We start from the raw sequence: 55,954 nt of genomic DNA on the forward strand, positions 1-55,954 counted from the left end.
AGGAAACGTGGGCGCTGATCGTCTGGCTGAACTACGCAGCCTGGCTTCATATGCGCTTGATGAAGGGCCTGCGCGGCGCGGTGGCGGCATGGTGGGCGCTGACCGGCCTGCTGGTGACGACCTTCGCGTTCCTCGGCGTTAATATGTTCCTGTCGGGGCTGCATAGCTACGGCAAGCTGTAAGATCTGCCGTCCTGAGCCGACTAAGAACCGCCGCGTGTTTCGCACCGGCGGTTTTTTTACGTCTGGCGGAATATTCGCTGAATCCAGGGTGTTTGTTAGAGCAGTACCTACGGATGGCTGGGCGAGTGGCCAAACGAGCCGATCATCAATATGGCCCCGTAAGATAGACAACCGATGGGCCGGCAAGGAGCAGCACGATGTGGATCAAGCGAAGCGACAGAATTCAACTCATCGGCGATGACATCGCGCGCAGCGAAATCACGCCGCAGCGGGTCTTCGAGAACCGGCGGCGCGTGTTGCAGGCCGCGGGTGCGTTAGCGCTCGGCAGTCTGATCGGCGTGAATGGCGAAGCGCTGGCAGCGTATTCATCGCCGGATCCGAAGGCGCAAAAGCTCGCGGCGAAGACCAACGCGAAGTTCGTCGCGCTCGACAAGATCACGCCGTACAAGGACATCACCGCGTACAACAACTACTACGAGTTCGGCACCGACAAAGCGGATCCCGCGCACAACGCCCGTACGTTGCGCCCTCATCCGTGGAAGGTGAGCGTTGAGGGCGAAATCAAGAATCCGAAGGTGTACGACATCGACGAATTGCTGAAGCTCGCACCGCTCGAGGAGCGCGTGTACCGGTTGCGTTGCGTCGAAGGCTGGTCGATGGTGATTCCGTGGATCGGCGTGCCGCTCTCGGAGTTGATCAAGCGCGTGCAGCCGACCGGCAATGCCAGGTACGTGCAATTCATCACGCTCGCCGATCCGTCGCAAATGCCCGGCCTGTCGACGCCGGTACTCGACTGGCCGTACACCGAAGGTCTGCGGATGGACGAAGCGATGAATCCGCTGACGCTGCTGACGATGGGCCTCTACGGCCAAGTGCTGCCGAATCAGAATGGCGCGCCGATCCGTGTGGTGGTGCCGTGGAAATACGGCTTCAAGAGCGCGAAGTCGCTGGTGAAGATCCGCTTCCTCGACAAGCAGCCGCCGACCAGTTGGAACACATACGCGTCAAACGAATACGGCTTTTATTCGAATGTGAATCCGAACGTCGATCACCCGCGCTGGAGCCAGGCCACCGAGCGGCGCATCGGCGAAGATGGTTTCTTCACGCCCAAGCGCAAGACGTTGATGTTCAACGGCTACGGCGATCAGGTTGCGTCGCTGTATCAGGGTATGGACCTGAAGAAAAACTTCTGAACGACGGCGCGATCATGGCTTCCGATACGCAACCAATTACTCAAACCGAACGCAAAGCGCCGCGAGCAGCGCAGGCGTCGGCTACGGCCACAGTCACGGCAAAGCGCCCCGCAAGTGGCGCGCGCTGGATCGTGCCAGCCAAGATCGCGGTGTTTATCGCAGCCTGGTATCCGCTCGCGCGCATCGTGCTGTTCGGCATGACCGATCGGCTGGGCGCGAATCCGATCGAGTTCATTACGCGCTCGACGGGGCTGTGGACGCTCGTCTTTCTTTGCATCACGTTGGCCGTGACGCCGTTGCGTCGACTGACCGGCATCGCTGCATTGGTCAGGTTTCGCCGGATGTTAGGCCTTTACGCATTCTTCTACGCGACGCTCCATTTCACCACGTACCTGTGGTTCGACAAGTGGTTCGATGTCGCCGCGATTCTCAAGGACATCGGCAAGCGGCCGTTCATCACCGTGGGCTTTGCTGCGTTCGTGCTGCTGATCGCGTTGGCCGTTACGTCGCCGCGCGCGATGGTGCGCAAACTCGGACGCCGCTGGCAGACATTGCATCGCGCGATCTATGCGATCGGCGGGCTCGCGATTCTGCACTTCTGGTGGATGAAGGCGGGCAAGCACGACCTGATTTTGCCGAAGATCTACGGCGCGATCATGGTCGCGTTGTTGGGGTGGCGTTTGATCATATGGCTGCGCGAGCGGAGGTTAAAGACGCGCTGACCTGACCGCTAGGAGCAGAGCGCGCAAATGATAAAAGGCGATGCCGCAGTGGCATCGCCTTTTATATGTCGCTTAAGCTCTGATGTTTACGCCGGCAAGATCATTTCGCCCGCAAACAGCTGCTTGATCTCCTCACGAGCGCGAACGACATGCACTTGTGTACCATCAACCATCACCTCGGCCGCACGCGGACGGGTGTTGTAGTTCGAGCTCATCACGAAGCCATACGCGCCAGCCGAGCGAATCGCCAGCAGATCGCCCGGTTCGACCGCCAGCAGACGCTCACGACCCAGCCAGTCGCCACTTTCGCAAACCGGGCCGACTACGTCGTACACGTGAGCGGGCACGTCGCGCTTAACGACAGCCTCGATCGCGTGATACGCCTCGTACATCGCGGGGCGTGCGAGATCCGTCATCGCCGCATCGACGATGGCGAAGTTCTTTTCTTCGCCTGGCTTCAGAAATTCGACGCGCGTGAGCAACACACCCGCATTGCCGACCAGCGAACGGCCCGGTTCGAAATACACCTCACGATGCCCGTGACCACGCGCTTCAATGCGATCCAGCACAGTGCGCACGAAGTCGCCAATTTCCGGCGGGGTTTCGTCGTCGTACGTGATACCGAGACCGCCGCCTACGTCGATGTGGCGAATCTTCACGCCGTCCTGCTCGATCTGTTCGACCAGTTCGAGAACCTTGTCGACCGCGTCCAGATACGGTGCGACTTCAGTGATCTGCGAGCCGATATGGCAGTCGATGCCGACCACGTCGAGATGCGTCATTGCCGCGGCGGCTTGGTACGTAGCCCGCGCGTCTTCGAACGCGACGCCGAACTTGTTCGACTTCAGGCCGGTGGAAATATACGGATGCGTTTTCGCGTCGACGTCCGGATTCACGCGCAACGAGACGGGCGCTTTTTTGCCCATTTCCGCCGCAACCGCATTCAGGCGGTCAAGCTCGGGAATCGATTCGACGTTGAAGCATTTAACGCCGGCGGCGAGTGCCTGACGCATCTCGTCTGCATTCTTGCCGACACCGGAAAACACGGTGTTTTCCGCTTTGCCGCCCGCGGCCAGCACGCGCGCCAATTCGCCGCCCGACACGATGTCGAAGCCGGCGCCGAGGCGCGCGAACACGTTCAGCACCGCGAGATTGCTATTGGCCTTGACGGCGACGTGCACGGTCGCGCGGCGGCCGGCGCAAGCACCTGCGTAGGCATTCCAGGCTTCGGTGAGCGCGGCGCGCGAATAGACGTACAGCGGCGTGCCGAACTGCTCGGCGAGTGAGACGGCGGACACGCCCTCGGCGTGCAATACGCCGTCGACGTAGTCAAATGCGGATCGAGTCATGCGAAAGTCTTATTGAGCGGGAGTGACAGCGGAGGCAGGTTGCACAGGCGCAGCAGCGGATGCGGCAGGCGCGGGCGGTGCTGCAAGTTCGCTTTCCGGCGACAGCGAGAGCGGCGCGCCGGTGGTGTCCGGTACCTCACCGATCGGGGAGGCGGTTTGCGCGCCCGGTTTCACTTCACCGGATGACGGTGACGGCGGCGGTTGCGTGCGATCGATCGGCTTGGCCGGTAGCGGCGGCACGGTGGGCAAATAGAGCGAACCGCGTTGTCCGCAGCCGGCAAGTGCACAACCTGCGAGAATGGCTAAACCCGCTACAATCGCGCGGCCGGGCGCCGCCGCGCGCATCCGAGATACGACTCGCATGACTGTCCCTGAATAAATAATCGATGGAGTTTAGCATGTCCGATAGTGATTACCTGACCCGCGCGGAAGCCGCGCTAGCCGCCATCGAACGCGCGCTCGACGACACGGAAGCCGACATCGAACTCGAGCGCAGCGGTAATGTCCTGACCCTCGAATTCGAGAACCGCTCGAAGATCATTGTCAATCTGCAGCCGCCGATGAGCGAGATCTGGATCGCGGCGAAAGCGGGTGGTTTCCACTTCCGCTTCGTCGACGGTGAGTGGCGCGATACGCGCAGCGGCACGGAGTTTTTCGCCGCGCTGTCGGAGTACGCGACGCAGCAGGCTGGCGAGCCGGTTCACTTCGAAGCGTAAAGCCAGCGGCTGAAGCCACCGTCCAAACGAAACCGCCGCGCGTTCAGCGCGGCGGTTTTTTTCTAACGGACCTTGGAGCCATCTTTCGATGGCCTCCCTCAGTGCCCGCGGAACAGGTTCATGATGTTCTGCTTTTCCTGTTCGCCGACTTGCTCGGGCGCCGCCGCGGTCGCACCGCTCGCCTCGGCATCCAGTGCCGCTTGACTGACACCGACTGTCGCGACAAAACCGTGGCCCGGCGTGAAATCGTCGAAATACAGTTCTGAGCCGAGCTCGGTCACGTCGTCGGGCATCGGCATCTTGTAGTCCGGCACGCCTTTGAGGGCGCGCGCCATGTATTCGATCCACACCGGCAACGCGAGGCCACCCCCCGTTTCCTTATCGCCGAGACTGCGCGGATTGTCGTAGCCGATCCACGCAATGGCCGTGAGCGTGTGCTGATAGCCCGCGAACCACGCATCGCGCGAGTCGTTGGTCGTGCCGGTCTTGCCGCCGAGATCGGTACGCTTCAGCACGTTGCTCTTCGCGCCCGTGCCACGTTGCGCGACGCTTTGCAGCAGGCTGTTCATCACATACGCGTTGCGCGGTTCGATTGCGTGCGGCGCACTCTGCTCGGCGACTAGCGGTTGCGCGCGCGCCACGACGATGCCGCGCTGATCGGTGACTTCAGCGATCAGATACGGGTTGATGCGATAGCCGCCATTAGCAAACACCGAGAACGCGCCGGCCATCTGCAAGGGCGTGACGAGACCCGCGCCGAGCGCCATCGGCAGATAAGCCGGGTGGCGATCCGCATCGAAGCCGAAACGCGTGATGTATTGCTGCGCGTACTTGGTGCCGATCTGGTTCAGGATGCGAATCGACACAAGGTTCTTCGACTTCTGCAGCGCGGTGCGCATGGTCATCGGACCATCGAAACCGCCGCCGTAGTTCTTCGGTTCCCACGCCTGGCCACCTGTCTCCGCCGCGCTGAAAAAGAGTGGCGCATCATTGATCACCGTGGCCGGTCCGAGCCCCTTTTCGAGCGAGGCCGAGTAGATGAACGGCTTGAAGCTCGAACCAGGCTGGCGCCACGCCTGGGTCACGTGGTTGAACTTGTTCTTGTTGAAGTCGAAGCCGCCGACCAGCGCACGAATCGCGCCATCTTGCGGCACCACCGAAACGAACGCGCCTTCCACTTGCGGCAACTGCGTAATCGACCAGTTGCCGTCGTCATCCTTCACGACGCGAATAATCGCGCCGGGCCGCACGCGCTGATTCGGCTGCGCGCGTGTGCCGAGCGCGAACTGCGCGAAGCGCAGGCCATCGCCCTGAATGGTCGCGACGTTGCCGTCGATGAAGGTGGCCTGCACCTGCTTCGGGCTCGCCGCCGTCACCACCGCGGCGATGATTTCGCCGTTGTCGGGATGCTCGAGCAACGCGTCGTCGATGGCCTGTTCGCGGTCGTCCGCATCGGACGGCAAATCGATGAACGCTTCCGGGCCGCGATATCCGTGGCGCCGTTCGTAGTCCATCAGGCCCTTGCGCAGCGCCCGGTAAGCAACGTCCTGATCGGCCGAGTCGATGGTGGTCACGACGTTCAGGCCGCGCGTGTATGCCTCCTCGCGATACTGCGCGTACATCATCTGCCGCACCATTTCCGCGACATACTCCGCGTGCACGCTGAACTCCTTGCCCGCGCCCTTGACGACCAGTGGCTGCTTGCTTGCCTCGTCGTACTGTTCCTGAGTGATGTAGTGCAATTCGTACATGCGCTGCAGGATGTACTCCTGACGGATCTTCGCGCGCTTCGGATTGACCACCGGGTTATACGCGGACGGCGCCTTCGGAAGCCCCGCCAGCATGGCGGATTCCGCCAGAGTCAGGTTCTTCAGATCTTTCCCGAAATACACCCGCGCCGCGCTCGCGAAGCCATACGCGCGCTGCCCGAGATAGATCTGATTCATGTACACCTCGAGAATCTGATCTTTCGTCAGCTTCGACTCGATCTTGTACGCGAGCAGCATCTCGTAGATCTTGCGCGTGTAGGTCTTCTCGCTCGAAAGGAAGAAGTTGCGCGCCACCTGCATGGTGATCGTGCTGGCGCCTTGCGTGGCGTGACCATTGGTCAGCGCGACAAAGCCGGCTCGCGCGATGCCTGTGAGGTCGACGCCGCCGTGATCGTAGAAGCGCGCGTCTTCGATTGCCAGCACGGCTTTCTTCAGGCTGTCGGGCACGTCCTGGATATGGACGATGTCGCGCCTCTCTTCACCGAATTCGCCGATCAGCACGTGGTCGGCCGTATAGATGCGCAAAGGCACCTTCGGCCGGTAGTCGGTCAGCGCGTCGAGCGACGGCAGGTTCGGCGTCGCGACCACCAGCGCATAGCCAAGCACCAGCAGCACGCACAGGATGCCTGCGACGATCAGACCCACAAAGCCGATGATGAGCTTGAGCCACAAGGGGCGCTTGCGCTTCGGCGGCGCAGGCGGCGGGGACGTAGGAGACGTGGATTGCATATGGGCACCAAAATACAGTCCCGCGATTATAGCCGCCTCGCTTTTCAGCTTTCGGCGTGCTTACTGACAGTTCTTGACAAGTCGGCGCGCCGCGCAGGAATGACTTCACTGTAGACGCTTTGATGGCGGAGAGGGCGCGCGTCGCGCAACGTTAGCCATTTGGCTGAGTGTCGCGCGGCGGCGCGGCTACGCACAATTCTTCCTCGTTACGCGCGTTCGAATGGTTCGTCGCGTGAGTCTGAGGGAGGGCGTGATGACGTTCAAAAGTTCGTGGCTTCAAAGTGTGCGACTCGGTGCGCAGCGTTTTGCAGCGGGGATCGATGTGAGTTCGCAGGCGGTGCGTCTGGTCGTGGTGAGTCAGCATTCGCGCGCACGTGCCGCGCTGCATATCGAATACGCGGGCACCGTGCCGCTTGGCGCCGGCGCGATGGCCGGCACGGAGATCGCCGACCGGCATGCGGTGGCGCGTGCGTTGCGCGACGCATTCGCCGGTCTGCCGCGCGCGTGTGCGACGCATGCATTGCGATGCGCGATGGCGCTGCCCGCTTCGGCCACATTGACAACCACCGTGCCGCTCACACGGCTCGCCACGCTCGCCGGTTGTACGGAAGACGGCGGCCATGAACTCGCCGAACTCGAACCGGCGGTGATGAGCGAAGTCGAGCGCATCGCAGGCCTCGAGCGGCATGCGTTGGCGGTCGACTGGTTCGTCGACGAAAAGCGTTCGCCGATCCGTTCCGTGACGATCGCCGCAACCGCACGCCAGCATCTCGAGGCACGTATCGAATGCGCGGCGACCGCCGGTATCTCGCTCACTGCGATCGATGGCGAGCCGCATGCGGCTTTGCGCGCCATGCGCTACGCGGCGAGCCACGAACTCGATCCGCACGAGCCCTATGTCGCGCTCTGGATCGGCACGGACGGCGTGTACGGCTGGCGCATCGTCGACGACTGCCTGGTTGGCGAAATGCGTTACCCCGCGCCCGAGCACGCCGATCTCGCCGACGCGTTGCGCGATCTCGTCCACGGCCCCGTACTCGACTGCGCGTTGTTGAGTGGCGAGGTCAATTTGCTCGACGGCGTGGGTTTCTCGATTGCGGATATAGCCGACGTGTTGGGCTGCACTGTGCTGCCGTTCGAATGTGCGGCGCTTGGTGGGCTCGCACGTCAACTGCACGACCCGTTGTTGCACGAGCCTGCCGCCGCGGTTGCCTTCGGACTTGCATTGCGTGGGGTGCTCGAATGATGCGCGGCCTGCGTTTCGGTTTGGATCCGGCGGGCCCGAACAAGCGGGCTTCTACGCGTGGCGCGCGCTTCGCACCGCCGTGGCTCGGCGGTTTCAATCTGCTGCCGTATAGGCAACGCAACGCGCGGCTCGCGCGCCGGCGGCGTCTGCTCGAATGGGTTGCCGCGGCGCTCGCCGGTTTTGCGGCCGTGCTCGCGTTAGCCGGGTGGCAAGCGTTCGAAAGGGCGCGGCTCGATGCACAGCGCGCGTCGATCGAACAATCGCTGACGCATCTGGCCATGCCGCTCGCGGAGCACGCCAGGTTACTGCGCGCGCAAGACGAACAACGCAACGGCGCGGCGCGTGCGATGAACTTGTCCGAGCCGCTTACGCATTTGCGCGATCTGCTGAATGCATTGAGTTTTGAACCCGGTGATGGCGTGGTGCTGCAGCAGTTGCGCCAGCGCGAGTACGAGACGGAGTTGCTCGCGACCTCGCGCGGACATATCGCGTCGGCCGAGTGGCTCAAACGTTTGAGCGCGATCCGCGGCGTGAAGGGCGCGGAGGTAAACGAGCTGCGTCGCTCCGCGCCACGCAGCGGTGCGGTTGCGGCGGCCAACGTGACCGGCCCGATCGAATTCGGAGCGCATCTGCGCTGGGGCGACCCGCGCAAGAAAACGGTCCATACGTCCGGCCTTGCGGCGCAACGTCCCATGAAGTCTGAACAATCAGGAGGTACGAAATGAGTACGACTTTTGTCGAGTTCGGCGGCGCGGCGAGCGCGCGGCCCTCTTTTTCACAGTGGATCAAGCGTATGCGCCTGCCGCTTGCTGCCTGGAGTCGTCGGCGCCGGTGGGTGGCCGCATTGCTGATCGCTGCAGTGGTGTTCGGACTTGGCGCGCATGGCTGGGTTGTGGCCGATCTCGGCGGGGTCGAGGCGAGCCGTACGGCATTGGAGGCGGCCACGCGGCATCTCGCGGATGCGCGCCGCGCGCTGGCGCAATTGCCCGCGCTGCGCCGGGAAGCTGCCGCCATGCCGGGCGCACGGTTGCCTGCGTCATGGACATCCGCGGACGATGTGCGCATCGTGTCCGAACTCGCGGCACAGAACAGCGTCTCGTTGCTCTCGGTAGAGCCGGGCGCCGCCAGCGGCTCGGGTGCCGAAAGCATGCGTCCTATACAGCTCACCGCGCACACCGATTTCGTCCACCTGATGGCATTTCTGCGCGGCCTATCGGATCTGCCGGTGCTGATCGTTCCTGTAGACGTGACGGTCAACCGCGATGCTGCTTCGTTAGCGGTGAGGGCAACGCTGCACGTATTCAGTGCGTTGAGGCCGGTGCCATCAACTGCCACTGCGGACGCGTTTGCCGACGAGAGCCTCGATTCGGACGACGAAGAAGACATCGTGTTCTTTGACCCGTTCTCGCTTCCGCAGATGCTCGCGTCCGGCGAGCAGCAGCCTGACGCCTCTCAACTGCGCCTCGTCGGCTTGCTGCACGATCGCACACGCGGACTCGCCTTGCTCGATACGCCGGATGGCGCGACCACGGTCGTGTCCGGGCAACAACTCGGTACAGAGCGTGTCACGCGGCTTGACGCGCTCAGCATCACCTTGGCCAATGGCGGCGCGACACGCACGCTGGCACTGGCGGAGGCGTCCTGATGAGGCTGATGAAGCCGTTCGGTCTCGCCACGTCGCGCGTTGGCGGTCGTGTGTGTTTTGGCCTTGGTGTGTGCCGCGGCGTGCCTGCAAGGACGCGTGGTGGCGCGTTTTGCAGTTCGCTTTGCAGTCCGGTTCGCAGTCCGCTTTGCAGCCTTCTTTGCAGCTTGCTCGCCGGCATGGCATTAAGTGTCGGCATCGCGCACGCCTCGCCACCACCGCTGCCGCCGCTCCCCGCGCACATGCCGCTCGACGGCGCCATTGCGCCGCTCGATGCTCGATACGACGTACCGCCGCTGCCGCGCGGCGTCGCTGCTGAAGTGCCCAACCCATTCCGCGACGATTCCGCAGACGAGCCCGGCGTATCGCGAGCGGCGGCAACCGCCGAGATCGGACGTGCCGACGACCTGGCCGGTGACGCAGACGGTTCAGTGCCACTGCGGAGGCAATCCGCAGCGTCGGCGCGCGACGACATCACCGGAATCTCGGCGCTCGAAGGACCGCCGGTGCCGCTGCCTCCGCTTGCGCGCCTGAGCGACGCACCGAAAACGCCTGCAGACGCCAGACTCGCCGCTGACGATAAACCGATCTCGCTTAACTTCCTGCGCGCCGAACTCGGCGCGGTGCTCAACGCGTTCGCCCAGTTCACCGGACTGAACATCGTAGCGAGCGAGAGAGTGCGCGGCGCCGTTTCACTACGACTCGACAAGGTGCCGTGGCGTACCGCGTTCGATACCTTGCTAGACGTCAACGGGCTGGCAATGGAGCGCCATGGCAACGTGATCTGGGTCGCGCCGATTGCGGATCTGGCCGCGCGTGAACGGCAGCGGTTCGAAGCGCACGCCCGGGCCGCCGATCTTGAGCCGCTCGCAAGCCGCACGTTCCAGCTGCACTACGCTCGCGCCGAAGACGTGCGGCGCCTGCTGACCGGCGCCGGCAACCAGCGCGTACTGTCCAAACGCGGCGCCGCGACTGCCGATCCGCGCACCAATCTGCTGTTCGTCACCGATCTCGAAGGGCGCCTTGCGCAAATCACGGCGTTGCTTGCCTCCGTCGACCGGCCCACCCGTCAGGTATTGATCGAAGCGCGTATCGTCGAGGGCGAGCATGGGTTTTCGCGCAATCTCGGCGTGCGGCTTTCCATGGCGGCCGCCAACGCTGACGGCACCGCCCGAGGCTTGACGGGTGGCAAGGACGGCACCCTATACGATCTGTCGGCGCGGCCGATTTCCGGTTTTGACGCCGCCACCGCCGGGCTGACCTTGTTCGCAGCCGGGGCGACGCGGCTCCTGAACATCGAGCTGAGCGCGCTGGAGGCCGAAGGGCGCGGCGAAATCGTCTCGAGCCCCCGGGTCGTGACGGCGGACCGGATGAAAGCGGTCGTCGAGCAGGGCACCGAGCTGCCCTATCAGGCGAAAGTGGGGCAGGGCGTGTCGGGCGTGCAGTTTCGCCGCGCCACGCTCAAACTGGAGGTTGAGCCGCAAATCATGCCGGATGGCAGAGTGGTGCTGGACCTCGATGTCGCGAAAGACAGCGTGGGCGAGCAGACCGACGCCGGACCCGCGATCAACACCAAACACGTGCAAACGCGCGTCGAAGTCGAAGATGGTGGTACGGTGTCGATCGGCGGAATTTACGCGACCGACGACCGGGACGATGTGACGCGGGTGCCGGTCCTGGGCAAAATACCCATTTTAGGTGCGCTTTTTCGCCATCGGGCCCATCGGGACCAGCGCAGTGAACTGGCCATTTTCATCACGCCGCGCGTCGTTCAGACAAATTAGGGGCATGCTGCCTCCGCTCTCCAGCGGCGGCCTGCAGGCTCGACAAGGCAGCCGCTTTGCCAGTAAGCTGCGGCACGAACCATACCGGATTAGCCAGAGGACACCGTTGCAAGCGCGGGACGCACACGCCAATGTATTTTTTGTAGGGCTCATGGGGGCAGGCAAAACCACCGTGGGCCGGGCCATTGCGCGCCGTCTCGATCGCCCGTTCTTCGATTCCGATCATGAAATCGAGGCGCGCACGGGCGCGCGCATCCCGGTGATTTTCGAGCTGGAAGGCGAAGCGGGCTTTCGCGAACGCGAGGCGCACGTGATTTCCGAGCTGACCGGGCGCGAAAATATCGTGCTGGCCACGGGCGGCGGCGCGGTGCTGCGGCCGGAAAATCGCGAAGCGCTGCGGAATCGGGGCTTGGTGATCTATTTGCGCGCCAATCCGCACGATTTGTGGTTGCGCACCCGGCGCGACAAGAATCGCCCGCTTTTGCAGACCGAAGACCCCAAAGCGCGCCTCGAAGCGCTCTACGAAGTACGCGATCCGCTATACCGGGAATGCGCGCACTTTGTGATCGAAACCGGCCGGCCTTCGGTCAACGGACTCGTCAACATGGTTCTGATGCAGCTCGAGATGGCCGGCGTCGCCAAACATCCTGCGTCATAATGGATCGTATGATTACCGTCAATGTCGAACTGGGCGAGCGCGCCTACCCCATCCATATCGGTGCCGATCTGATCGGCCAGACCGCGCTGTTCGCGCCGCATATCGCCGGCAGTTCGGTCACGATCGTCACGAACACCACGGTTGACCCGCTCTATGGCGACACGCTGCGCGCGGCGCTCGCGCCGCTCGGCAAGCAGGTGTCCACGGTCGTTTTGCCGGACGGCGAAGCGTATAAGAACCTCGACACGCTGAACCTGATTTTCGACGCGCTGCTCGGCTCGCGCGCCGATCGCAAGACCACGCTGATCGCTCTCGGCGGCGGCGTGATCGGCGACATGACGGGGTTTGCCGCGGCCTGCTACATGCGCGGCGTGCCGTTCATCCAGGTACCGACCACCTTGCTGTCGCAAGTCGATTCGTCGGTGGGCGGCAAGACCGGTATCAACCATCCACTCGGCAAGAACATGATCGGCGCATTCTACCAGCCGCAAGCAGTGATCGCCGACATCGGCGCGCTGCGCACACTGCCGGCGCGCGAACTGGCAGCGGGCGTCGCCGAAGTGATCAAGACCGGCGCGATTGCCGATGCCGGTTTCTTCAGCTGGATCGAAGCGAACATCGAGGCGCTCAATCGCTGCGAGCCCGCAGCGCTGGCCGAGGCGGTCAAGCGCTCGTGCGAGATCAAGGCGTCGGTCGTGGCGCAAGACGAGCGCGAAGGCGGACTGCGCGCGATCCTCAATTTCGGCCACACCTTCGGCCATGCGATCGAAGCCGGACTTGGCTACGGCGAATGGCTGCACGGCGAGGCGGTCGGCTGCGGGATGGTGATGGCGGCGGACCTGTCAGTGCGCATGGGTTATCTCGATGAAGCGGCGCGCAAGCGTCTGGTCGACGTGATTGTTGCCGCGCATTTGCCCATTCGGGCGCCCGCGCTTGGCGATTCGCGTTACGTCGACCTCATGCGGGTCGACAAGAAGGCGGAAGCCGGCGCGATCAAATTCATTCTGCTGAAGCGTTTCGGTGAGACGCTCATCACCCAGGCACCCGACGCCGAGGTGCACGCCACGCTGGCCGCCGCCGTCTAGACCGACTCGGCGAAGGCTTGGCAGCAAGGCAATACGCACCAGCGTCACGAGGCGCCGCCCATGTTTCGGAGAATCCGGTGACTGACAGGCGCAACGACGATGTAAAGAATGACCCGGCAGGCACGCCCGTGAGCGGCGTGCCATCGCAGGAAGCACTCGAAGCGCATCTCGCGCCGTATGCGGCACATTCCGCCCAGTCGCGCGGCCGCCGCTATCCCGAAGCCGCGCCGAGCGCGCGCACCGAATTCCAGCGCGATCGCGACCGCATTGTCCATTCGACGGCGTTCCGCCGACTTGAATACAAAACTCAGGTGTTCGTGAATCACGAGGGCGATCTGTTTCGCACGCGCCTTACGCACAGCCTCGAAGTCGCGCAGATTGCGCGTTCGGTCGCGCGCAATCTGCGCGTCAACGAAGACCTCGTCGAAGCTATTTCGCTCGCGCACGACCTTGGCCATACGCCTTTCGGCCATGCGGGCCAGGACGCGCTGAACGAATGCATGCGCGAACACGGCGGCTTCGAGCACAACCTGCAAAGCCTCGCGGTGGTCGACGATCTGGAAGAGCACTACGGCGCGTTCAATGGCCTGAACCTCTGCTTCGAAACGCGGGAGGGCATTCTCAAGCACTGCTCGCGCGAGAACGCGCGGCGGCTCGGTGCGCTCGGCGAGCGTTTTCTCGAGGGGCGGCAGCCTTCCATCGAAGCGCAGATCGCCAATGTCGCCGATGAGATCGCGTACAACAATCACGATGTCGACGACGGCTTGCGCTCGGGCCTGCTCACCGTGGAGCAGCTTGCCGAAGTGGAGTTATGGCAGACGCACTACGCGGCGGCGCGTGGCGACTTTCCGGAGATCGAAGGGCGCCGGCTGATTCACGAGACCGTGCGCCGCATCATCAACACGTTGATCGTCGACCTGATCGATACAACCTCGCTCAATCTTGCAAGACACGCGCCAGTCTCGCTGGACGCCGTGCGCGCCGCACCGCCGCTGGTCGCGCATAGCGAAGCGATCGCCGCGCAGGCGGCGGCGCTCAAGCGCTTTCTATTTAAGAACCTGTACCGCCACTATCGCGTCATGCGCATGGCCAACAAGGCGCGCCGCGTAGTGGCCGGCCTGTTCGACGCGTTCACGGAAGATCCGCGGCTATTGCCACCCGGCTATCAATCCACGGACGCGTCGCAGCAACCGCGCCTGATCGCCCACTACATCGCGGGCATGACGGATCGATATGCGGTGAAGGAGTATCAGCGGCTGTTCGTGATCGACGACAACTGATTGGGTTGGCGCCGATGCGCATCGGCGCGGGGATGCGTCGCCGGTGCGCATGCCCGTCGTGCAATGCCGCCACCGAGGCGGCGACCCGGCTGCCGCTTAACGCAGTCGCGACGCGAACAGCGTGCCCGCCATTAGCGCGACGCCGCTGACGATCGCAATCGTCTGCCATGGATTTTCGCGCACATACTCTTGGGCGTCCGAGATCGTCACTTCGGCACGCTGGCGCATGGCTTCGCGGGTGTCGTTCAGACGGGCGCGCAACTTCGAGCCGCTTGCCCAATTTGCTGCGTCACGCAACTTCAATGCCAAAGGCTGCGCGGTGTTCCAGCAAGATCATCGCACGCGTGCCGACGGTTTCTAGCGGCAGAAATTGCACTTGAAAGGTCGCTCGGTGGTCAAAATTACAATGCATCTGGCATTTACCAAAATAGGTGACAGAGGCATAAAATCAAAAACACCGTCACATGTGTGACGGCGTTTGGCCGAGGTGCGGACTGTTCGCGACGGTTCGATCCATGCAGGCACAGCCTGCCTCCCTAGAAGACGTAACCTATCTTCGCGAAAGTAACGATCGGGTTGAGCCTGATTTTTGCCTCAGACGTCACGGTCAGGTTGCCGACCGGAGTCGCCGCGTTCGAGGTCAGTTTCGCGGTTACGCTGAGGGGTATGTATGAGACGGAGAGCCCTGCGAACCAGTGTTTGGTGAACGCATAGTTGAAACCGAGATTAAACACAGGTGCCCAGGAACGATCCGTAGATACCGAGGTCGGACCATGCAGTACGCCTTGTTCAAACGCAGTGTTGGTGATCTTCGCGTCCGTGAACCAGACGTACGTGACGCCGAGGCCGGCATACGGTCGGAACTTTGCGGTGGCGTCGTTGAAGTAGTATTTGAACAGGAGAGCAGGACTCCATTGCTTCGCGGAGCCGAGCGTACCGAATTGCTCGAAGGAGCCTGTGCCTAGCAGATTGAATTTCGGCGGAATGCCGATTTCGGCTTCCGCGGAGATGTGATCGGTGACAAAGTAGCCTAGGCTTAACCCGAGGGTGTCGGAGCTGTCGATGCCAGCGCCCGTGCCGGGTAGCGAGATGTTGACGGGTGTCCCGCCGACACTTGTTTCCTTCAACGGATCGCTACTGTCTTGGGGGGCGAAATGGAACCACCCTGTCGTAGCGTAAAAACTGCCGGCCGATTGCGCGTGAGCTGCCGTCATGCAGGCGAGCGCCGCGATCCCCGTTATGGCCTGTTTTAATTTCATATGTGCTCCTCCAAAAAAGGCCCGCTCATTATGACCACAACGTTTGAAACAAACCATACGCGGCAGTTAGAGCTTTCTCCCTAAGCGCCGGGCGGTTTCTGGCTAAGCCGCGCCGCGCCGAACCCAGCGCCCATGCGGCTTTTCGGACCTTCGGGTATATACCAACGCGACTATTGGATACTTCAGCATGGCACGGCTTGCACGTCTCTATGTCCCTGACCAGCCGCAGCACGTCATCCTCCGTGGACTCGATCAGCAGCCCGCATTTGTCGACGACCAGGACTACGAGCTTTTCATCGACTGTCTGAAAGCGGCTTCGCGCGACCATCACTTATCCATCCACGCGTATGCGTTGATGCCTGGCGCTGTGCAACTGCTCGTCACGCCGACTGAAGAGTCGAGCCTGCCGAAGGCGATGCAAGCTGTGGGGCGCCGCTACGTGGCGCACTTCAACCGGCGTTACGCGCGCCGTGGCACCTTATGGGAAGGGCGCTACCGCGCCACGGTGATCGAAGGCGAGCGCTACTTCCTGCTCGCGAGCCGGGTCGTCGAGATGTGCCCGGTGCGCGCCGGGCTCGTGAGCGCGCCCGAGGACTACCGCTGGTCGAGCTACCGCCACCACATCGGCCTGACGCTCGACAGCCTGATTACCGATCACCCGTTGTACTGGTCGCTCGGCAACACGCCGTTCGAACGGCAGCGCGCATACCGCGAGTTGTGCGAGCAGCCGCTCGACGAACGCGAAGCCAGTCAGCTTCAGCAGGCCACCCTGAAAGGCTGGGTTTTGGGCAGCGATACCTACCGCGAATGGGCGGCGCGAGCCGCCAACCGGCGCGTTTCGCCGCTGCCGCGCGGGCGGCCGCGCAAGGTGCGCGAAACGCCGCAGACACAATAAGGCGTTTCGCATCAAAGGGTTGTACCCGGAACGGCATCTTCGGATGCCGTTTTCTTTGCACCACTTTTGATATGGCACCAATAAAAACTAACCGCAATGCACCAACTTGATAATTGGGGTTCAATCACCACGTTTTATTTGCTATTCCGTTGATTCGTCGCGTATATTCCGAATTCCGGCGCTTTTTGATGCGCGTAGCTTCCAGCGTACTGAGTCGCCGACGTGGTTGCGGTGCGAACTGCGGCAATAGAAAAACGGTTTAACGGCCTGTCCGGCCCCTCACAGACGGTGTCCCCATGAACGACCACCAGCAACCGACTCACCCGGTTCCCGCCGCGCAAGGTCTGTACGACCCGCAAAACGAACATGACGCCTGCGGCGTCGGCTTTGTTGCTCACATCAAGGGCAAGAAAAGCCACGAGATCATCGAGCAAGGCCTGAAGATTCTCGAGAACCTCGACCACCGGGGCGCCGTCGGCGCCGATCCGCTGATGGGCGATGGCGCGGGCATCCTGATCCAGATCCCGGACGGTTTCTATCGTGAGGAAATGGCCAAGCAAGGCGTCGTGCTGCCGCCGCACGGCGAGTACGGCGTCGGCATGGTGTTCCTGCCGAAGGAACACGCATCGCGTCTCGCCTGCGAACAGGAACTGGAGCGCACGGTGAAGGCCGAAGGCCAGGTCGTGCTAGGCTGGCGCGATGTGCCGGTCGACCACACCATGCCGATTTCGCCCACCGTCAAGGCGAGCGAGCCGCTGATCCGCCAGATCTTCATCGGCCGCGGCAAGGACATCATGGTGACCGACGCGCTCGAGCGGAAGCTGTACGTGATCCGCAAGACCGCGAGCCACCGCATCCAGGCGCTGAAGCTCAAGCACGGCAAGGAATACTTCGTGCCGTCGTGCTCGGCGCGCACGGTCGTCTACAAGGGGCTGCTGCTGGCTGGCCAGGTTGGCGTGTATTACCGCGACCTGCAGGACGAGCGCACGGTGTCGGCGCTGGCGCTGGTGCACCAACGCTTCTCGACCAACACGTTCCCGGCGTGGGAACTGGCTCACCCGTACCGCATGATCGCCCACAACGGTGAAATCAACACGGTGAAGGGCAACGTCAACTGGCTGAACGCCCGTACCGGCGCAATCGCGTCGCACGTGCTCGGCGACGACCTGCCGAAACTGTGGCCGCTGATCTATCCGGGCCAATCCGACACGGCATCGTTCGACAACTGTCTCGAACTGCTGGTGATGGCCGGCTACCCGCTCGTCCACGCCGTAATGATGATGATCCCGGAAGCCTGGGAACAGCACACGCTGATGGACGACAACCGCCGCGCGTTCTACGAATACCACGCCGCGATGATGGAGCCGTGGGACGGCCCCGCCGCGATCGCCTTCACCGACGGCCGTCAGATCGGCGCGACGCTTGACCGTAACGGTCTGCGCCCGGCGCGCTACATCGTCACCGACGACGACCTGGTCATCATGGCGTCGGAAGCGGGCACGTTGCCTATCCCTGAGTCGAAGATCGTCAAGAAGTGGCGTCTGCAGCCGGGCAAGATGTTCCTGATCGACATGGAGCACGGCCGCATCATCGACGACAAGGAACTGAAGGACAACCTCGCGAACGCCAAGCCATACAAGAGCTGGATCGACGCCGTGCGTATCAAGCTCGACGAAATCGAGCCGAAGGCCGAAGACGTCGTGACGGAACGCCGCGAGGCGGCTGCCTTGCTGGATCGCCAGCAGGCGTTCGGCTATACCCAGGAAGATCTCAAGTTCCTGATGGCGCCGATGGCGCAAGCCGGCGAAGAAGCCGTCGGTTCGATGGGCAATGACTCGCCGCTGGCGGTCATGTCCAACAAGAACAAGACGCTCTATCACTACTTCAAGCAGCTGTTCGCGCAAGTCACGAACCCGCCGATCGACCCGATCCGTGAAAACATGGTGATGTCGCTGGTGTCGTTCGTCGGTCCGAAGCCGAACCTGCTGGACACGAACAACATCAACCCGCCGATGCGTCTCGAAGTGTCGCAGCCGGTGCTCGACTTCAAGGACATCGCGAAGATCCGCGCGATCGATCAGTACACGGGCGGCAAGTTCAGTTCTTACGAGCTGAACATCTGCTATCCGGTGGCCTGGGGCAAGGAAGGCATCGAGGCGCGTCTGGCTTCGCTGTGCGCGGAAGCTGTGGATGCGGTCAAGTCCGGCTACAACATGCTGATCGTGTCGGACCGCAAGACCGACCGCGACAACGTCGCGATTCCGGCGCTGCTCGCTACCGCCGCGATCCACACGCACCTCGTGCAGCATGGTCTGCGCACGAGCGCGGGCCTCGTCGTGGAAACCGGCTCGGCGCGTGAAACGCACCACTTCGCGTTGCTCGCGGGCTACGGCGCGGAAGCCGTGCATCCGTACCTCGCGATGGAAACGCTCGGCCAGCTCGCAGCGGGCCTGAAGGGTGACCTGTCGGCGGAAAAGGCCGTCTACAACTTCACCAAGGCAGTCGGAAAGGGCTTGCAGAAGGTCATGTCGAAGATGGGCATTTCGACCTACATGTCGTACACCGGCGCGCAGATTTTCGAAGCCGTGGGCCTGGCTGAAGGCCTGGTGTCGAAGTACTTCAATGGCACCTCATCGAAGGTCGGCGGGATCGGCCTGTTCGACGTCGCGGAAGAAGCGATCCGTTTGCACCGCGACGCGTTCGGCGACAACCCGGTGCTCGCGAACATGCTCGACGCGGGCGGCGAGTACGCGTACCGCGTGCGCGGCGAAGAACACATGTGGACGCCGGATGCGATCGCCAAGCTACAACACTCGGCGCGCAGCAACTCGTACCAGACGTACAAGGAATACGCGCATCTGATCAACGATCAGACCAAGCGCCACATGACGTTCCGCGGCCTGTTCGAATTCAAGCTGGATCCGTCGAAGGCAATTCCGCTCGACGAAGTCGAGCCGGCTAAGGAAATCGTCAAGCGTTTTGCGACCGGCGCCATGTCGCTGGGCTCGATCTCGACTGAAGCCCACGCCACACTGGCTGTTGCGATGAACCGCATCGGCGGCAAGTCGAACACCGGCGAAGGCGGCGAGGACGTGAACCGTTATCGCAACGAACTGCGCGGCATTCCGATCAAGAACGGCGACACCATGAAGTCGGTGATCGGCGACGAAGTGATCGTCGACATTCCGCTGAAGGAAGGCGATTCGCTGCGCTCGAAGATCAAGCAGGTGGCGTCGGGCCGTTTCGGCGTGACGGCGGAATACCTGGCGTCGGCTGATCAGATCCAGATCAAGATGGCGCAAGGCGCGAAGCCGGGCGAAGGCGGTCAGTTGCCGGGCCACAAAGTGTCGGAATACATCGGCAAGCTGCGTTACTCCGTGCCGGGTGTCGGCCTGATCTCGCCGCCGCCGCACCATGACATCTACTCGATCGAAGATCTCGCGCAGCTGATTCACGATCTGAAGAACGCCAACTCGGCAGCGAGTATCTCGGTGAAGCTGGTGTCGGAATCGGGTGTCGGTACGGTGGCAGCCGGTGTCGCCAAGGCGAAGGCCGATCACGTCGTGATCGCCGGCCATGACGGCGGTACGGGTGCATCGCCGCTGTCGTCGGTGAAGCATGCCGGCACGCCGTGGGAGCTGGGTCTGGCGGAAACGCAGCAGACGCTGGTGCTGAACCAGCTGCGCGGCCGTATCCGCGTGCAGGCCGACGGTCAGATGAAGACCGGCCGTGACGTCGTGATCGGCGCGCTGCTCGGCGCGGACGAATTCGGCTTCGCGACGGCGCCGCTCGTCGTCGAAGGCTGCATCATGATGCGCAAGTGCCATCTGAACACCTGCCCGGTCGGCGTCGCGACGCAAGATCCGGTACTGCGTGCGAAGTTCCAGGGCCAGCCGGAACACGTGGTCAATTTCTTCTTCTTCGTTGCGGAAGAAGCGCGCGAACTTATGGCGCAACTGGGTATTCGCAAGTTCGAAGACCTGATCGGCCACGCCGAACTGCTCGACATGAAGAAGGGCGTCGAACACTGGAAGGCGAAGGGCCTCGATTTCTCGCGTGTGTTCTATCAGCCGCAGGTGTCGGCAGACGTGGCACGCAAGCACGTCGACGTGCAGGACCACGGTCTCGAGAAGGCACTGGATCACACGCTGATCGAGAAGTCCAAGGCCGCGATCGAGAAGGGCGAGCACGTCTCGTTCATCCAGCCGGTGCGCAACGTGAACCGTACGGTCGGCGCGATGCTGTCCGGCACGATCGCGAAGAAGTACGGCCACGACGGTCTGCCTGACGACACGATTCACATCCAGTTGAAGGGCACCGCGGGTCAGAGCTTCGGCGCGTTCCTCGCGCGAGGCATCACGCTGGATCTGGTCGGCGACGGTAACGACTACGTCGGCAAAGGCCTGTCGGGTGGCCGCATCATCATCCGTCCCACGAATGATTTCCGCGGCAAGTCGGAAGAAAACATCATCTGCGGCAACACGGTGATGTACGGGGCGATCGAAGGCGAAGCGTTCTTCCGCGGCGTCGCCGGCGAGCGTTTCTGCGTGCGTAACTCCGGCGCGACGGCGGTTGTCGAAGGCACGGGCGACCACGGTTGCGAATACATGACGGGTGGCACGGTGATCGTGCTCGGCGAAACGGGCCGTAACTTCGCGGCCGGTATGTCGGGCGGTATCGCGTACGTGTACGACCCGGACAACACGTTCGCGGGCAAGTGCAACAAGTCGATGGTCGCGCTCGATCCGGTCTTGCAACAGGCCGAACAGGAACGTACGGTCGACAAGGGCTTGTGGCACAGCGCCACGACCGACGAAGCCCTGCTCAAGGGTCTCATCGAACGTCACTTCCAGTTCACGGGTTCGCCGCGTGCAAAGGCGCTGCTCGAAAACTGGGATGCATCGCGCCGTCAGTTCGTGAAGGTGTTCCCGACCGAATACAAGCGCGCGCTGGGCGAAATGGCAGCGAAGAAGGCGAACAAGGAAGTGCTCGCCGCCTGACTTGTCGCATAGCCGCTTCGCTGATCGTCAGCGCAGAAGACGTCACATTTAGCCGTACCCGCCGCCGCTCGATTGTTCGACGCGCGGCGGGTGTAGATCACCTCACCTGATACAGATAGAGAAGAGAACCACATGGGCAAGGCAACCGGTTTTCTCGAGTTCGAGCGCCGCCACGAGGCGTACGAAGCTCCGCTCACGCGTGTGAAGCACTACAAGGAATTCGTCGCGGCACTGACCGACGACGAAGCCAAGATTCAAGGCGCGCGTTGCATGGACTGCGGCATTCCGTTCTGCAACAACGGCTGCCCGGTGAACAACATCATCCCGGACTTCAACGACCTGGTGTTCCATCAGGACTGGAAGAACGCGATCGAAGTGCTGCACTCGACGAACAACTTCCCCGAGTTCACGGGCCGCATCTGCCCGGCGCCGTGCGAAGCGGCGTGCACGCTCGGCATCAACGACGACCCGGTGGGCATCAAGTCGATCGAACACGCGATCATCGACAAAGCGTGGGCCGAAGGTTGGGTCGCGCCGCTGCCGCCGAAGCACAAGACCGGCAAGAAGGTCGCCGTGGTCGGATCCGGCCCCGCCGGTTTGGCCGTCGCGCAGCAACTCGCGCGCGTGGGGCACGATGTCACCGTGTTCGAGAAGAACGATCGCATCGGCGGCCTGCTGCGTTACGGCATTCCTGATTTCAAGCTGGAAAAGTGGCTGATCGACCGCCGCATGCGTCAGATGGAAGCTGAAGGCGTGACGTTCCGCGCCAACGTGTTCATCGGCAAGGCTGATTCGCTGCCGGAGCACATCGGCAACACGTCGAAGGAAACTATCACGCCGGCCGAGCTGAAAGAACAGTTCGACGCGGTCGTGATCGCCGGTGGTTCGGAAACGCCGCGCGATCTGCCGGTGCCGGGCCGCGAGTTGGAAGGCATCCATTACGCAATGGAATTCCTGCCGCAGCAGAACAAGGTCAACGCCGGCGACAAGGTCGCGAACCAGCTGCTTGCGAAGGGCAAGCATGTGGTCGTGATCGGTGGCGGCGACACGGGTTCGGACTGCGTCGGAACGTCGAACCGTCATGGCGCGAAGAGCGTCACGCAATTCGAACTGCTGCCGCAACCGCCGGAAGAAGAGAACAAGCCGCTCGTGTGGCCGTACTGGCCGATCAAGCTGCGCACGTCGTCGTCGCATGACGAAGGCTGCTCGCGTGACTGGGCGGTCGCCACCAAGCGCCTCGAAGGCAAGAACGGCAAGGTCGAGAAGCTGATTGCCGCGCGCGTCGAATGGAAGGACGGCAAGATGCAGGAAGTGCCGAACTCGGAGTTCGAAATGAAGGCCGATCTGGTGCTGCTGGCCATGGGCTTCACGCAACCGGTCTCGCCGGTACTGGAAGCGTTCGGCGTCGACAAGGATGCGCGCGGCAACGTGCGTGCGTCGACCGAAGGCGACAAGGCGTATTACACGTCGGTGGACAAGGTCTTCACCGCGGGCGATATGCGTCGTGGCCAGTCGCTGGTGGTGTGGGCGATTCGTGAAGGCCGTCAGTGCGCACGTGCGGTCGATGCATTCCTGATGGGTCATTCGGAACTGCCGCGCTAATGTCTCTGTCGACCAGAGTTAGCGCTTTAGCTGTCGGCCGGAGTTAGTGCTTCAGCACTTACTCCGGGCCCATGCAAAGCACTTACTCTGGTCCCATGCAACACGGTTGCTGCTGGTTTCCGCCCGATGGCGTAGAAACCAGCTAATACTTGCAGGACGAGGTGGAGACGACAAAGCGGTATATAAGCGGTACCTAAGCAGTACGCCAAAGCGGTAACAAACAAAGCCGGGCACCTGAGAGGGTGACCCGGCTTTTTCATGTCTGCCTCGCGCTAATGGCTCATTGCGCGTTCGCTCAAGGACTACTTCACGGGCTCGCATTGTGCGGCGTGACTGTGCGTTGCCCGCTCGGACGCGAACGTGAGATCGCGGGCTGCACGCGGCGGCTTATCACGCGGCGTTACTTCCGGTAGCGCTCCAGCGTCAGCCCATCGAGATCGATCTCCGGCTTGCGCTGCGTAATCAAATCCGCGACCACCCGGCCCGAACCCATCGACATCGCCCAACCCGTCGAGCCATGTCCGACGTTCAGCCAGAGATTGTCCACGCCGGATGGGCCGAGCAACGGCGCGCCATCGGGCGTCATTGGCCGGCGGCCGACCCAGAAGTGCGCGGAGGTCGGATTGGCAGCGTGCGGAAACCAGTCGCTGAGCACTTTCATCAGCGTCTGCAAGGCCTGCTCGCGCAAGGTTGTCTGGCGATTGCCGAGCTCCGCGGTGCCGGCCACGCGCAGGTTGTTGCCGAAGCGCGTGATCGCCGTTTTCAGCGATTCGTCCATGAGTGCCGCACGCGGGGCTTTTTCTTCGTCGGTGACGGGCAGCGTCGCTGAATAGCCTTTGACCGGATAGAGCGGCACCTTCACGCCGAGCGGCGCGAGCAGCGCAGCACTGTCGACGCCCAGCGCCACCACCACCGCCTCCGCTCGCAACGTTTCACTGCCGCGTTCGCTTTCGATATGCACCGCGCGAACCGTACCGCCTCGTACGTCGAGCGAGCTCACGCGGGTATCGAAGCGAAAGCGCACGCCGTTGCGCTCGCAGATCGCACGCAGTTCGCGGGTGAAGCGGGCGCAATCGCCGGCTTCGTCGTCGGGGAGATAGAGACCCGAGAGCGGCGTCTGACGCGCCCAGCGCAAACCCGGTTCGATCTCGACGCACTGCGCCGCGCTGACCTCACGATGCGCGATGCCGGCATCGCGCAAGACTGCCAACGCCGGCTGCGCGAGTTCGACGTCGTACTCGCTGCGGAACAACTGCAGATACCCAAGGCTGCGGCCATAGTCGAACGGATGACGGCCGCGGAATTCGTGCAGACACTCCCGGCTGTAATAAGCGATGCGTTGCATGCGCTGCTTGTTGACGCGAAAGCGTTCGAGGTCGCATTCGCGCAGCCAGCGCGCGATCCAGCGCCATTGAGCCGGATCGAAGGTGGGACGGAAAATCAGCGGCGAAGCCGGCTTGCACAGATACTTGAGGATCTTCGCCGGCATGCCGGGCGCGGCCCACGGCGTCACATAGCCCGGCGCGATCACGCCGGCGTTGCCGAAACTGGTGGAGAGCGCGACGTCCGGCTCCTGCTCGATCACGGTGACGTCGCAGCCTTGCTGGCGCAGATAAAACGCGGTGGCGACGCCGATCACGCCGCCGCCCAGAACAATCGTTTTCATGTGGTTGTACGGCGATTTCAGGCGGCAGGACGAGCCACGCCGAGCACTTTACCCTTGGTTTCCGGCAGGCACACTGCGGCGACGATCACCAGCAGATAGCCCGAACCGGCGACGATGCCCATCGCCTTAACCAGCGTCATGGTTTGCGACAGTGTACCGACCAGGATCGGAAAGAACGAGCCGAGACCGCGGCCCAGGTTGTAGCAGAAGCCTTGCCCCGAGCCCCGGATCGAATTCGGATAGAGCTCGGACAAATACGCACCGACGCCCGCGAAAATCCCTTGTACGACAATGCCGAGCGGGAAGCCTAGCGCGAGCATCATGCCGTCGGTGATTGGCAGCATCGTGTAGACCATGCCGAGCACGAACGAGCCGATCGCGAATGGCACGAACGACGCGCGCCGACCGATCTTGTCGCACAGAACCGCCCCGACCATATAACCGGTGAACGAGCCGACGATCAGCACGATCAGATAGCCGCTGGTGTTGAAGACCGACAGATGGCGCACGGTTTTCAGATAGGTCGGCAGCCAGGTGGTGATCGCGTAATAGCCGCCGAGCATGCCGGTGCAGAGCACGCTGCCTAGCACTGTCGTTTTGAGGTGAGGAAAGGAGAAAATCTGCAGGAAGTGGGAAGTATCGAAGCCGCCTTCGCGAGCGCGGCGCGTTTCGAGAAAGATTTCAGGGTCGCTCACATTGCGGCGGATGTAGATGATCCACAGCGCGGGCAGCAGGCCGATCCAGAAGCAGGCGCGCCATGCATACTGTTCCGGCAGCAGCGCGAAGAACGCCCAATAGATGATGGCCGCCGCGGCCCAGCCGAACGACCAGCTGCTTTGCACGGTGCCGACGGCTTTCGCACGATGCTGAGGTGAACGGATGGTTTCGGCCATCATGATCGTCACGACCGACCATTCACCGCCGAAGCCGATGCCTTGCAGCGTGCGGGTGGTGAGCAGTTGCCAGAACGAGTGGGTGAAGCCTGACAGGCAGGTGAAGATCGCGAAGGTGGCGATGGTCCACTGGAGGACCCGCACTCGCCCATAGCGGTCGGCGAGGATACCGGCGAGCCAGCCGCCGATCGCCGACGAAATCAGCGAACTGGTCGCGATCATGCCGGCTTCGCTTTTGGTCATGCCCCACGTCGCGATCAGCGTCGGAATGAGGAATGTGTAGATCATGAAGTCGAAGGCGTCGACCGCGTAGCCGCCGAAGCCAGCGTAGAGGGTGCGGCGTTCGCGCTGTGTCAGTTCGGTGAACCATTGGAGAGAGGGCATGTTTTTTTATGGTCTCCAGGCGGTTTTTGCCTTCCGGCGGCTTGATCGTGGGTTTTTGTATTCTAAGGGGATGGGGTGTTGTGCGGCCAGTTGTGGTCAAAAATGGCGACGGGGTAAGAAACTCCATTCCGGTTCCTTACGAACTACTACCGTGTAACCCAAAAATCATTGACCGCCGTTAAACTGCGCCGGTAGCGCTCAAGCTGCGAAAATCCTCCTCACGCCCGCGCTCGCCATCTCGCCACCCTTCATGCCCGCAACCGCACAAACCTGCTCGCCATCTCGCCGCTCCGCGAGTACGTCTTTGCGGGCCTATCAGTCGCGCCGCGCGTTCCTGAAATCCTCGGCAAGCGTGCTGTTGCTCTCCGGTATGAGCAGTTCGCTGCTATCGGCTTGCGGGGGCGGAAATCTGAACACGGATCAGCCGGAAACGCCGCGCATCGCGTCGGTGAACAACTTTCGCGATGTGGCGGGCGCGGCTGCCGGCTATCCCACTGTCGACGGCAAGCAGATGCGCCGCGGCGCCTTCTATCGCTCGAACGCGCTGACTCTCAGCGCTGCCGACGCGGCCGCCGTCGACAAACTCGGCATCGCCTCGGTCTACGATCTGCGCACGCCCGGCGAAATCGCGCGCACTGCGGATATCCTGCCGACCGGCGCGACGTCGCAAGCGCTCGACGTCCTGGGTATCAGCGACTTCGTCGCGCCAACGTTCGATACGGCAGGCGCCGCCGTCGCGTTCATGGAAGGGGAGGCGCGCGCCTATGTCACCGGCGCTGCCCAGCGCGTCGGCTACGGCGAGGTCCTCACGCGACTCGCCAATGGCGCCGGCGCGCAACTGTTTCATTCCAACGCGGGTAAGGATCGTGCCGGCTGGGTTGCGGCACTCCTGCTCAGCATCGCCAACGTGCCGCTCGACGTCATCACGCAGGACTATCTGCTGAGTAACGTTTACCTGGCCCAATCGATCGAGGCACAGACCGCCACGCTGCGTGCGCAGGATGGCGACGCGGTCGCAACGGTCGAGTCGCCCTTGTTCAACGTCCAGGAAAGTTATCTGCAAGCGGGGTTCGATCAGGTGCAGGCGAGCTACGGCACGATGGCGAGCTATCTGACACAAGGCCTTGGCTTGTCTCAAGCAACGATCGACATGTTGCGCGACCGCCTCGTCGTCTGACTCGCGCTCGCCGCGCCTAGTGTTGCGCGGAACACGTCGGCAGGTGCCGACGAAAAAAACAGGCGAAAAAAAGTCCGCCCCAAGTAACTGGGCGGACAGAGAAGGGCGGCATCGAGGTTGCCGGGGGCGACTATAAGGCCACAGCGATCGCGAAACCCCATCCAGTAAGGGCGCGTAAGTGACCATAAGTGCCCATACTCAACGCCGCTCAACCCTTCTCAACCATCCTTACGCTTGCGCCGGCCCAACCGGCAATTCGATCCGTACTTCCAGCCCGCCTTGCGCGTGATTGCGTACATGGCAGCGTCCGCCGCGATGGTGCGCGAGCCGCGCGACGATCGCGAGACCCAGGCCACAATGACCTTCGCCGCCGCGCGCGGCGTCAAGCCGTACGAACGGTTTCATCGCCGCCGCGATGCGGTCATCGGGAATGCCCGGGCCGTGGTCGCGCACGCTGATGACCCAATGCCGGTCATTGCGCGCCGTGGCGATATTCACCGGCGGCGCGCCGTGCTCGAGCGCGTTGTCGACGAGGTTCGTGACCAGCCGGTCGAGCAGGGTGCGCGGCAGCGTGAACGACGAACCGGCGCGCAGATCGAGCGTGAACAGCGGCGTCTCGGTGCTGTCGCTGGCGGAAAACTGTTCCTGCAGGAATTCGTCGACTTCGACCGGTGGCCCCGCGTCGGCGGACTGGCCGGCAAACTCCAGAAACTGCTGGACGATGTTGGTCAGCGAGTCGACGTCGCGGATCAGACCGGCCCGCTCGTTTTCCGCGACCAGCACGCTCGCGCGCAACTTGAGCCGCGTGAGCGGCGCTTTCAGATCGTGCGCGACGCCGGCCAGCATCACCGCCTGGTCGTCGCCGGCCTCGTTCAGGCGCCGCATCATGTCGTTGAAGGAGCCGATCAGATCGCGCAGTTCACGCGGGCCTTGCTCGGTCACGGGTTCCGGCCGGCCGCCTGACCCGAACGCGCGAGCGGCGTCGGCCACGCGCGACAGCGGCCGCTGCATCTGCCAGACCGCGAACAGCGACAGGATCAGCGCGGCCGCCAGCATCGAGATGGATTCGACCAGGAAGCGCGGGCGCGGCGGTACGTCCACCGGCACGACGACCCAGTTCGACTTGCCGGGGAACAGCACCCATAACTGCGGCGGATGCAGGTCGTCGACGGCGATCTGCGTGCCGGGTGGCAGGTTCTCGTGCAAATGCCGGCTCAATTCGACCAGCGGATGAGCGGTGGGCGTGCGCAGATGGACGCTCGACGGCATGTTCCAAGTGGGCACGAGGTGCACACGCATGGCGGGCGCGAGCGCGGCGCCCTTCATCGGCTCGCCGTTGATGGCCTGCAGCACCAGCAGGATGCCGCGCGCGAAGCCGTCGATTTCGTGGCGCGGCGGCTGCATCACCACCAGCACGAACCATCCGGCCTGAATCGCGAACAACACCGCTGTCGATAGCAACGCCATTCTGCCGAACAGCGTGTTCAGCGGGTTTCTCATGCGCTTGAGGCAGCCTCGTCGGCGAACGGTGTGCCGTCGGCGTCGGGCACGAACACGTAGCCTTTGCCGCGCACCGTCTGCACGTAGCAGGGATTGGACGGGTCGTCTTCGATCACGCGGCGCAGGCGCCAGATCGGTACGTCGAGGCTGCGGTCGCGGAAGGCGAGATTGTCGCGATGCACGAGATCGTGAATCAGCACGCGCGACAGCACCTTGTACGGATTGTTGACGAAGATCTTTAGCAGCGCGAACTCACTGTCGCGCAGCGGCAGCTTCGAGTCGTCGCGTGACAGCGAGCGGGTGGCGAAGTCGAGTTCGAACGGGCCGAAGCGATAAGGCTTGCGGGCTTCCGGGGCACTCGTGGTGGACGGCCCACGGCGGCGTAGCACTGTATGGATGCGCGCGAGCAGCTCGCGTGGGTCGAACGGCTTGGTCAGATAGTCGTCCGCGCCGAGCGAAAGCCCGACGATACGGTCGGCCACCGTACCGCGCGCCGTCACGAAGATCACCGGAATGTCGTCGCCGGCGGCGCGCAAGGCGGTGAGCGCGCGCAAGCCGTCGGTGTTCGGCATCATGATGTCGAGCACGACGACCGACGGCCGTTCACGTTCGAGCCGGCGCTGCAGATGGGTGCCGTCGTGCAGCACCGAGGCGTCGAAGCCGTTCGTCTGCAGAAACTTGCAAAGCAGATCGCGTACGACCGGATCGTCGTCGACGATAAGGACCTGTGGATTCATGGCGAAATTCTAGACTGGCGCGCGTGACACGCGACCGACTGTTTTCTTACCAATGCTTACGTAAACTCGCACAGTCTTTACCGATTTAGGTGTCAGGCCCGTCACCAAAGGCTCACGGCCTATTTCAGCGTTGCATATTCGGCAATACGCCGGCAACGCGTTGGCAACGTGCAGCGCGGCGCGGCAGTCATTTTGCGTCGCTTAAATTCCTCCGATGAAAGAATTTGCGCGCAATTGCTACTGCTGGCAATGGGACGCAACGGGTCGTAAGAACCGCCGGAAAGCGCGCTTTCCTTCGTGCATCGCCACCGCGTGCGCGGCGAGATGATTCGTCTTGCAGTACGTCGCGCCGCATGTCGAAAACAGCCTAACGCCTTGGGCCCACGACAGGCGGCGTGAAATCGAAACCTAACGCCACGCGAGGCTCATCATGACCGTTCACAGCAATCTCAGTTCAACCCGCTTTTCTTCGCTCGCGCCCATGCCGGCGGCGGAAAAGCCCGCAACTTCAAACAACTCGCCGGCTGCGCCGCGGGCACGGGAGTCCGCTAACGAGGCGCTCCCGTCGCTGCCGTCGGGGCTGATCGGCCATCACGTCAACACGACTGCCTGACGCACCGAGGCCCGTGTGTCGACCCCAAGCATTCCTGACCGCTTCATCCGTGTCACTGCGTGGTTGACGCTCGGCGCGGCGCTGCTGCCACTCGGCGGCTGCGCCGTCGCCGCGCTGCCGTGCCGGCTGACGTCGGCCACGCTGAAAATCATCCCGGTCGTCGGCCATGCCGCGGCCACGCCGTTCGACATGTGTTCATCCGCCATCGACTGAATCATGACGCTCAAACTGATTGCCTGCGCGCTGGCGCTGCTAGGCGGCGTGTTCTCGATGGCTGCCGAGGCGCAGCCGGTCGCGCGCGAAGCGAATGCGGCCAGCACCGCGTCGAAGGGCACTTCAACTGAGGCACGCCGGCGTTCGCAGGACACGCCGTTCGCTTTTCGCGGCATAGCGCTCGGCACCACGCTCGACGAATTCCGCGACGGCTCGACCGTGCGCGCTACGCCGGTCGGCAGTGTGCCCGTCTGCGAGACGGACGTGCAGGCGGGCGCGCTCGGCATGCGGTTGAAATCGCACGAGAGTTTGACGGTTGCGTGCCGCTGGGCGCATCGCACGGACGATGGCTGGGCGGTGTCGCAAGCGGTCGTGGACGGTGTGCCGGCACAGGAGCATGTGCTGCGCTTTGCGCGTGTCGACGGCCAGAACGCACTGCGTCTGTACGAGATTTCTTTTGTGATCGACGAGATCACCGCCGAGGACTTGCGTGAAGCGCTCGCGGACCGTTATGGCACGCCGCGTCTGGTGACGCAAAGCGTGTCGTTGCCGGGCGCAATGCCGGTCTACGTGTGGGACAACGCGGTGAGTTCGATCACGTTGTGCTTTCTGCCTGGGACTCGCAACGGCACGCTCACCTATCTGCTGAAGGGCTCGGACGCGTGGGTGAAATCGGTCGTGCGGCAATGGCAGGCGAGCGGTGCCGAGGCGGGTTGATGTGCCGCCTCATCCATTGCGCTGTTTGCGGGCTCATGCGTGGCTTCGATGATTGCATCGTTGAGCAACGCGCCGGCACCGCGACTGCACAGTCCGTTTTTTATGTGGCCGATCCGGCCAAGGCAAGGAGCATGCATGACTGCGCTACGTCTCACTGTCGCGCTAGGCGCGGCGGCCTGTCTCGCGGCTTGCGCGAGCAGCCAGCAGCCGTCAATCGTCGAAACACCCATGTCGCCACCACTCGCGTCGGCGCCGCTGAACGTCAATACGCAGGGGGCGATCTATCAGGCCGGCTCGCCCTTGCTGCTCTACGAAACGCCGCGTGCCCAGCATATCGGCGACGTGCTGACGATCCGATTGTCGGAGTCATACAGCGGCAACAATAGCGCGACCGCTGCCGCGACCCGTTCGAGCAGCATCACCGCGACCGCCGCCGATCAGTCGACCAACGCCGCTGCGCGGCTCGCGAGGCTGTTCAATATCGGCTTGGCCAGTACGGACTACAAAGGGCAGGGCAGTCTCACCGATATCAGCGGCATGACCGGCACGCTGGCCGTGACCGTGATCGGCACGATGTCGACCGGCAATCTGGTGGTGTCGGGCGAGAAGGTGATCGCGATGAGCGGCAACCGCGACCGCCTGCGCCTGTCGGGCATCGTCAATCCAAAGGACATCGAAGCAGGCAATTATGTGGCGTCGAGCAAGGTCGCGAATGCGCGCATCGAGCAGGCCGGCGTGGGGATGGTGTCCGACGCCACCACGATGGGCTGGCTGCAGAGAATGTTTCTGAGCGTGCTGACGTTTTAACGTCGATGCGCGATAGGCGCGCGGTGCACGCCAGGTGCGCATGAGGTGCACGACCCGCCGCGTACGTTCTCTTAAGCACTAGGCAAGCGGCGTCGCGTCGCGTTCCGCTGCGCCGATTTCGCCGTCCGGAACGAACACGTAGCCGCGTCCCCAGACGGTTTGCACATAGCGAGGCTCGGACGGGTCCACTTCGATCAGCCGACGCAAACGCCAGATCGATACGTCAAGGCTGCGATTGCGATGCGCCTCGCTATTGCCGTGCAGTTTCTCCAGCAACTGCGCGCGAGTGAGTACGGTCATCGCGTGCGTGACAAACACCTTGAGCATCGCGAATTCGCTCGAACGCAGCGGGATGCGCTCGCCATCGTGACGCAATTCGCGTGCCGGAAAATTGACCTCGAAACGACCGAAGCGATAGGGCGCGCGTTGCTCCGGCGCGCTCGGCGCAATCGTGCCGCGGCGGCGCAGGACCGTGCGAATCCGCGCGACCAGCTCGCTCGGTTCGAAGGGCTTGCCGAGATAGTCGTCGGCGCCGAGTTCGAGGCCGATCACACGGTCGATCGGATCGGCGCGCGCGGTCAGCAGGATCACGGGGATATCGTCGCCGGCGACGCGCAATGCGCGCAGCGCGCTGATACCGTCGAGCTCCGGCATCATGATGTCGAGCACCACCAGCGCGGGACGTTCGTCCTGCAAAGTGCGCTGCAGCGCCAAACCGTGTTCGAGCGTGGACACCTTGAAGCCACGCCCTAGCAGATATTCGCTGACGAGCTCGCGTACGACGGGGTCGTCGTCGACGACCAGAATGGATTGGTTCATCAGGTCATCTTAGTGATCCGCGCGAGCAGCGCAAAGCGCGCAAGGCTTTCGAATCCTTTCTCGTGTAAGAGAAAGCAAGCAGGTTGGGCGCCTAGTTTGCCAGCGACGTCTGGATGGTCTGCATCGGCTGCCGGGCCAAGTCGGTTTGATCGACCACCATCTTGGCGATCAAACCATTGAGCTTGGTCGATGCCGTAGAAAAGCGGTCGGTGTTGAGACCGCCGGTCTGATAACGCGCGGTGACGAGAATGCGCCCATGCTGGATCAGTGTCAGATCGATGATCGACAGATACTGGATCGATTCGTCGCTGAACGAGCGGCGGCCGTAATCGATCGCGGCGTTGTAGACGAGACGCGCCTCGCATCCGGCGGGCGAGGTGCCCGGATTGTAGACATCCGAACGAATACCGCGTCGCTCGAGCGCAAGTTGCAGCGCCGGCACGAAATCGCCGACCGACACCGTTTGATTCACTTCAATGCAGACGTTATGCACGTCCGCCGGCCGGCCGTTGACGAAGGTCGGCGACGAGTAGTTCGCCGCGATCGCGTAGCCTGCCTGAATCACGGAGCCGGTGGCGTCGGCCGCTGAGATCAGTGTCCACGCGCAGCCGTTCAGACCTAACGCGAGGGTGGCCGAGGCGGCGAGCCAGGCGCCGGGCCGCCGCAACATGACCCACGCAGCCAAAGAGGCTCGCGTGAAAGCGTAAGCGCGCAAGCTCGGCATAGAGGTCATGATGCGGTGCCTGGTGGCGGAGAAGAAGTGCGGCGTAAAAACGGGTCGCAACGGGTCGCAACGGGTCGCAGCGGATCGCGGTGGATGGTGGCAAGCAGGGCTCACGCTCAGCGCGTGACGCGCAGGCGTAATTCGTTTTGCCCTTGCACGCTTGCCGTGACGTTCACGCGCCGGTCATCGGTGGTCACGATGAAATGCTGACGCGTCGGCGTGTTGACGTCGTGCACGACATTCGGGAAGCAGGCGGCGATATCGGCGCCGAATTCTTCGAGCGGATCGTTGACGACGCCGTCAGCTTGCCAGTGCGCGCGCCAGTGGCAATCGTAGGCATGCGTATTGGCGCGGCAGTCGTCCGCGGCCGACACACCCGGCAGTTGCGCGGCGGGTTGCGCGTGCAATTGCTTGAAGTCGGGTGCGTCGACGATGTGTTTGAGCGCTGGGCATACATCTGCCGGTTCGTTGGGCTGAGCGGCAAGCGCCGCGTGCGCGGTGCTCGCGAGCAGCAGGGCTGCGCCAAGAGCAAGCGCTGCGCGCTGGGTCAAAAGATGGGAGCGGCGATCGAATGACATGTGCGGAGAGTCCAGTAGCAGTGAGGGGCGTGTGGACCGGACGTGGTACGGTCCACACGACTATCGTCGCTGCTACAGGGGCTTTTCAAAGCGGAGAACAGCTTGCCCGCTTCGCAAATGCTTTCGAACTGTTCTCGCGTGTTTCCGGATGTTGCGGCGCGTGGGCCGGCGGCGTGCTGCCTAGCCGAGCGTGAGGCCGCCGTCGATATGGATCACCTGCCCGGTGATGTGACGCGCTTCGTCGGAGAGCAGGAACGCGATCAGCGCGGCGATATCCGCGGGCTCGGCGACGTGACCGAGCGGCGTCGCTTCGGCGGCGCGGGTCCACACCGATGCGTTATCGGCACTTGGACCGCGATCTTTACGGGTGTAGCCGGGCGCCACGCAATTGACCGTCACGCCATGCGCCGCCAGTTCGGCGGCAGCGGTTTTAGCCAGCGATTCGAGTGCCGCTTTCGCGGCCGCCGTAGCGGCGAACGGTGCATCCGCGCGATAGCGATGCGCGACGAACGAACTGAGCGCAACCACGCGGCCTCGCTCCGAGATTGCCAAAGCGGGCGTCGCACGCTTGACGAGCGCGGCGAACGCGGCCGGCATGGCGGCGAAGGCGGCGCTTAACGCATCCGCGTCGAGTGCGTTGAGCGTTTGCCGTTGCGCGTGGCCGGCGTTCGCGACCAGTTGATCCAGCGCGCCGAAGCTCGCGAGCGTTTGATGAATCACGTGTTCGGCAGCGCCGCGTTCGGCCAGATCGCCGAACACCGTCGCGCAGCGCGCGCCGTTCGCGCTGCAATCGGCGGCGACTTGTGCAAGACGCTGGCGCGCTTCGTCATCGGCGCCACGTGCGTGCAGCATCAACGCGGTGCGCGGCGCGGCGATGCGCCGGGCCAGTGCGGCGCCGATGCCGGAGCCCGCGCCGGTGATCAGGACGACGCGATCGAGCTGGGCGCCGATCACGCCAAGCGTGCTGCTCGCGTCATCCGTGCTGCTCATGTCGCCTACGGTGTTCATGCTGTTCACGCGGCAATCGGTTCGCCCGAGCGCTCGACGTCGAGCGTTTCGCCATGGAACGCCGCCAGCGATTCGCGGTGCGCGACGCTGACAATCGCCGCCTTCGGCAGCCGCTCGGTGAACAGGTGATAGAGACGTGATTCGTTTTCCGCATCGAGCGCGCTGGTCGCTTCGTCGAGGAACAGGTAGTCCGGCTTGTGTAGCAGCACGCGGGCGCCGGCGAGACGCTGTTGTTCGCCCGGCGAGAGAATGCGCGTCCAGTGTCCCGATTCCTGCAGGCGGTCGGCGTACTCCGACAGGTGGCAGTGGACGAGCGCTTCGCGGCATTCTTCGTCGGTGTAGGTGTCCGCAGAGGACGGATAGGTGAGCGCGGCTTTCAGCGTGCCGATCGGCATGTAGCTGACCTGCGGGATGAACATCATGCGCGCGTTGACCGGTGCGTCGATCGAGCCGTCGCCGAACGGCCACAAGCCGGCGAGCGCGCGCATCAGCGTGCTCTTGCCTGAGCCGGACGGACCACGCACCAGCCAGCGTGAGCCCGGCGTGATCGCGATATCGCGGATGCGCGACAGCGGGTTGCCATTCGGCAGCGCAAGCTGGAGGCCGTCGGTGGTGAGCTTGTCTTCGTCGACGAAATGCAGGTTGATGCCGCCATGCGCAGTGGCGGGCGACACCGATTCCTTCAGACGCGGCGCATGCACGACGCGGCTGAATTCACGCAACCGGTTCACGGTAGCGCGCCACTCGACCAGGGTGCCGTAACTGTTGATGAACCACGAAAACGAATCGCTGACGGTGCCGAACGCACTCGAAATCTGCATCAGCACGCCGAACGTGAACGCGCCCGCGAAGTAACGGGGCGCTGCCACCACCAGCGGAAAGATGATCGCGATCTGACCATAGAAGCTCAGCACGAAGGTGAGCCGCTTGGTGTACTTCATCACCTGCCACCAGTTGTCGCGAATGCGGCCGAACAGCGAGTGTGTGTTCTTCTTCTCAGTCTCCATGCCGTCGTAGAACGCGATCTGCTCGGCGTTTTCACGCAAACGGATCAGGCCGAAACGGAAATCCGCCTCGACTTTCTGCGCCTGGTAATTGATCGACACCAGCGGATGGCCAACCTTCTGGATGATCAGCGAGCCGACCACCGCGTACAGCGCCGCGGCCCACACCATGTAGCCCGGAATCTGCACCGGCATGCCGCCGAGCGAAACGGTCAGCGCACCGGCCAGCGACCACAGGATCGTGATGAAGGAGACCAGCGTGACAACCGTGGACAGCAGATCGAGCGTTAGCGAGAGCGTGGTGGTGGCGAATGATTGCAGGTCGTCGCTGATCCGCTGGTCGGGGTTGTCGGCGAGCCGGTCGCGTTCGATCCGGTAGAAGGCGCTGTCGTGCAGCCACTCGTTGAGATAACGCGTAGTCAGCCACTGGCGCCAGCGGAAGCCGAGCATCTGGCGCAGATAGCGGCCGTACACGGCAAGGATGATGAAGCCGAACGCGAGCCCCGAGAACACCATTAGAAGGTGCGGAAAGTCGTGTACGTTCTTGGTCTGCAGCGCGTTGTAGAAGTCGGCGCTCCAGCGGTTCAGGCGCACGTTGATCCATACGACGAGCAGATTCATCACGATGATCGCGATGAGCAGCCCCCACGCCGTTTTTCGTTCTTCGGAAACCCAGTAAGGTTTGATCAGACTCCAGGCGGAGACTTTTTCGTCCGGCGGCAGCGCGGGGCTGGAAGCGGTATTCGATGTCATGAGCATCCTGATGAAGTGCTGGCCCGTGTCGGGCTGGCCTCGGTCGGGCCGGTCCCACGGCGGGTTTGCGGTGCGTGCCCCGGGCGTCTTGCTCGACGAACGCACGTCCGGGTGAGCGTCCGATTCTGGCGCGAAGCCCTTAAGTGGAAATTAATTTCCGCGCGGGCGGCCAGGCGTGCTGCCCGCGTGCGGCTTCTGCGGCATCCGGTTTTGGCATTGTGCCAGAGCGCAGCCCCCGCCCGTATTGATGAATTGAAAGACGGTGCCGGATCAACTGAGCGCGACTGTGCGTCCCGCTGGTTTGCGGGCGCCGCGTCTTTTATGGTCTAATGACCTTCGACGAAACAGGGGTGCTTTGCCCACAGGCTGCGTGATTTTCATGTGGCGGCGGCGAGGCTGAGAGAGACCCTTTGCACCCGATCCGGGTAATACCGGCGCGGGAAGTTTCAGGAAGCAGCCAATCTTCCATTCCCCGCCGGGCGGCGTCCGTCATTGGATGCGCTTAATGCCCGGCCGGCCTCACCCGCCGGTTTCGTCCTGGGTACGTGCGTTTTTGGGCCGTACGGAAAGGACTCGATGACCGCCTATTCTTCATACAAGTGTTTTGCTCGTCGCCACGCTCTCGTCGGTTGTGTCGGCGCGCCGTGCTGCATTAGCCTTGCTTGCCGTTGCGACTCGGAGTGGGCGCGATGAATCGTTCTACTCAACCCGATTTCGCAGTACTCGGCGGTGGGCTGTGCGGGCGCATGGTCGCGTGGCGTCTCGCTGGTGAAGGCCATCGCGTGGCGCTCTATGAGCGCGGCGATGCCGCTGGCTCGCAAGCTGCAGCCTGGGTCGCCGCCGCTATGCTGGCGCCGCTGGCCGAAGCCGCCAGTGCTGAACTGCTGATCACCCGTCTCGGTGCGAGTTCGCTCGACACCTGGCCGCAAGTGCTGGCCGAATTGCCGGAACCAGTGTTCTTCCAGCGCAATGGCACGCTCGTTGTATGGCATCACGCCGACCGGACTGAAGCGCCGTTGTTCGAACGTCGTGTGCGCTCTAATGCGCCGGCTGAATTGCTCGACGGCGGCTTCGTGACGCTGGCCGGCGCCCAGCTCGGCACGGCCGAGCCCGCGTTGGCGGGTCGCTTCAATCAGGGGTGGCTGCTGCCGCGCGAAGGCCAACTGGATAACCGTCAGGTGCTGGCCGCGCTCGCTGCGGGCCTTGCCCAGCGCGGTGTCGACACGCACTGGAACACGCCGGTCGACGATCATGCGCTGCCGCCCGCGCGCATCACAATCGACTGCCGGGGTTTGGGCGCGAAGCCCGTGCTGCCGACGCTGCGTGGCATCCGCGGCGAAGTCGCACGCGTGCATGCGCCCGGTATCAAGCTGACGCGGCCGGTGCGCCTGCTGCATCCGCGCTACCCGCTCTATATCGCGCCGAAGCAGGACGATCTCTACGTGATCGGCGCCACCGAAGTGGAAGGCGAGGACATGTCGCCGGTCAGCGTGCGCTCGGCGCTCGAACTGCTGAGCGCCGCGTTTTCCGTGCATCCCGGCTTCGGCGAGGCACGCATCCTCGAACTGAATTCGCAGTGCCGCCCGACTTTGCCGGACCACCGTCCGGCCTTGCTGTGGGATGGCGCGCAGACGCTGCGCGTGAACGGCCTGTACCGGCACGGCTACATGATCGTGCCCGAAGTCGCCGACGAAGCCGTGCGCTTCGCCGCGGCGCTGCTCGACGGCCGCATCGGCGACGCCGATGCCTTCGCCGACTGGCAAAGTGCTGCACGCTGGAGCGAGTTGTTTCAACTGGATTCCACGCGGGAACCGGCATGAGCGTTGCGCGCCTGCTGGTGAAATAACCGCAGGCAAACAAGCGCGCGCCGTGCCGCTACCGCTATCGATTGAACTGTATTCGAACACCATGGACATTCATATCAATCAGAAGCCGTTGTCGCTGCCCGAAGGCGCGACTGTCGCCGATGCGCTCGCCGCGTTCGGCGCGCGTCCGCCGTTCGCGGTCGCACTGAACGGCGATTTCGTCGCACGCACCCAGCATGCGGCGCGCGCGCTGCAGCCGGGCGACAAGCTCGATGTCGTGCAACCCGTGGCCGGCGGTTAAGCCCCGCGCCACGCATTGCCGGAGACCAGGACTATGCAAATGACTGCCCCCCAAACCGCCGACGCACTCACGCTCTACGGCCAAACCTTCGCGAGCCGCGTGCTGCTCGGCACCTCGCGCTATCCGTCGCTGCAATCGCTGTCCGATTCGATCGACGCAGCACGGCCTGGCATGGTGACCGTTGCGCTGCGCCGGCAGATGAACGAAGGCGGCGCCGAAGCCGGTTTCTTCGACCTGCTCAAGCGCCACGGCGTACCGCTGTTGCCCAATACCGCTGGCTGCCTGACCGTCGGCGAGGCGGTGGCGACCGCGCACATGGCGCGCGAAATCTTCGAAACGGACTGGATCAAGCTCGAACTGATCGGCGACGACTACACACTGCAGCCCGATCCGGTCGGCCTGATCGAAGCGGCTGCACAGTTGATCAAGGACGGCTTCAAGGTCCTGCCGTATTGCACCGAAGATCTGGTGATCGGCCGCCGTCTGCTCGATGCGGGCTGCGAGGCGCTGATGCCGTGGGGCGCGCCGATCGGCACCGGCAAGGGCGTCATCAATCCGTACGGTCTGCGCGTGTTGCGTGAACGCCTGCCGGATGTGCCGCTGATCGTCGACGCCGGCCTCGGCGTGCCGTCGCACGCGGCGCAAGTGATGGAGTGGGGCTTCGACGGCGTGCTGCTGAACACCGCCGTTTCGCAGGCGACCCATCCCGACGCAATGGCGCGCGCCTTTGCGCTGGGCGTTGAAGCGGGCCGCCAGGCTTTTCTGGCGGGGCCGATGGCCGAGCGTGAAAGCGCGCACGCGAGCACGCCGGTGGTCGGCATGCCGTTCTGGCATCAAGACGGGAGCGCCGCATGACGCAAACTTTGCCTTTAACTGGCCGCGACCTCTTCTGGCCGCCCGCCGATGAACTCACCGAAGCGGCCGAGCGGATTCGCGCCCGGCTGGGCGAGTGGCCGCCGACGCATGCGCCGTGGCGCATCTGCCTGACCGCGCCGGACGAGCCGAACGGCGGTGACCTGATCGTCGTCGCCGACGCGCAGCCGCATGGCGAGCAGGTGGCGCGCTGGCTGGTGCAGGGCGCCGGTGTGATCGTCGCCGCGGAAAATACGGCGGTGCTCCATCTGGGCGGCGAGAAATACCAGATGGAAGGTCATCTGGCGGAAGACTGGATTCCCGCGCTGGCTGCGTTCCTAGACTGCGGTTTCGACCCGCATGACGCGCTGGTGCTGGCTCTGGCGTGGCGCGACGGCGACGAAACCAAAGCCGACGACGCATTTCCGGCGGATATCGCGCGCTTCCCGCGCCTCGCTGGCCTGCCGGCCGCGCCGGCGCAAGCGTTCGCGCGTTGTCCCGACCGGCTGGGTCTTTACCCGGTGCTGCCGACCGCGGAGTGGGTCGAACGGGTGGTGGGCTTCGGCGTGAAAACGGTCCAGTTGCGCCGCAAATCGGCCGAACCCGCTGATGAGCTGAAGCGCGAAATCGCCCGCTGTGTCGCTGCGGGCCGCGCGCGCGATGCCCAGGTTTTCATCAACGATCACTGGCAAGCCGCGCTGGAAGCGGGCGCCTACGGCGTTCACCTCGGCCAGGAAGACCTGCACACGGCCGATCTGGCGGCGCTCGCCACAGCCGGCATTCGGCTCGGTCTATCGACGCACGGTTTCTACGAGATTCTGAAGGCACTGCACTTCCGGCCCAGCTACATTGCGTTGGGGGCAGTGTTCCCGACCACCACCAAGGTCATGCCGACCGCGCCGCAGGGCCTCAAGCGTTTGGCACGGTATGTCCGCCTGCTCGATGGCGTCGTGCCGCTGGTGGCGATCGGCGGGATCGATCTGCAGGTGCTGCCGGACGTGCTGGCGACGGGCGTGGGCTGCGCGGCCGTCGTGCGCGCCGTGACCGAGGCTGCCGACCCGGCTGCCGCGGTTTCTGCGTTGCAACATGCGTTTACGCAATAATCGTCAAGTTCAGTAAAGGGACAGGGCACCTCACGGCAGCTTTTGCATGATGGCCCTATAATTCGGCCTTCCGTGTAAAAGGACTGTCAGTTTCGTGTCTTCCTCCCCCGAGACCTTACTCGAGTTGCGTGACGTCGACTTCGGTTATGGCGACCGGCTCGTCCTGTCGAACCTGAATCTGCGCTTCAAGCGCGGCCAGGTCGTCGCGGTCATGGGCGGCTCGGGTTGCGGCAAAACCACAGTGCTGCGCCTGATCGGCGGTCTGGTGCGCGCCCAGCGCGGCCAGATCCTGTTTCAAGGCCAGGACATCGGCGCACAAACGCGCGAAGGCCTGTACGCGCTGCGCCGCAAGATGGGCATGCTGTTCCAGTTCGGCGCGTTGTTCACCGACATGTCGGTGTTCGAAAACGTTGCCTTCGCGCTGCGCGAGCACACCGACCTCCCCGAAGAACTGCTTCGCGACCTCGTGTTGATGAAGCTCAACGCGGTCGGGTTGCGCGGCGCGCGCGACCTGGCGCCGTCGGAGATTTCGGGCGGTATGGCGCGGCGTGTGGCACTGGCCCGTGCAATTGCGCTCGACCCCGATCTGATGATGTACGACGAGCCGTTCGCCGGCCTCGATCCGATCTCGCTCGGCATCACCGCGAACCTGATTCGCGCGCTGAATCAGGCACTTGGCGCGACTTCGATTCTCGTCACGCACGACGTGCCGGAATCGTTCGCGATTGCCGATTACGTCTATTTCCTCGCCAACGGCGGGGTGCATGCCGAAGGCACGCCGGCCGAACTGCGCGCGTCGACCGATCCTACGGTGCGCCAGTTCATCGACGGCGCGCCGGATGGCCCGTTCAAATTCCATTACCCCAGCAAGACGCCGCTCGCGGCGGACTTCGGCATCGGCGGAGGTCAGTCATGATCAGTGCGCTTGGTCGCTGGGTGATCGACGGGATGGGCACGGCCGGCCACGCCACGCGTTTCTTCTTCCGGCTGCTGCTCGAGTTTTTCCCGCTGTTGCGCCGGCCGCGCCTTGTCACGAAGCAGATCCACTTCGTGGGTAATTATTCGCTGGTGATCATCGCCGTGTCGGGGCTGTTCGTCGGCTTCGTGCTCGGCTTGCAGGGTTATTACACGCTGAACCGCTACGGTTCCGAGCAGGCGTTGGGGCTCTTGGTCGCGCTTTCGCTGGTGCGCGAACTCGGGCCGGTGGTCACGGCGCTCCTGTTCGCAGGCCGCGCCGGCACGTCGCTCACGGCCGAGATCGGCTTGATGAAGGCGGGCGAGCAATTGACCGCGATGGAAATGATGGCGGTCGATCCGGTGAAGGTGGTGGTGGCGCCGCGCCTGTGGGCGGGCATCATTTCCATGCCGATTCTGGCAGCGATTTTCAGCGCGGTCGGCGTGTTCGGCGGTTACGTGGTGGGCGTGCTGCTGATCGGCGTCGACGCCGGCGCGTTCTGGTCGCAGATGCAAGGCGGCGTCGATGTCTGGCGCGACGTGGGTGCCGGGGTCGTCAAGAGCGTGGTGTTCGGCCTCGCGGTGACCTTCGTGGCGCTGTATCAGGGCTACGAAGCCAAGCCGACGCCGGAAGGCGTGTCGCGCGCCACGACCAAGACGGTCGTGTACGCGTCGCTTGCGGTGCTCGGCCTCGATTTTCTGCTGACCGCACTGATGTTCAGCTAAAACTGCGCTGCACGTTTCCGCTCGGCGGGCGCGCCTCGGGTTGCGCGTGACGGGAGCGGGAGCAGCGTGGCGGATTCACTTTGGGATGACGATGAAAAAGACTGCTCTCGACTTCTGGGTCGGCCTGTTCGTGGTGTTGGGTTTCGTGGCGTTGCTGTTTCTCGCGCTGAAGGCCGGCAACATGAGCTCGTTGTCGTTTCAGGCAACGTACCCGGTCAAGCTCAAGTTCGACAATATCGGTGGACTGAAGGCGCGCGCGCCGGTGAAGAGCGCGGGCGTGACGGTCGGCCGGGTTGCCTCGATCGGCTTTGACAGCAACGCGTATCAGGCTGTCGTCACGATCGATATCGACAAGCAATACCCGTTTCCGAAAGACACCTCGGCAAAGATCCTGACCTCGGGTCTGCTGGGCGAGCAATACATCGGGCTCGAACCCGGTGGCGATAGCGAGATGCTTAAAGCGGGTGACACGATTTCGATGACACAATCGGCGATCGTGCTGGAAAACCTGATCGGACAATTCCTGTATAGCAAGGCCGCGGACTCGGGCGCATCCAAGCCGGGCGCGGGTTCGGCCGCCCCTGCGACTGCCCCCGCCACGGCGCCCGCGCCGGTGGCGCCGACTCCGCCCGCCTCTGGTGCGGCCGGTCAATAAGGAGAATAAAAATGCAGACCCTACGCAAACGAGGCGTGCGCACCGTCCAGATAGCGACGTTCGCGCTCGCGGCTGCTACGCTCGCCGGCTGCTCGACCGTGCAGACGCCGACCAAGGGCGACCCGCTCGAGGGCTTGAATCGCACGATCTTCACCGTCAACGACAAGCTCGACCAGTACGCGCTGAAACCGGCCGCGAAGGGCTATGTCTGGGCGACGCCGCAGCCGGTGCGCGACAGCGTCACCAACTTCTTCTCGAACATCGGCGACGTCTACATCGCGGCGAACAATCTGCTGCAGTTGAAGATCACCGATGGCGTCGAAGACATCATGCGGATCGTGATCAACACGGTGTTCGGTGTCGGCGGCCTGTTCGACGTGGCGACGCTCGCCAAGCTGCCCAAGCACGACAACGACCTCGGCCTGACGCTCGGCCACTACGGCGTGCCGGCGGGGCCGTACCTCGTGCTGCCGCTGTTCGGGCCGAGCACGGTGCGCGACGCGGTCGGCTCGATCGGCAATTACTATGTGAATCCGCTCAGTTACATCAATCCGCCGGGTCTGAGCTGGGCGCTGTACGGCCTGAACGTGGTCAACACGCGCGCGAATCTGTTGAATGCGAGCGACGTGCTGGAAGGCGCCGCGCTCGACAAGTATTCGTTCGTGCGTAACGCGTATCTGCAACGCCGCCAGTATTTGCTGTCGGACGGCAAGCAATCGCAGTCGCTGCCGAACTACGGCGATGAAGCAGGGTTGCCGAAGTACGAAGACGTCGACGGCGGCGCGGCTGCTGCGCCGGCAGGCACGCAGGGTGCTGCCGCGAAAGCATCGGCCGCGTCCGGTGCGACCGCCGCAACGCCGCCGCAAGCGGCTTCGGCGGCTGGCGCCACCACAGGTGCAACCGGCACGGCGGCTGCGCCGGAAGCCGCTTCCGGCAGCGTCGAAACGCCGCCGCTCGACCTGAACGGCGGTCCGGAAACCACGCAGATTCCGGCCGGTCAGCTGGTCCCGCCGACGCGTTTCAACTTTCCGTCATTCAAATTGCGTTGATCGTGCTGCCGTAACACCTCGATACGACTCTCGCAGTTTGCGCATGGATTGTTGCTGAACTCGCGTGTTAATGTCGGCTCAAACGGTTGCACTATTTTTAAGGCAAGGCTCGAAATGAAAAAATTATTCCTGATTCCGTTCTTCGTTGCGTTGTTCTCGTTCGGAAGTGCCGGTGCATCGGCACAAACTGTCGACTCGAGTTCGCCCGATACGCTGGTCAAGACCGTCACCCAGCAGGTGATCGACGCGATCCACGCCGACAAGTCGATCCAGCAGGGCGACATCACCCACATCACCAAGCTCGTCAACGAAAAGATCCTGCCGTACACCGATTTCCGCCGCACCACGCAACTGGCAATGGGCCGCAACTGGCGCACCGCGACGCCGGAGCAGCAGAGCGCTGTGGTCGAGCAGTTCAAGATGCTGCTGATCCGCACGTACTCGGGCGCGCTCGCCCAGGTCCGCGACCAGCAGATCCAGTACAAGCCGTTCCGCATGAACCCGGACGACACCGACGCGGTGGTGCGCTCGGTCGTGATGAACAACGGCTCGCCGATCGAACTCGACTACCGTCTGTACAAGACGCCGAACGGCTGGCGCGTGTATGACATCAACGTGCTCGGCGCGTGGCTGATTCAGGCGTATCAGCAACAGTTCAACGAACAGATCCAGCAGAAAGGCGTGGACGGACTGATCCAGTTCCTCACGCAGCGTAACCAGCAACTCGCCGCGGGCAAGCAGTCGTGAGCGAAGTGCTGAATGCCGTCGTAAGCCGCTTCGAAAGCGGCGCGACGCTGACCCTCGGGAGCGCGAAAGCCGCGCTCGAGGCGGGTTTGCAGCGCATCGCTGCGGGCGCGACCGGCGTGGATTGTGCGCCGCTCGCGCAATTCGATTCGTCCGCGCTTGCCGTCCTGCTCGCGTGGGAGCGTGCCGCCCAGGCCCGCGGCATCGCGTTCGAGATCGTCAACCTGCCGGCTGGTCTCGCCAGCCTCGCGCAAGCCTACGGCGTCGGCACCCTCTTATCAGCGCGACATTGACGCTCCAATAGCGTCACTTCCAATCGCCCCGGCTCAGCCGGGGCTGCCGATTTTTGCCCTATAATCAAACGTTTTTTGGGGCACATAACCGGCCCCAATTTCGTCCGTTCCAGCACTTTTGCGCCCCCTCAGGGCTCCTTTAGGCGCCGCTCCGCACGCGGCCCACAGTCATGTCAGCCATAGAAATTCGTAACGTCAAGAAGCGCTACAAGGACTTGCAGGCGCTCAAGGGCGTCAGCCTCACGGTGGAAGAAGGCGAGTTCTTCGGACTGCTCGGTCCGAACGGCGCGGGCAAGACGACGCTCATCAGCATCCTTGCCGGTCTCGCGCGCGCCGATGAAGGCAGCATCGCGGTGCACGGGCATGACGTAGTCAGCGATTTCCGCGACGCGCGCCGCGCGCTCGGCGTGGTGCCGCAGGAGCTCGTGTTCGATCCGTTTTTCACTGTGCGCGAAACCTTGCGCATCCAGTCCGGCTACTACGGGCTGCGCAATAACGACGCGTGGATCGACGAGATCATGGCCAATCTCGACCTCACCGACAAAGCCGACGCCAACATGCGCGCGCTGTCGGGCGGCATGAAGCGCCGTGTGCTCGTGGCGCAGGCGCTGGTGCATCGGCCGCCGGTGATCGTGCTCGATGAGCCGACCGCGGGCGTCGACGTCGAGCTGCGTCAAACCTTGTGGAAATTCATTTCGCGCCTGAATCGCGAAGGGCACACGATCGTGCTGACCACGCACTATCTGGAAGAAGCCGAATCGCTGTGCGACCGGATTGCGATGCTGCGCCGCGGCGAAGTCGTCGCGCTGGAGCGCACCAGCACCTTGCTGCAACGCTTCGCGGGCATGCAGTTGTTCGTGCGCTTCGCGCAAGGCGTGCTGCCCGCCGAACTGCGTCCGCTCGAAGCCGAAGGCGGCGCGGGCAACGGCAACGGCCGCCAGCATCTGCTGCGGCTCGTGAGCTATGACGACGTCGAGCGGATTCTCGCGCTGTGCCGCGCAGCGGGCTGTACATTCGAAGAAATCGAGGTCCGCAAAGCCGACCTCGAAGATGTGTTCGTTCAGGTGATGAACGGTCCGGAAGTGATCGAGGGGCTGGCATGAGCGGCTTTCGCACGCTGTTTTACAAGGAAATCCTGCGTTTCTGGAAGGTGTCGTTCCAGACCGTGCTGGCGCCGGTCATCACCGCGCTGCTGTATCTGACGATTTTCGGCCACGCGTTGCGCGGTCACGTTGAGGTCTATCCTGGCGTCGAGTACACGAGCTTCCTGATTCCCGGCCTCGTGATGATGAGCGTGTTGCAGAACGCGTTTGCAAATAGCTCGTCTTCACTGATCCAGTCGAAGATCACCGGCAACCTGGTGTTCGTGCTGCTGCCGCCGCTCTCGCACTACGAGATGTTCGGCGCCTATGTGCTCGCTGCCGTGGCGCGCGGATTGGCGGTCGGCTTCGGCGTGTTCATCGTGACGATCTGGTTCGTGCCGGTCAGCTTCAGCGCGCCGCTTTACATCATCGCGTTCGCGATTTTCGGCGCGGCGATTCTCGGCACGCTCGGTTTGATCGCAGGCATCTGGGCCGAAAAGTTCGATCAGCTTGCTGCATTCCAAAACTTTCTGATTATGCCGCTCACGTTCCTCTCGGGCGTGTTCTACTCGACGCATACGCTGCCACCGGTGTGGCGCGAAGTGTCGCGGCTCAATCCCTTTTTCTACATGATCGACGGCTTTCGCTACGGTTTCTTCGGGATGTCGGATATCAATCCGCTCGTGAGCCTTGCGATCGTTGCCGGTTTCTTTGTGGTGCTGGCCGTGGTGGCGATGCGCATGCTCGCTTCCGGCTACAAACTGCGCCACTGATCAGGAGCATCTCTTATGTTGCCGACTCCCGAGCAGGTCAAGCAATACATCGCGGCTGGGCTCGCTTGCCAGCATCTCGAAGTCGAAGGCGACGGTCAGCATTTCTTTGCGACCATCGTCTCGCCGAGCTTCGAAGGCAAGCGTCTGATCCAGCGCCATCAACTCGTGTACGCGGCGCTCGGCGACCGCATGCGCGAAGAAATCCACGCGCTCAGCATGAAGACGCTGACGCCCGCCGAATGGCAGACCGCGTAATCTGGAAATTTAGTGCGAATTACTCAAGAAGGGCGCGACGCCGGTAGCGGCGCGTCGAACACAGTCACAGCAGGCCCGGCTGAAGTCCGGGTCAATCAGGAACTGACAGGCATGGATAAACTCGTCATTGAAGGTGGCTACCCGCTGTCGGGTGAAGTCGTCGTCTCAGGTGCCAAGAACGCGGCGTTGCCGATCCTGTGCGCGAGTCTGCTCAGCGCGGAGCCGGTGCATCTGGATAACGTGCCCGACTTGCAGGACGTGCGCACGATGCTGAAGCTGCTCGGTCAGATGGGCGTGCGCATCGAGAGCGGCGAGGGGCGCGTGTCTCTGGATGCGTCGAAGGTCGATAACCTCGTCGCGCCGTATGAACTCGTGAAGACTATGCGTGCGTCGATCCTGGTGCTCGGCCCGCTGGTTGCGCGCTTCGGTCACGCCAAGGTGTCGCTGCCGGGCGGCTGCGCAATCGGCGCGCGTCCGGTGGATCAGCACATCAAGGGTCTGCAGGCGATGGGCGCCGAGATCACGATCGAGCACGGCTTCATCGAAGCGCGTGCGAAGCGTCTGAAGGGCGCGCGCATCGTGACCGACATGATTACGGTGACGGGTACCGAAAACCTGCTGATGGCGGCGGTGCTGGCCGAGGGCGAGACGGTCATCGAGAACGCCGCGCGTGAGCCGGAAGTGGGCGACCTCGCGCATCTGCTGGTCGAGATGGGCGCGAAGATCGAAGGCATCGGCACCGACCGTCTGGTGATTCAGGGTGTCGACAAGCTGCATGGTGCAAAGCACACGGTGATTCCGGATCGCATTGAAGCCGGCACGTTCCTGTGCGCGGTCGCTGCTGCCGGCGGCGATGTCACATTGCGTCGCGTGCGTCCGCTAATCCTTGAAGCAGTGACCGAAAAGCTGCGTGAAGCCGGTGTCTCGATCGAAGAAGGCGACGACTGGATGCGCGTGCGGATGGACAAGCGTCCGAGCGCGGTTAGCTTCCGCACGTCCGAATACCCGGCGTTCCCGACCGATATGCAGGCGCAATTCATGGCGCTCAACACGATCGCGGACGGTACCTCGCAAGCCGTCGAGACGATCTTCGAAAACCGCTTCATGCACGTGCAGGAATTGAACCGCCTCGGCGCGAGCATCACGATCGATGGCAACACCGCGCTCGTGACCGGCGTCGAGAAGCTGTCCGGCGCGAAGGTGATGGCGACCGACCTGCGTGCTTCGGCGAGCCTCGTGATCGCCGCGCTGCGCGCCGAAGGCGAAACGCTGATCGACCGTATCTATCACCTGGATCGTGGTTACGACCGGATGGAAACCAAGCTCAACGCCATCGGCGCCAAGGTGCGCCGCGTCGCCGGGAGCCAGGCATGAGTTCGATGCCGCAAACTTCGTCTTCGCCGGCCGTGAGCGCACCGCTCACGCTGGCTTTGTCGAAAGGGCGTATCTTCGAAGAGACGCTGCCGCTGCTCGCCGCGGCCGGCATTGAAGTTGCCGAAGATCCGGAAACCTCGCGCAAGCTGATTCTGCCCACTACGGACGCGAACCTGCGCGTGATCATCGTGCGCGCCACGGACGTGCCGACCTACGTCGAATACGGCGCAGCCGACTTCGGCGTGGCAGGCAAGGACGTGCTGCTCGAGCACGGCGGCAGCGGGCTGTATCAGCCGGTCGACCTGGATATCGCGCGTTGCCGGATGTCGGTCGCAGTGGCGGCCGGTTTCGACTACGCGAACGCGGTGCGCCAGGGCGCACGCCTGCGCGTGGCGACCAAGTACGTTGAAACCGCACGCGAGCATTTTGCCGCCAAGGGCGTGCACGTCGACCTGATCAAGCTGTACGGCTCGATGGAACTGGCGCCGCTGGTCGGCCTCGCCGACGCGATCGTCGACCTGGTGAGTTCGGGCAATACCTTGCGCGCCAACAATCTTGTCGAGGTGGAAGAGATCATGCAGATTTCGTCGCGCCTCGTTGTGAACCAGGCGGCGCTGAAGCTCAAGCGCGCTGCGCTGCGGCCGATCCTCGATGCGTTCGAACGCGCGTCGAAGGCCGGCGCTGCGGCGGCCTGAATAGTTTGACCACGCGCGTGGTCAAACTTTAACGCGCGCCTTACCGAAACGGATACCCGTATGTCTATCAAGATTCGCAAACTCGATTCCAGCGCGCCCGATTTTCACAAGGCGCTGCGCGCGGTGCTCGCGTTCGAGGCGAGTGAGGACGAAGCAATCGAGCGCTCGGTCGCGCAGATTCTGAATGACGTGAAGGCGCGCGGCGACGCTGCGGTGCTCGAGTACACGAACCGCTTCGACCGTGTCGAGGCGAAGAGCGTCGATGCGCTCGAATTGCCGATGTCCGAACTCGAAGCGGCGCTCGAAGGCCTCGAGCCGAAGCGCCGTGCGGCGCTCGAAGCGGCGGCGGCGCGCGTGCGCGGTTACCACGAGAAGCAGAAGATCGAGTGCGGCAGTCATAGCTGGCAGTACACGGAAGCCGACGGCACCGTGCTCGGCCAGAAGGTGACGCCGCTGGATCGCGCGGGTATCTATGTGCCGGGCGGCAAGGCGGCGTATCCCTCGTCGGTGCTGATGAACGCGATTCCGGCCCGCGTGGCCGGCGTGCGCGAAATCGTCATGGTCGTGCCGACGCCGGACGGCGTGAAAAATCCGCTGGTGCTGGCGGCTGCCCTGCTGGGCGGCGTGGATCGCGTGTTCACGATAGGCGGCGCGCAGGCGGTGGGCGCATTGGCGTACGGCACGGAAACGGTGCCCGCAGTCGACAAGATCTGCGGCCCGGGCAACGCCTATGTCGCGTCGGCCAAGCGCCGTGTGTTCGGCACGGTCGGTATCGACATGATCGCTGGGCCGTCGGAAATTCTCGTGCTGTGCGACGGCACGACGGACCCGCGTTGGATCGCGATGGATCTGTTCTCCCAAGCCGAGCACGACGAGCTCGCGCAATCCATCCTGCTGTGCCCGGACGATGCATTCATCGCCCGCGTGCGCGACGCGATCAACGAACTGTTGCCCACCATGCCGCGCCAGGACGTGATCCGCGCGTCGCTCGAAGGCCGCGGTGCGTTGATCAAGGTGCGCGATATGGCCGAAGCCTGCGCGATCGCCAACGAGATCGCACCGGAACACCTCGAAATTTCCGCGCTGGAGCCGCATCAATGGGGCCAGCTGATCCGCCATGCCGGTGCGATTTTCCTCGGCCGCTACACTAGCGAAAGCCTTGGCGACTACTGCGCGGGGCCGAATCACGTGCTGCCTACGTCGCGTACCGCGCGGTTCTCGTCGCCGTTGGGCGTCTATGATTTCTTCAAGCGTTCGAGCGTGATCGAGGTCAGTGCGGAAGGTGCGCAGACGCTCGGCGAGATCGCCGCTGAACTCGCCTACGGCGAAGGCCTGCAGGCGCATGCCCGCAGCGCCGAATACCGGATGCGGCAAAGCGGCGAGCGTGGCTGACCGGTCAGGCGCGAGGCGAGCATCGAACCGATGCTCGCGAACTTGACCGACGGATTTCGCGCGGTTTCCCGTTAAATAACGACAATACAGACCAACCCGAGGCAATCCGCAAGCCGCCGATACCCGGCCGGCGTCTCCCGTGCGGCCCGGTCCACTGACTTATGACGACACCTCAAGACATCATCCGCCGCGACGTACTCGCGATGACGAGCTATCCGGTTCCGGACGCCACGGGCTATATCAAGCTCGATGCGATGGAAAATCCGTTTCCGCTGCCACCGGTGCTTGCCGCCCATCTGGGCGAGCATCTGGCCGGTGTTGCGCTGAACCGCTACCCGGCGCCGCGCCCGGAAGCGCTGATCGAAAAGATCAAGCGCGTGATGAGCGTGCCCGCCGGTTGCGACGTGCTGCTCGGCAACGGCTCGGATGAAATCATCAGCATGGTGTCGGTGGCGTGCGCGAAGCCGGGCGCCAAGGTGCTCGCGCCGATGCCGGGTTTCGTGATGTATCAGATGTCGGCGAAGCTGGCGAATCTGGAATTCATCGGCGTGCCGCTGAAGCCCGATTTCACGCTCGACACCGAAGCGATGCTGGCGGCGATCGCCGAGCATGAACCGGCGATCATCTATCTGGCCTATCCGAACAACCCGACCGGCACGCTGTACGACGACGCTGACATGGAGCGCATCATCGCCGCGGCGAACAAAAGCCTTGTGGTGATCGACGAGGCGTACCAGCCGTTTGCGCAGCGAAGCTGGCTGCCGCGCGCCGATGCGTTCGATAACGTCGTGGTGATGCGTACCGTGTCGAAGCTCGGTCTGGCCGGCATCCGCCTGGGGTATCTGGTCGGCAAGCCCGCCTGGCTCACCGAATTCGACAAGGTGCGCCCGCCCTACAACACCAACGTGCTGACGCAAGCCGCCGCCGATTTCCTGCTCGACCACGTCGATGTGCTCGACACCCAGGCCGCGCAGTTGCGCGAAGAACGCACGAAACTTGCGCAAGCCGTGGCCCAATTGCCGGGCGCCGAAGTGTTCCCGAGCGCCGGCAACTTCCTGCTGGTGCGAGTGCCTGACGCATCCGTTATGTTCGAAACGCTGCTGGCAGCACGGGTTCTGATCAAAAACGTGAGTAAAATGCATCCATTGCTGGTCAATTGTGTGCGTTTGACCGTCGGTTCGCCCGAAGAAAACGCCCAATTGATCGCCGGACTGAAACTCGTGCTGCACTGAGAGGCGTGCCAAATGGCCGCGTGAGCGCTTTTCCCTACTGCGAAAGGCGCGCGCGGCCCGCCGTTTTCCCATCCCACACTACTATCGCTTTCTAGCTAGATTCGAGGAATTACCATGCGCCTTGCGGAAGTCGTTCGCAATACCAGCGAAACGCAGATCCGTGTGAAGATCAATCTGGACGGCACCGGTCAGCAGAAGCTGGCTACCGGTGTGCCGTTTCTTGATCACATGCTCGACCAGATCGCACGGCATGGATTGTTCGATCTCGACATCGAAGCGCATGGCGACCTGCATATCGACGACCACCACACGGTCGAAGACGTCGGCATCACGCTCGGCCAGGCCGTCGCGAAGGCAATCGGCGATCGCAAGGGCATTCGCCGCTACGGTCATTCTTACGTGCCGCTCGACGAAGCGCTGTCGCGCGTCGTGATCGACTTTTCCGGGCGTCCGGGCCTCGAATTCCATGTGCCGTTCACGCGCGCACGCATTGGCACATTCGACGTCGATCTCTCCATTGAATTTTTCCGCGGCTTCGTGAACCACGCCGGCGTTACGCTGCATATCGACAACCTGCGCGGCCTGAACGCCCATCATCAGATGGAAACGGTGTTCAAGGCGTTCGGGCGCGCATTGCGCATGGCCGTCGAACTGGACGAACGCGCGGCGGGACAGATTCCGTCGACCAAGGGCAGCCTTTAAGCGCTCATTTACCAGCTCATTTACCAGAATTAGAACCAGGACCGGTTGCGCTCGCGCGCCCGGTGTGCGATGGATATTCTGAAGTCGTTTATTTCGCTGCTGGCGCTGATCAATCCGGTCGGCGCCATCCCGTTCTTCATGAGCCTCACGGCGCATCAGGGCGACGCCGAGCGGCGCAGAACCATCCGCATCGCGGCGATTTCGGTGTTCTGTGTGATTGCGGTGACTACGCTGCTCGGACAGCAGATCATCAGCTTCTTCGGCATTTCGGTCGGGTCGCTCGAAGTGGGCGGCGGGATCATCATGCTGCTGATGGCGATCAACATGCTGAACGCGCAGATCGGCAACAGCCGTTCGACGCCGGAAGAGCGCCACGAAGCCGAGCAGAAGGACAACATCGCGGTCGTGCCGCTGGCAATCCCGCTGTTGACCGGCCCGGGCGCGATCAGCACCACGATCATCTACGCGGCCGGCTCGACACACTGGTACGACCGGCTGAGTCTGATCGCGATCGGTGCGGTGCTGGCGGCGATCTGCTTTTTTTCGCTGCGGCTCGCCGAACCGATTGCCCGCTGGGTAGGTCGCACGGGTATCAACATCGGCACGCGGCTCATGGGTTTGATGTTATCGGCGCTGGCGGTGGAATTCATCGTCGATGGATTGAAGGCATTGCTGCCTAACTTGAAATGAAAACTTCGATAGCGATTGTGGATTACGGAATGGGCAACCTGCGCTCGGTCGCCCAGGCACTGCGCAAAGCCGCGCCGGAGGCGGACGTGGCGATCGTCGATCGGCCCGAAGCGATCCGCTCGGCCGACCGCGTGGTGCTGCCCGGTCAGGGCGCCATGCCCGACTGCATGCGCAGTCTGGCCGAATCCGGCCTGCAGGAAGCGGTTATTGAAGCCTCGCGCACCAAGCCGCTGATGGGCGTGTGCGTCGGCGAGCAGATGCTGTTCGACTGGAGCGCCGAGGGCGATACGCCAGGCCTGGGCCTGTTGCCCGGCAAGGTCCTGCGCTTCGACCTGGAAGGCCAGGTGCAGGACGACGGCTCGCGCTTCAAGGTGCCGCAAATGGGCTGGAACCGCGTGCGCCAGGCGCAGCCGCATCCCTTGTGGGACGGCGTCGCGGACAACGCGTTCTTCTACTTCGTGCATAGCTATTACGTCGTGCCGGACAACGCCGCCCACACGTCGGGCGAAACGGTGTACGGTGTGCCCTTTACCTCGGCGGTGGCGCGGGATAACATCTTCGCGACCCAATTCCACCCGGAAAAGAGCGCCGAAGCGGGGCTGCGCGTGTATCGCAACTTCGTGCACTGGAACCCGTGAGCGCCTTTCTTCATCCCGTTGCCGTGTGTCGTTCCGCCACAAGCGGGGCGTCGGCCGTGCGCTACAACCGCAGCAAGACGATTTCGCTCCATGCGCTCCAATATGGCGCTCCGCAAGGGCGTCGAAAGAGTTGTACTAAACTAGCGAAACGGCGTCGTAGCGGGCTGGTTTGTCAGCCCCTGCCGCCGACCTTCAACCACCTCCCAGACAACACCCGATTGCTATGCTGCTGATTCCCGCCATCGACCTGAAAGATGGTCACTGTGTACGCCTCAAACAGGGCGATATGGACCAGGCGACGATATTTTCCGAGGAACCGGCGGCGATGGCCCGGCATTGGGTCGACCGCGGCGCCCGCCGTCTGCACCTCGTCGACCTGAATGGCGCGTTCGCCGGCAAGCCGAAAAATGAAGACGCGATTCGCGCGATCATCGAGGAAGTAGGGGGCGAGATCCCCGTCCAGCTGGGCGGCGGCATCCGTGACCTGAACACGATCGAGCGCTATCTGGACGACGGTTTGTCGTACGTCATCATCGGCACGGCTGCGGTGAAGAATCCGGGCTTCCTGCAGGATGCGTGCACGGCTTTCGGCGGCCATATCATCGTCGGGCTGGATGCGAAAGACGGCAAGGTCGCCACCGACGGCTGGAGCAAGCTGACCGGCCATGAAGTGGCCGATCTGGCGCGCAAGTTCGAAGATTACGGCTGCGAGTCGATCATCTACACGGACATCGGCCGCGACGGCATGCTGCAAGGCATCAACATCGAAGCGACGGTGCGTCTCGCACGCGCGGTGAAGATTCCGGTGATCGCGAGCGGCGGTTTGTCGAACCTCACGGACATCGAGTCGCTGTGCGAAGTCGAGGACGAGGGCATCGAAGGCGTGATCTGCGGCCGGGCGATCTACTCGGGCGATCTGGACTTCGCGGCTGCGCAAACCCTCGCGGACCGGCTGCGCGAATCGGACGACGCTTAAGGTTCAACGCTTGAAGCGTCGCGGTCGACCCCGAATCGACGCAGTAGTGGACCTAAAAGCGGACGCAACGGCGCGTCCCGAAAGCGCGTCACGCCGCAGGTGTTTCTATTCGACACCCTTGCGGCCTGACGCGGCGAGCCGCGCCGGCACTGTGCCGCTCGTGAAGATTCAGGCGAGCGGCCTCATCAGCGGTATTGGCAGAATTGCAAGATCATGGCTCTAGCTAAACGCATCATCCCCTGTCTCGACGTCACGGCTGGACGCGTGGTCAAGGGCGTCAACTTCGTCGAACTGCGCGACGCGGGCGATCCCGTAGAAATCGCGCGCCGCTACGACGATCAGGGCGCCGACGAACTCACCTTCCTCGATATCACCGCCACCTCCGACCAGCGCGACCTGATTCTGCCGATCATCGAAGCGGTCGCCTCCCAGGTGTTCATTCCGTTGACGGTCGGCGGCGGCGTGCGCGCTGTCGAAGACGTGCGGCGTCTGTTGAATGCGGGCGCCGACAAGATCAGCATGAACTCGTCGGCGGTCGCGAATCCGCAACTCGTGCGCGACGCGACGGACAAATACGGCTCGCAATGCATCGTCGTCGCAATCGACGCAAAGCGCGTCTCCGCGGACGGCGAACCGCCGCGCTGGGAAGTCTTCACGCACGGCGGGCGCAAGGCCACCGGCCTCGAAGCCGTCGAATGGGCGCGCAAGATGGCCGAACTGGGCGCGGGCGAAATCCTGCTGACCAGCATGGACCGCGACGGCACCAAGAGCGGCTTCGATCTCGCGCTCACACGGGCGGTGTCCGACGCGGTGTCGATTCCGGTGATCGCTTCGGGCGGCGTCGGCTCGCTGCAGCATCTGGCCGACGGCATCAAGAGCGGCCACGCGGACGCAGTGCTGGCCGCCAGCATCTTCCACTACGGCGAACACACCGTGGGCGAGGCCAAGCGCTTTATGGC

Annotated in this window: 55 protein-coding genes and 1 riboswitch (1 of these 56 cut by a window edge); of the genes, 41 read left to right on the plus strand and 14 right to left on the minus strand. The window is 63.3% G+C overall.

Annotation, left to right across the window (positions count from 1 at the left end):
* The 3 genes from ccsA to msrQ form a co-directional block, all read left to right on the plus strand.
* The coding region (gene ccsA, locus GNZ13_RS19750; protein ID WP_171928181.1) for a cytochrome c biogenesis protein CcsA at positions 1-182 on the plus strand (182 nt) is incomplete at its 5' end.
* A gap of 197 nt (positions 183-379) precedes the next feature.
* Complete coding sequence (gene msrP, locus GNZ13_RS19755) at positions 380-1,375, plus strand: protein-methionine-sulfoxide reductase catalytic subunit MsrP (protein WP_172167369.1); 996 nt, start codon at positions 380-382, stop codon at positions 1,373-1,375.
* Positions 1,376-1,389: 14 nt separating this feature from the next.
* The gene (gene msrQ, locus GNZ13_RS19760) at positions 1,390-2,097 is read left to right on the plus strand and encodes a protein-methionine-sulfoxide reductase heme-binding subunit MsrQ (RefSeq protein WP_172167371.1); all 708 of its coding nucleotides are present in this window, start codon (positions 1,390-1,392) and stop codon (positions 2,095-2,097) included.
* Between the two features lie 86 nt (positions 2,098-2,183).
* On the opposite strand, the gene lysA is transcribed toward msrQ, so the two are convergent.
* Both lysA and lptM read right to left on the minus strand, forming a co-directional pair.
* Positions 2,184-3,446: a diaminopimelate decarboxylase gene (gene lysA / locus GNZ13_RS19765; RefSeq protein ID WP_172167372.1), complete on the minus strand. Its 1,263-nt coding sequence runs from the start codon at positions 3,444-3,446 to the stop codon at positions 2,184-2,186.
* A 9-nt stretch (positions 3,447-3,455) separates the two neighbouring features.
* Positions 3,456-3,809: an LPS translocon maturation chaperone LptM gene (gene lptM / locus GNZ13_RS19770; protein ID WP_172167374.1), complete on the minus strand. Its 354-nt coding sequence runs from the start codon at positions 3,807-3,809 to the stop codon at positions 3,456-3,458.
* Positions 3,810-3,844: 35 nt separating this feature from the next.
* Between lptM and cyaY the strand changes: the two genes are divergently transcribed.
* Positions 3,845-4,162: an iron donor protein CyaY gene (gene cyaY, locus GNZ13_RS19775; protein ID WP_046567577.1), complete on the plus strand. Its 318-nt coding sequence runs from the start codon at positions 3,845-3,847 to the stop codon at positions 4,160-4,162.
* Positions 4,163-4,260: 98 nt separating this feature from the next.
* Here the strand turns inward: cyaY and GNZ13_RS19780 are convergent, their stop codons facing one another.
* Positions 4,261-6,660, minus strand: a complete 2,400-nt coding sequence (locus GNZ13_RS19780) for a penicillin-binding protein 1A (protein WP_172167376.1) — start codon at positions 6,658-6,660, stop codon at positions 4,261-4,263.
* Between the two features lie 253 nt (positions 6,661-6,913).
* Here GNZ13_RS19780 and pilM point away from each other — a divergent pair, with 253 nt between their 5' ends.
* The 7 genes from pilM to GNZ13_RS19815 all read left to right on the plus strand — a co-directional run bounded on the left by pilM (position 6,914) and on the right by GNZ13_RS19815 (position 14,355).
* A complete protein-coding gene (pilM, locus tag GNZ13_RS19785) occupies positions 6,914-7,906 on the plus strand; it encodes a type IV pilus biogenesis protein PilM (protein ID WP_172167378.1) in 993 nt (330 codons plus the stop codon).
* Positions 7,906-8,631: a fimbrial assembly protein gene (locus tag GNZ13_RS19790; RefSeq protein ID WP_172167489.1), complete on the plus strand. Its 726-nt coding sequence runs from the start codon at positions 7,906-7,908 to the stop codon at positions 8,629-8,631. The genes pilM and GNZ13_RS19790 overlap by 1 nt, the downstream gene beginning before the upstream one ends.
* Complete coding sequence (locus GNZ13_RS19795) at positions 8,628-9,551, plus strand: hypothetical protein (protein WP_172167379.1); 924 nt, start codon at positions 8,628-8,630, stop codon at positions 9,549-9,551. The genes GNZ13_RS19790 and GNZ13_RS19795 overlap by 4 nt, the downstream gene beginning before the upstream one ends.
* Positions 9,552-9,727: 176 nt before the next feature.
* Positions 9,728-11,332 (plus strand): type IV pilus secretin PilQ, encoded by a 1,605-nt coding sequence (locus tag GNZ13_RS19800; RefSeq protein ID WP_172167381.1) that lies wholly within the window; start codon positions 9,728-9,730, stop codon positions 11,330-11,332.
* 106 nt (positions 11,333-11,438) lie between these two features.
* Positions 11,439-11,990: a shikimate kinase gene (locus GNZ13_RS19805; RefSeq protein WP_172167382.1), complete on the plus strand. Its 552-nt coding sequence runs from the start codon at positions 11,439-11,441 to the stop codon at positions 11,988-11,990.
* A gap of 8 nt (positions 11,991-11,998) precedes the next feature.
* Complete coding sequence (aroB, locus tag GNZ13_RS19810) at positions 11,999-13,075, plus strand: 3-dehydroquinate synthase (RefSeq protein ID WP_456238728.1); 1,077 nt, start codon at positions 11,999-12,001, stop codon at positions 13,073-13,075.
* Between the two features lie 77 nt (positions 13,076-13,152).
* Positions 13,153-14,355, plus strand: a complete 1,203-nt coding sequence (locus tag GNZ13_RS19815; protein ID WP_172167386.1) for a deoxyguanosinetriphosphate triphosphohydrolase — start codon at positions 13,153-13,155, stop codon at positions 14,353-14,355.
* A 96-nt stretch (positions 14,356-14,451) separates the two neighbouring features.
* On the opposite strand, the gene GNZ13_RS19820 is transcribed toward GNZ13_RS19815, so the two are convergent.
* Positions 14,452-14,664 carry a glycine zipper domain-containing protein gene (locus GNZ13_RS19820; protein WP_236002089.1) on the minus strand — a complete coding sequence of 71 codons (213 nt, stop codon included), beginning with the start codon at positions 14,662-14,664 and terminating at the stop codon, positions 14,452-14,454.
* A gap of 227 nt (positions 14,665-14,891) precedes the next feature.
* A complete protein-coding gene (locus tag GNZ13_RS19825) occupies positions 14,892-15,614 on the minus strand; it encodes an OmpW/AlkL family protein (protein ID WP_172167387.1) in 723 nt (240 codons plus the stop codon).
* 187 nt (positions 15,615-15,801) lie between these two features.
* On the opposite strand from GNZ13_RS19825, the gene GNZ13_RS19830 reads away from it, so the two are divergent.
* The 3 genes from GNZ13_RS19830 to GNZ13_RS19840 all read left to right on the plus strand — a co-directional run bounded on the left by GNZ13_RS19830 (position 15,802) and on the right by GNZ13_RS19840 (position 23,111).
* Positions 15,802-16,509: a transposase gene (locus GNZ13_RS19830; protein WP_172167389.1), complete on the plus strand. Its 708-nt coding sequence runs from the start codon at positions 15,802-15,804 to the stop codon at positions 16,507-16,509.
* A 296-nt stretch (positions 16,510-16,805) separates the two neighbouring features.
* A complete protein-coding gene (locus tag GNZ13_RS19835; protein WP_172167391.1) occupies positions 16,806-21,509 on the plus strand; it encodes a glutamate synthase-related protein in 4,704 nt (1,567 codons plus the stop codon).
* A 132-nt stretch (positions 21,510-21,641) separates the two neighbouring features.
* Positions 21,642-23,111, plus strand: coding sequence for a glutamate synthase subunit beta (locus tag GNZ13_RS19840; protein WP_172167392.1), 1,470 nt, complete (start codon positions 21,642-21,644; stop codon positions 23,109-23,111).
* A 400-nt stretch (positions 23,112-23,511) separates the two neighbouring features.
* Here GNZ13_RS19840 and GNZ13_RS19845 read toward each other — a convergent pair whose 3' ends face one another.
* Positions 23,512-24,777, minus strand: coding sequence for a D-amino acid dehydrogenase (locus tag GNZ13_RS19845; protein WP_172167394.1), 1,266 nt, complete (start codon positions 24,775-24,777; stop codon positions 23,512-23,514).
* 17 nt (positions 24,778-24,794) lie between these two features.
* Positions 24,795-26,054, minus strand: a complete 1,260-nt coding sequence (locus tag GNZ13_RS19850) for an MFS transporter (protein ID WP_172167396.1) — start codon at positions 26,052-26,054, stop codon at positions 24,795-24,797.
* Positions 26,055-26,304: 250 nt separating this feature from the next.
* Here GNZ13_RS19850 and GNZ13_RS19855 point away from each other — a divergent pair, with 250 nt between their 5' ends.
* Positions 26,305-27,231: a tyrosine-protein phosphatase gene (locus tag GNZ13_RS19855; protein ID WP_172167398.1), complete on the plus strand. Its 927-nt coding sequence runs from the start codon at positions 26,305-26,307 to the stop codon at positions 27,229-27,231.
* A gap of 228 nt (positions 27,232-27,459) precedes the next feature.
* Here the strand turns inward: GNZ13_RS19855 and GNZ13_RS19860 are convergent, their stop codons facing one another.
* Both GNZ13_RS19860 and GNZ13_RS19865 read right to left on the minus strand, forming a co-directional pair.
* Positions 27,460-28,731, minus strand: a complete 1,272-nt coding sequence (locus GNZ13_RS19860) for an ATP-binding protein (protein WP_172167400.1) — start codon at positions 28,729-28,731, stop codon at positions 27,460-27,462.
* Positions 28,728-29,468 (minus strand): response regulator, encoded by a 741-nt coding sequence (locus GNZ13_RS19865; protein ID WP_115781190.1) that lies wholly within the window; start codon positions 29,466-29,468, stop codon positions 28,728-28,730. The genes GNZ13_RS19860 and GNZ13_RS19865 overlap by 4 nt, the downstream gene beginning before the upstream one ends.
* Before the next feature lie 430 nt (positions 29,469-29,898).
* Between GNZ13_RS19865 and GNZ13_RS19870 the strand changes: the two genes are divergently transcribed.
* From GNZ13_RS19870 to GNZ13_RS19885, 4 genes are all read left to right on the plus strand, one after another.
* Positions 29,899-30,081 carry a hypothetical protein gene (locus tag GNZ13_RS19870; RefSeq protein ID WP_172167402.1) on the plus strand — a complete coding sequence of 61 codons (183 nt, stop codon included), beginning with the start codon at positions 29,899-29,901 and terminating at the stop codon, positions 30,079-30,081.
* A gap of 45 nt (positions 30,082-30,126) precedes the next feature.
* Positions 30,127-30,294: a DUF6726 family protein gene (locus GNZ13_RS19875; protein ID WP_328807258.1), complete on the plus strand. Its 168-nt coding sequence runs from the start codon at positions 30,127-30,129 to the stop codon at positions 30,292-30,294.
* 3 nt (positions 30,295-30,297) lie between these two features.
* Positions 30,298-31,011: a hypothetical protein gene (locus GNZ13_RS19880; protein ID WP_172167404.1), complete on the plus strand. Its 714-nt coding sequence runs from the start codon at positions 30,298-30,300 to the stop codon at positions 31,009-31,011.
* Positions 31,012-31,146: 135 nt separating this feature from the next.
* The gene (locus GNZ13_RS19885) at positions 31,147-31,818 is read left to right on the plus strand and encodes a flagellar basal body L-ring protein FlgH (protein ID WP_172167406.1); all 672 of its coding nucleotides are present in this window, start codon (positions 31,147-31,149) and stop codon (positions 31,816-31,818) included.
* Positions 31,819-31,896: 78 nt separating this feature from the next.
* Here the strand turns inward: GNZ13_RS19885 and GNZ13_RS19890 are convergent, their stop codons facing one another.
* From GNZ13_RS19890 to GNZ13_RS19910, 5 genes are all read right to left on the minus strand, one after another.
* Positions 31,897-32,637, minus strand: a complete 741-nt coding sequence (locus GNZ13_RS19890) for a response regulator (RefSeq protein ID WP_172167408.1) — start codon at positions 32,635-32,637, stop codon at positions 31,897-31,899.
* Positions 32,638-32,728: 91 nt separating this feature from the next.
* Entirely contained in the window at positions 32,729-33,370 is a 642-nt protein-coding gene (locus GNZ13_RS19895) for a hypothetical protein (RefSeq protein ID WP_172167410.1), read from the minus strand.
* Positions 33,371-33,477: 107 nt separating this feature from the next.
* A complete protein-coding gene (locus GNZ13_RS19900; RefSeq protein WP_172167412.1) occupies positions 33,478-33,939 on the minus strand; it encodes a hypothetical protein in 462 nt (153 codons plus the stop codon).
* A 180-nt stretch (positions 33,940-34,119) separates the two neighbouring features.
* Entirely contained in the window at positions 34,120-34,929 is an 810-nt protein-coding gene (locus GNZ13_RS19905; RefSeq protein ID WP_172167491.1) for an SDR family NAD(P)-dependent oxidoreductase, read from the minus strand.
* A 23-nt stretch (positions 34,930-34,952) separates the two neighbouring features.
* Positions 34,953-36,704, minus strand: coding sequence for an ABC transporter ATP-binding protein/permease (locus GNZ13_RS19910; RefSeq protein ID WP_172167414.1), 1,752 nt, complete (start codon positions 36,702-36,704; stop codon positions 34,953-34,955).
* Between the two features lie 336 nt (positions 36,705-37,040).
* Positions 37,041-37,164, plus strand: a riboswitch (TPP riboswitch).
* A gap of 229 nt (positions 37,165-37,393) precedes the next feature.
* On the opposite strand from GNZ13_RS19910, the gene GNZ13_RS19915 reads away from it, so the two are divergent.
* The 22 genes from GNZ13_RS19915 to hisF form a co-directional block, all read left to right on the plus strand.
* Positions 37,394-38,524 (plus strand): FAD-dependent oxidoreductase, encoded by a 1,131-nt coding sequence (locus GNZ13_RS19915; protein ID WP_172167415.1) that lies wholly within the window; start codon positions 37,394-37,396, stop codon positions 38,522-38,524.
* Positions 38,525-38,612: 88 nt separating this feature from the next.
* Complete coding sequence (gene thiS / locus GNZ13_RS19920) at positions 38,613-38,810, plus strand: sulfur carrier protein ThiS (protein ID WP_028199627.1); 198 nt, start codon at positions 38,613-38,615, stop codon at positions 38,808-38,810.
* Positions 38,811-38,849: 39 nt separating this feature from the next.
* Positions 38,850-39,665: a thiazole synthase gene (locus GNZ13_RS19925; RefSeq protein WP_172167417.1), complete on the plus strand. Its 816-nt coding sequence runs from the start codon at positions 38,850-38,852 to the stop codon at positions 39,663-39,665.
* Positions 39,662-40,765: a thiamine phosphate synthase gene (thiE, locus tag GNZ13_RS19930; protein ID WP_172167419.1), complete on the plus strand. Its 1,104-nt coding sequence runs from the start codon at positions 39,662-39,664 to the stop codon at positions 40,763-40,765. The genes GNZ13_RS19925 and thiE overlap by 4 nt, the downstream gene beginning before the upstream one ends.
* Before the next feature lie 94 nt (positions 40,766-40,859).
* On the plus strand, positions 40,860-41,681 hold the full coding sequence (locus GNZ13_RS19935; RefSeq protein WP_172167421.1) for an ABC transporter ATP-binding protein: 822 nt from the start codon (positions 40,860-40,862) through the stop codon (positions 41,679-41,681).
* The gene (mlaE, locus tag GNZ13_RS19940; protein WP_172167422.1) at positions 41,678-42,445 is read left to right on the plus strand and encodes a lipid asymmetry maintenance ABC transporter permease subunit MlaE; all 768 of its coding nucleotides are present in this window, start codon (positions 41,678-41,680) and stop codon (positions 42,443-42,445) included. The genes GNZ13_RS19935 and mlaE overlap by 4 nt, the downstream gene beginning before the upstream one ends.
* A gap of 91 nt (positions 42,446-42,536) precedes the next feature.
* A complete protein-coding gene (gene mlaD / locus GNZ13_RS19945; protein ID WP_172167424.1) occupies positions 42,537-43,100 on the plus strand; it encodes an outer membrane lipid asymmetry maintenance protein MlaD in 564 nt (187 codons plus the stop codon).
* A gap of 11 nt (positions 43,101-43,111) precedes the next feature.
* On the plus strand, positions 43,112-44,149 hold the full coding sequence (locus GNZ13_RS19950) for an MlaA family lipoprotein (RefSeq protein ID WP_172167426.1): 1,038 nt from the start codon (positions 43,112-43,114) through the stop codon (positions 44,147-44,149).
* 114 nt (positions 44,150-44,263) lie between these two features.
* Positions 44,264-44,896, plus strand: a complete 633-nt coding sequence (locus tag GNZ13_RS19955) for an MlaC/ttg2D family ABC transporter substrate-binding protein (protein ID WP_172167428.1) — start codon at positions 44,264-44,266, stop codon at positions 44,894-44,896.
* Entirely contained in the window at positions 44,893-45,186 is a 294-nt protein-coding gene (locus GNZ13_RS19960; RefSeq protein WP_172167430.1) for an STAS domain-containing protein, read from the plus strand. Before GNZ13_RS19955 ends, GNZ13_RS19960 begins: the two co-directional genes overlap by 4 nt.
* A gap of 170 nt (positions 45,187-45,356) precedes the next feature.
* Entirely contained in the window at positions 45,357-46,289 is a 933-nt protein-coding gene (locus tag GNZ13_RS19965; RefSeq protein ID WP_172167432.1) for an ABC transporter ATP-binding protein, read from the plus strand.
* Positions 46,286-47,041: an ABC transporter permease gene (locus GNZ13_RS19970; RefSeq protein ID WP_172167434.1), complete on the plus strand. Its 756-nt coding sequence runs from the start codon at positions 46,286-46,288 to the stop codon at positions 47,039-47,041. Before GNZ13_RS19965 ends, GNZ13_RS19970 begins: the two co-directional genes overlap by 4 nt.
* Before the next feature lie 15 nt (positions 47,042-47,056).
* Positions 47,057-47,296 carry a BolA family protein gene (locus tag GNZ13_RS19975; protein ID WP_063497505.1) on the plus strand — a complete coding sequence of 80 codons (240 nt, stop codon included), beginning with the start codon at positions 47,057-47,059 and terminating at the stop codon, positions 47,294-47,296.
* A gap of 12 nt (positions 47,297-47,308) precedes the next feature.
* On the plus strand, positions 47,309-48,670 hold the full coding sequence (gene murA / locus GNZ13_RS19980) for a UDP-N-acetylglucosamine 1-carboxyvinyltransferase (RefSeq protein WP_407945648.1): 1,362 nt from the start codon (positions 47,309-47,311) through the stop codon (positions 48,668-48,670).
* Positions 48,667-49,365, plus strand: coding sequence for an ATP phosphoribosyltransferase (hisG, locus tag GNZ13_RS19985; RefSeq protein WP_172167436.1), 699 nt, complete (start codon positions 48,667-48,669; stop codon positions 49,363-49,365). Before murA ends, hisG begins: the two co-directional genes overlap by 4 nt.
* Positions 49,366-49,425: 60 nt before the next feature.
* Positions 49,426-50,757 carry a histidinol dehydrogenase gene (gene hisD, locus GNZ13_RS19990; protein ID WP_172167438.1) on the plus strand — a complete coding sequence of 444 codons (1,332 nt, stop codon included), beginning with the start codon at positions 49,426-49,428 and terminating at the stop codon, positions 50,755-50,757.
* A gap of 161 nt (positions 50,758-50,918) precedes the next feature.
* Complete coding sequence (gene hisC / locus GNZ13_RS19995) at positions 50,919-51,989, plus strand: histidinol-phosphate transaminase (protein ID WP_172167440.1); 1,071 nt, start codon at positions 50,919-50,921, stop codon at positions 51,987-51,989.
* A gap of 114 nt (positions 51,990-52,103) precedes the next feature.
* Positions 52,104-52,691 carry an imidazoleglycerol-phosphate dehydratase HisB gene (gene hisB, locus GNZ13_RS20000; protein ID WP_169487575.1) on the plus strand — a complete coding sequence of 196 codons (588 nt, stop codon included), beginning with the start codon at positions 52,104-52,106 and terminating at the stop codon, positions 52,689-52,691.
* A 69-nt stretch (positions 52,692-52,760) separates the two neighbouring features.
* The gene (locus GNZ13_RS20005) at positions 52,761-53,381 is read left to right on the plus strand and encodes a YchE family NAAT transporter (RefSeq protein ID WP_172167442.1); all 621 of its coding nucleotides are present in this window, start codon (positions 52,761-52,763) and stop codon (positions 53,379-53,381) included.
* Positions 53,378-54,019 (plus strand): imidazole glycerol phosphate synthase subunit HisH, encoded by a 642-nt coding sequence (gene hisH, locus GNZ13_RS20010; protein WP_172167444.1) that lies wholly within the window; start codon positions 53,378-53,380, stop codon positions 54,017-54,019. The genes GNZ13_RS20005 and hisH overlap by 4 nt, the downstream gene beginning before the upstream one ends.
* 223 nt (positions 54,020-54,242) lie before the next feature.
* On the plus strand, positions 54,243-54,995 hold the full coding sequence (gene hisA, locus GNZ13_RS20015) for a 1-(5-phosphoribosyl)-5-[(5-phosphoribosylamino)methylideneamino]imidazole-4-carboxamide isomerase (RefSeq protein ID WP_074766046.1): 753 nt from the start codon (positions 54,243-54,245) through the stop codon (positions 54,993-54,995).
* A gap of 213 nt (positions 54,996-55,208) precedes the next feature.
* Positions 55,209-55,954: the 5' portion of an imidazole glycerol phosphate synthase subunit HisF gene (gene hisF, locus GNZ13_RS20020; RefSeq protein ID WP_054036627.1), read on the plus strand. The gene runs 28 nt beyond the window's last position; 746 of the gene's 774 nt are visible here — the first part of the coding sequence; it begins with the start codon at positions 55,209-55,211; its stop codon lies beyond the right edge, outside the window.

The organism is Paraburkholderia elongata (assembly GCF_013177735.1).
Classification (GTDB): Bacteria; Pseudomonadota; Gammaproteobacteria; order Burkholderiales; family Burkholderiaceae; genus Paraburkholderia; species Paraburkholderia elongata.

What these genes read in the sequence shown, in the direction of transcription:
- msrP (WP_172167369.1), top strand. Translation starts at nt 380, where the DNA reads ATGTGGATCAAGCGAAGCGACAGAATTCAACTCATCGGCGATGACATC.
- msrQ (WP_172167371.1), top strand. Translation starts at nt 1,390, where the DNA reads ATGGCTTCCGATACGCAACCAATTACTCAAACCGAACGCAAAGCGCCG.
- lysA (WP_172167372.1), bottom strand. Translation starts at nt 3,446, where the DNA reads ATGACTCGATCCGCATTTGACTACGTCGACGGCGTATTGCACGCCGAG.
- lptM (WP_172167374.1), bottom strand. Translation starts at nt 3,809, where the DNA reads ATGCGAGTCGTATCTCGGATGCGCGCGGCGGCGCCCGGCCGCGCGATT.
- cyaY (WP_046567577.1), top strand. Translation starts at nt 3,845, where the DNA reads ATGTCCGATAGTGATTACCTGACCCGCGCGGAAGCCGCGCTAGCCGCC.
- GNZ13_RS19780 (WP_172167376.1), bottom strand. Translation starts at nt 6,660, where the DNA reads ATGCAATCCACGTCTCCTACGTCCCCGCCGCCTGCGCCGCCGAAGCGC.
- pilM (WP_172167378.1), top strand. Translation starts at nt 6,914, where the DNA reads ATGACGTTCAAAAGTTCGTGGCTTCAAAGTGTGCGACTCGGTGCGCAG.
- GNZ13_RS19790 (WP_172167489.1), top strand. Translation starts at nt 7,906, where the DNA reads ATGCGCGGCCTGCGTTTCGGTTTGGATCCGGCGGGCCCGAACAAGCGG.
- GNZ13_RS19795 (WP_172167379.1), top strand. Translation starts at nt 8,628, where the DNA reads ATGAGTACGACTTTTGTCGAGTTCGGCGGCGCGGCGAGCGCGCGGCCC.
- GNZ13_RS19800 (WP_172167381.1), top strand. Translation starts at nt 9,728, where the DNA reads ATGGCATTAAGTGTCGGCATCGCGCACGCCTCGCCACCACCGCTGCCG.
- aroB (WP_456238728.1), top strand. Translation starts at nt 11,999, where the DNA reads ATGATTACCGTCAATGTCGAACTGGGCGAGCGCGCCTACCCCATCCAT.
- GNZ13_RS19825 (WP_172167387.1), bottom strand. Translation starts at nt 15,614, where the DNA reads ATGAAATTAAAACAGGCCATAACGGGGATCGCGGCGCTCGCCTGCATG.
- GNZ13_RS19830 (WP_172167389.1), top strand. Translation starts at nt 15,802, where the DNA reads ATGGCACGGCTTGCACGTCTCTATGTCCCTGACCAGCCGCAGCACGTC.
- GNZ13_RS19835 (WP_172167391.1), top strand. Translation starts at nt 16,806, where the DNA reads ATGAACGACCACCAGCAACCGACTCACCCGGTTCCCGCCGCGCAAGGT.
- GNZ13_RS19840 (WP_172167392.1), top strand. Translation starts at nt 21,642, where the DNA reads ATGGGCAAGGCAACCGGTTTTCTCGAGTTCGAGCGCCGCCACGAGGCG.
- GNZ13_RS19845 (WP_172167394.1), bottom strand. Translation starts at nt 24,777, where the DNA reads ATGAAAACGATTGTTCTGGGCGGCGGCGTGATCGGCGTCGCCACCGCG.
- GNZ13_RS19850 (WP_172167396.1), bottom strand. Translation starts at nt 26,054, where the DNA reads ATGCCCTCTCTCCAATGGTTCACCGAACTGACACAGCGCGAACGCCGC.
- GNZ13_RS19855 (WP_172167398.1), top strand. Translation starts at nt 26,305, where the DNA reads ATGCCCGCAACCGCACAAACCTGCTCGCCATCTCGCCGCTCCGCGAGT.
- GNZ13_RS19860 (WP_172167400.1), bottom strand. Translation starts at nt 28,731, where the DNA reads ATGAGAAACCCGCTGAACACGCTGTTCGGCAGAATGGCGTTGCTATCG.
- GNZ13_RS19865 (WP_115781190.1), bottom strand. Translation starts at nt 29,468, where the DNA reads ATGAATCCACAGGTCCTTATCGTCGACGACGATCCGGTCGTACGCGAT.
- GNZ13_RS19870 (WP_172167402.1), top strand. Translation starts at nt 29,899, where the DNA reads ATGACCGTTCACAGCAATCTCAGTTCAACCCGCTTTTCTTCGCTCGCG.
- GNZ13_RS19880 (WP_172167404.1), top strand. Translation starts at nt 30,298, where the DNA reads ATGACGCTCAAACTGATTGCCTGCGCGCTGGCGCTGCTAGGCGGCGTG.
- GNZ13_RS19885 (WP_172167406.1), top strand. Translation starts at nt 31,147, where the DNA reads ATGACTGCGCTACGTCTCACTGTCGCGCTAGGCGCGGCGGCCTGTCTC.
- GNZ13_RS19890 (WP_172167408.1), bottom strand. Translation starts at nt 32,637, where the DNA reads ATGAACCAATCCATTCTGGTCGTCGACGACGACCCCGTCGTACGCGAG.
- GNZ13_RS19895 (WP_172167410.1), bottom strand. Translation starts at nt 33,370, where the DNA reads ATGACCTCTATGCCGAGCTTGCGCGCTTACGCTTTCACGCGAGCCTCT.
- GNZ13_RS19900 (WP_172167412.1), bottom strand. Translation starts at nt 33,939, where the DNA reads ATGTCATTCGATCGCCGCTCCCATCTTTTGACCCAGCGCGCAGCGCTT.
- GNZ13_RS19905 (WP_172167491.1), bottom strand. Translation starts at nt 34,929, where the DNA reads ATGAGCAGCACGGATGACGCGAGCAGCACGCTTGGCGTGATCGGCGCC.
- GNZ13_RS19910 (WP_172167414.1), bottom strand. Translation starts at nt 36,704, where the DNA reads ATGACATCGAATACCGCTTCCAGCCCCGCGCTGCCGCCGGACGAAAAA.
- GNZ13_RS19915 (WP_172167415.1), top strand. Translation starts at nt 37,394, where the DNA reads ATGAATCGTTCTACTCAACCCGATTTCGCAGTACTCGGCGGTGGGCTG.
- thiS (WP_028199627.1), top strand. Translation starts at nt 38,613, where the DNA reads ATGGACATTCATATCAATCAGAAGCCGTTGTCGCTGCCCGAAGGCGCG.
- GNZ13_RS19925 (WP_172167417.1), top strand. Translation starts at nt 38,850, where the DNA reads ATGACTGCCCCCCAAACCGCCGACGCACTCACGCTCTACGGCCAAACC.
- thiE (WP_172167419.1), top strand. Translation starts at nt 39,662, where the DNA reads ATGACGCAAACTTTGCCTTTAACTGGCCGCGACCTCTTCTGGCCGCCC.
- mlaE (WP_172167422.1), top strand. Translation starts at nt 41,678, where the DNA reads ATGATCAGTGCGCTTGGTCGCTGGGTGATCGACGGGATGGGCACGGCC.
- mlaD (WP_172167424.1), top strand. Translation starts at nt 42,537, where the DNA reads ATGAAAAAGACTGCTCTCGACTTCTGGGTCGGCCTGTTCGTGGTGTTG.
- GNZ13_RS19950 (WP_172167426.1), top strand. Translation starts at nt 43,112, where the DNA reads ATGCAGACCCTACGCAAACGAGGCGTGCGCACCGTCCAGATAGCGACG.
- GNZ13_RS19955 (WP_172167428.1), top strand. Translation starts at nt 44,264, where the DNA reads ATGAAAAAATTATTCCTGATTCCGTTCTTCGTTGCGTTGTTCTCGTTC.
- GNZ13_RS19965 (WP_172167432.1), top strand. Translation starts at nt 45,357, where the DNA reads ATGTCAGCCATAGAAATTCGTAACGTCAAGAAGCGCTACAAGGACTTG.
- GNZ13_RS19970 (WP_172167434.1), top strand. Translation starts at nt 46,286, where the DNA reads ATGAGCGGCTTTCGCACGCTGTTTTACAAGGAAATCCTGCGTTTCTGG.
- GNZ13_RS19975 (WP_063497505.1), top strand. Translation starts at nt 47,057, where the DNA reads ATGTTGCCGACTCCCGAGCAGGTCAAGCAATACATCGCGGCTGGGCTC.
- hisG (WP_172167436.1), top strand. Translation starts at nt 48,667, where the DNA reads ATGAGTTCGATGCCGCAAACTTCGTCTTCGCCGGCCGTGAGCGCACCG.
- hisD (WP_172167438.1), top strand. Translation starts at nt 49,426, where the DNA reads ATGTCTATCAAGATTCGCAAACTCGATTCCAGCGCGCCCGATTTTCAC.
- hisC (WP_172167440.1), top strand. Translation starts at nt 50,919, where the DNA reads ATGACGACACCTCAAGACATCATCCGCCGCGACGTACTCGCGATGACG.
- hisB (WP_169487575.1), top strand. Translation starts at nt 52,104, where the DNA reads ATGCGCCTTGCGGAAGTCGTTCGCAATACCAGCGAAACGCAGATCCGT.
- GNZ13_RS20005 (WP_172167442.1), top strand. Translation starts at nt 52,761, where the DNA reads ATGGATATTCTGAAGTCGTTTATTTCGCTGCTGGCGCTGATCAATCCG.
- hisH (WP_172167444.1), top strand. Translation starts at nt 53,378, where the DNA reads ATGAAAACTTCGATAGCGATTGTGGATTACGGAATGGGCAACCTGCGC.
- hisA (WP_074766046.1), top strand. Translation starts at nt 54,243, where the DNA reads ATGCTGCTGATTCCCGCCATCGACCTGAAAGATGGTCACTGTGTACGC.